The organism is Nesterenkonia xinjiangensis (assembly GCF_013410745.1).
GTDB lineage: Bacteria > Actinomycetota > Actinomycetes > Actinomycetales > Micrococcaceae > Nesterenkonia > Nesterenkonia xinjiangensis.
The window spans coordinates 1,947,472-2,004,746 of sequence record NZ_JACCFY010000001.1; the positions used below are offsets into that span (position 1 = coordinate 1,947,472).

Genomic DNA, 57,275 nt, shown 5'->3' on the forward strand with positions numbered 1-57,275 from the left:
GGCAGAGGAGCCGGTCGCCATGGAGCGCAGCTCCGGAGTGCCCAACGGCGCCTGGTACACGGCAGGGCTGTTCCTGCTCGGTGCCTTGGGGTGGATCCTCTACTTCTTCGGGTGGCGTCCAGGCCGCAATAGCTGACGGGCGTTCCAGCGGATCTTCCTGTTCCGGGAGCGGGGGTCCAAGCTGGTGTGGTGATCGGCGCTGGAGGTGTGATCGCCTCCGCGTTGACCGGCCCGGCCGATGTGGCCGTCGCCCTGCTGGTGCCTCAATGCCGTGTCCGGCGTGTGTCAGATAGGGCGCGCATACGTGTCAGTGCGAGGGCAGCGCCTCAGGGTTCCGTGATCTGCTGTCTTCAGCAGATCGTTCACAAGCCATTCATGGCGACCGAGAACTCACCTACCCAGGCGATCCCAGCACAGCAGAACCTGTGGACGTGGCGGAGACTATCGTCCAGGATCAGCGGAAGATCCTGCCCGATGGGCCGCGGGTTCGGAGGCTCGGTCGGCTCAGCTGATCCGAGTGGCCCGCACGATCACGTCATGCAGCAGCAGCGTGCTCTCGCCCCGGGGAACCTCGCGGCTGGACTCCACAGCCGTCTCCACGCGCCAGCTGCCCTCGTCCAGCAGGGCGACGACGTCGGCGGCACGGACTTCGGCCTCTTCGGGCAGATGATGCGGGCCCGAGTGGTCAGGATGTCCCGACGCAGGGAGGTCTCCGGGATGTGATGCATGGTGGTGGCCGGCATCCTCATCCCGGTGCAGATGGCCGATGATGAGCAGAGTCCCTCCGACGGCCACCCAGCCCGCCACCCGGCGGTAGAACTCCAGCTGCGGGATGGTCGGATGGGCATAGTGGGTGGTCACCAGGTCGTACCGCTCCTCCGGTGCCCAGGCGGTGAGGTCAGCGGCGATCAGCTCCACCCGGGGGCCCACTCCGCGGGCCTGCAGGATCCGTGCGGCCCGGGCCAGGGCGGTGCGGGAGATGTCGACTCCGGTGACCTGCCACCCCTGCTGAGCCAGCCATGCCGTCTCGATTCCCTGTCCGCAGCCGGCGTCCAGGGCCCGCCCGGGAGTCAGCCCGGACACCTCACGGGCCAGGTGCGGGTTCGGCCCGCCGTCTCCGCTGGGGGCGGCGACCTCCGGGGCAGGGGACTCCTGGTAGAGCTTCTCCCAATACTCGGCGTCGAACTGTCGTGTCATGGTGTCTCCGACCTCTCCAGCCTGGACCCGTCCGCCTGACGAGGCCGCGGCAGCGACTCTACCGCCGGACCGCCAGGCACGTCGCGGTCCTGTGGCTCCCAGGCCCGCCGTAGGGCAGGGGCGAGCTTCGGGCGGGCACCCACGACAGTCTAATTGAGAATGTTTATCATAAGGCCATGACTGACGTTGAGCGGTTCACCCGCGCCTTCTCCACCGCCACCAGTGACTTTGACCGGCTGGGCGAGCATCTGTGGCGACCCATCGGCGACGCCACGGTGACGCGTTCCGCTCCACGTCCCGGTGAGAAGGTTCTGGATCTCTGCTGCGGCAACGGTGCCTCGGCCATCCCCGCGGCCCGGCTCGTCGCCCCGGACGGTCGCGTCGACGCCGTCGACCTCTCCCAGGCGCTGCTCGATGAGCTCGAGAAGCACGCCCACGGGCTGCAGAACGTCACCGCGGTGCAGGCCGATGCCACATCCTGGGAGCAGCAGGGCTATGACCTGGTGCAGTGCGTCCTCGGCATCTTCTTCTTTCCAGACATGACCTCCGGCACGGAGCACGTCATCAGCCGTGCCCGCCCGGGTGGCCGCGTCGCCCTCACCATCTGGCGCCGGGGTGCCGTCGAGACCGCCGGCCGGCACCTGCAGCAGTCGATCGCCGCGGTGACCGGCGTGGCCGCCGAGCCTCGCCCGCCGCACCTGATCGATGACATCAACACCCCCGAGGCGTATCAGGAGTGGCTCCTCGCCCGCGGACTGATGGAGCCGGAGGTCACCGTGGAGGAGCGGAGCATCCCCATGACTTCGGAGATCGCGTGGCTGGTCATCACCGGGTCAGGGTTCGCCGGCATGCTCGCCGGGCTCGATGCCGCCGACGTCGATCGCGTCCGAGAGGCCTACCTGACCTCCCTGCAGACCGAGGGGGTCGAGAGGCTCGACGTCAGCACCCTGATCGGCACCGGCACCGTGGGCTGAGCGGCAGGAGGCAGCGGCAGGAGGCAGCGCGCAGGAGGCGGATCTGAAGGGTCAGTCAGCAGTGACCATCAGCGCCGTATCAGCCGCTCCGCTGATGCGCTCCAGAGGGAGACCGGAGAGCGAGTCCCTGTCGACCTCGACGGCCGTCAGCTCGACCTCCTCGCCGACCTCCAGCGTCCCCAGGTCCGGAGTGGTCACGGAGGGGCGGTCCCCGCGCAGGGTGAAGTCGGCGCCGTCCTCGAAGACCAGCAGCTGCGGCTGACCCTGCTGGGTCAGTGCCAGGTAGCCGCCCGGGCCCACGATCAGCGTGCCGGATGCCTCGGTGGGGTCACCTTCCGGCAACGCGTCCGTCACCAGACCGTAAGGGCTCTCGCCGACCGTCTCCACCGCCAGGCTCGAACCGGCCTCAGCGTCATCCCCGGCGTCGGCCACTGAGCCGTCTGCGGCGTCGCCGTCGTCCTGGGCCTCGCCGCCGTCCGGCTCGGTCTGGGTGGTCTCGTCCGCTGCGTCGGTCTCGGGCGCGTCGGTGTCCTCGGCGGCGCACCCTGTGGCGACCAACGCCAGGAGAGCGGCCCCGAGGGGCAGGGCACGGCGGGCAGTGGTGGGGTGGGGTGCGGACTGCGGGTTCATCATAGGTTCCTTCCTGCGGGCGTGAAGTCGGTCAGCGGCTCACAGTGCCGACGTGGCACGATGTGCCACCTTGGCAAACATGTGCACAAGCGCAGTTGTTCCCGTATCCTGCCGGAGTGAGCAGCTCCACATCTCTGACCCGACGACGCTGGGAGGCCACCCGGCTGGACATCGCACGCACCGCCGCTCGGCTCTTCGCGGAGCAGGGGACGAGTGCGGTCACGGTGGAGCGCATCGCTGGCGAGGCCGGAGTCTCCCTGCGCACGTTCTATCGGTATTTCCGCTCCAAGGAGGAGGCCGTCGCGCCGCTGCTGGGCGTGGGCGCGGGGCTGTGGCAGGAGGCGCTGGCGGGTTCCGGGGCGAGTGATCCTCGGGAGGTCATCCCGGACCTCATCGAACAGGTGCTGGGCCGTGGAGGCTCCGGAGGCGGTGCGATCGCCCGGATGCGCGGGCTGCTCCAGGCCGCCGCCGAGGATCCGGCGTTGGAGGCGGTGTGGCAGCGGGTCAACCATGACTCCGAGCGGCAGCTCCGCCTGATCATCGGCTCCCTGGTCGAGGACGCCGATCCGCTGTCCGTGCGCCTGCTCGCCGCGGCGGCGACACACTCGATCCGGATCGGCCTGGAGCACTGGGCGAGGAGCGACGACGGCGCGGAGAGCCCGGCCGCGCTGGCCAGCCGAGCCTTCGTCCAGCTGTCCCAGGGGATCGAGCTGCGCGGCTGACCAGCGGCAGACCCGCCGGGTCACGTCCTGAGAAGCTCGATCACGGCACGGGCAGGGTCGAGTCCGTAGCTGAGCAGCGAGTCAGCCGACCAGTACGCCACATGCGGGGTGCGGATCACTGCCGGGTGATGCCGCAGCGGAGCGGCCGGGGCGGGCGGCTCTCCATGGAGTACGTCGAGTCCGGCGCCGCGGAGGCGGCCGGAGTCGAGGGCCTCCAACAGTGCGGCCTCGTCCACCAGCTCCCCGCGTGAGCAGTTGATCAGAACCGCGCCCGTCGGCAGGCTCGCCAGGGCATCCGCGCCGATGATCCCCCGGGTGCCGTCCGTCAGCGGCACGTGCAGAGAGAGGATGTCACTGCGCCGCAGCAGCTCCTCCAGGGACACCGCCGTCGCACCCTCTCCCACGTTCCTCGGGTCGTGGGCGATGACCTCGCGGACCAGGGGAGCTGCCATCGTGGTCAGGCGGCGTGCGATCCGGCCATGCCCCAGCAGCCCCAGGGTCAGCCCGCTGAGGCGCCGAGGCGAGGTGGGCGCCCCCACGGTGAGCGCCTCGGTCCACAACCCTCGCCCGACGATGTCGGTGGCGCGCGGCAGCTGGCGCTCCACTGCCAGCATCAACGCCAGACTGTGGGTGGCGACCTCCTCGGTGGCGGCGTCCCGCAGCGGGATGACCGGGATTCCTCGAGCCTGCGTGGCGACGACGTCGACCATCTCTGTACCGGCGCTGGTCGTGGCGATCACCCGCAGCTCCGGCAGCGCTTCGAGGATCCGGCTGCTGATGCGGGCGTAGCCGACCACCAGGCCCACGGCGCCGCGGGCGCGGGCCGACAGTAGCCGGGCCGGATCCTCGGCGTCATGGGAGACCGGAAGCTCCGCCACCAGTGAGTCGAATCCGTGCGCGGCGAGCAGCCGCTGCGCCGGCTCCAGGTCGACGTCGGTGCGGTCGCTGAACAGGACCACCGGTCGGGTGTCTCGGCGGGCGGGTTCGGGGCTCATGGCTCCAGCCGATGCAGGTGGGTCGGTGCGAACAGGCCCAGCCGTGCCGGCAGTACGACCACGCGCGGCCCCGTCTCGGAGAGCGCGCGTCGCACCGCCTCTCCAACGTCATCCAGTCCCACGGTCTCTGCAGGGATGCCGAATGATGCGGCGAGGGCGGCATAGTCCGGCCGGTTCAGCTCCGTGGCGGTCGCCTCGCCGAATTCCCCCTCCATGTAGCTGCGCAGGATCCCGTAGCCGCCGTCGTCGATGATCAGCCAGGTGACGTCGAGCTGATGCTGAGCGATCGCGGCCAGCTCGGCGATCCCGTAGAGCGCGCCGCCATCGCCGGACACCGCCAGCACCTGGGTCGGCTGACCAAGGACCCTGCGCCCGAAGGACGCGCCTGCGGCTGCCGGCAGGGCATGGCCCAGGCCGCCGGCGCCCTGGGCGGAGACGCACCGTCCGTCCTGCGGATCCCAGGCGGACCAGGCCCAATACCCAGCGATGGTCATGTCCCAGAACGTGTCGGTCCCCGACGGGACCGCCTCCCGCAGGTCTGCGAGGAGCTGCTGTTCGGCAGCCAGATCCTGCGAGGAGAGCCGCTCGCCGACCCTGGACAGCAGGGCCGAGATGTCCTCCTCGGCCCGGTGAGCCCGTGCGCGGAGCAGGTCGGCATGGTCTTCCCCTGCTGTTCCGGCGCCGCGGAGCTGCTCTACGTGGTCCGCCAGACTGCTCAGGGCCGGCCCGGCGTCGGCGTGGATTCCCAGCCCGTCATGGTTCGAGGTGACCTTGCCCAGCTCCGCCTCGATGTGGATCACCCGTCCGGCAGGGGAGAAGGTGTGGTAGTTGCTGGAGAGCTCCCCGACACCGCTTCCGACGATCAGCAGGACATCGGCCTCCTCCAGGAACTCCGTGGTGGCGATGTCCTCGATCCAGCTCTGGGCGGAGAGCCGGTGGTCACGAGGAAAGGACTCCTTGCCGCTGAAGGTGGTGACCACCGGAGACTCCAGCGCCTCCGCCAGTCGCCTCAGCGGTTCACCGGCACCCGCGCGGACCACACCCCCGCCGGCGAGGATCCTGGGCCGCTGCGCGTTGAGGAGCATCTGTGCCGCCGTCTCCATCAGCTCAGCGCGCGGCGGCAGGGCAGAGGGGCGGGCAGAGAGGTCCTTGATCTGCGGAACCCAGGGCTCTGCCGGTTCGAGCAGCACATCTTGAGGGATCTCCACCAGCACCGGGCCCATCGGTGGGCTCGAGGCTGCACTCCAGGCCTCGGCGAGAGCAGAGGGGATCTGCGAGATCCTGCGCACGGTGAACACGCTCTTCACCACCCCGCGGAAGGAGGCGGACTGGTCCGGCAGCTCATGCAGGTAGCCATGACGCCCGCCCCCCAGTCCTGCCACGGGAACCTGGGCGCTGATCGCGATCACGGGCACCGAGGAGGCCGCCGCCTCCTGCAGTGCGGCCAGCGAGGTCAGCGCCCCGGGTCCGGTGGAGAGCAGCAAGGGGGCCGGGGCTCCCAGGGCGCGGGCCAGGCCGTCGGCCATGAACCCGGCGTTGTTCTCGACCCGGGCGCTCAGGTAGGGCAGGGGAGATCGACGCAGGGCGTCGAAGAGTCCCAGCGCGTGCTGCCCGGGCAGGCCGACGACGGCCCGTGCGCCCAGAGCGGTCAGTGACTCCAGGGCGACGTCGCCGCCGATGCGGTCGGGGGTCGGGGTTGCGGAGCCGAGGGCCGGTCGGGTGGGGTCGGCGGTGGAGCCGGTGGTGCCGGCGTCGGTGGGGTCGCTCGGGTGGGGGATCACAGGTCGGAACCGTCCTTCGAAACAGAGTGCTGGCGGGGTGGCAGGGGCGTGTCGGAGACCGATGCGGTGCTGCTACGCCGCAGGCGCCGGTCCCATTCGGCCAGGACGTCCTCCGGAGTGGGCGGGGTCAGCAGGCTGACCACCACGTAGACCACCAGGCTGGACCCCAGTCCCACGTAGATCGGGGCGGTGGCGAGGATGTCGGTGGCGATCATCGTGCCGATCACCGCGACCGTCCCCACCGCCATGGACCACAGCGCCCCGTGACGGGTGCCGCGGCGCCAGACGAGTCCTCCCAGGATCGCCACGAAGAGCCCGCCGACCAGGATGTTGTAGGCGATCACCAGTGCGCCGATGACGGTGGTCACCAGGCTCGCCACGATCACCACTGCGGCGCCCAGCACCAACGTGGCCAGGCGGTACCCCCTCACGGACTCCTCCTCGGGATGCCCAGCGGCGGCCGGCGGCGTCTTCCCCGAGCCCTGTCCGACCATCCGGCGGAGCGGGGGAATCAGGTCGGTGGTCAGTACCGTGGAGCAGGCGATGAGCGCTCCCGAGGCCGTGGACATCAGGGCCGCCAACGCCGCGGCCAGCACGAATCCGCGCACGCCGGTGGGCAGAGCCTCCTGGACGATGGTGGCGAACGCTTCGTCCGGGTTGGCCAGATCCGGCCAGACGGCGCGGGCGGCCATGCCGATGATCGCCCCCGCCACCGCGTAGATGATGCAGTAGACGCCCGTGATGGTTCCACCGATCACGCTGATCCTCGGTGTCCTCGCGGTGAAGACGCGCTGCCAGATGTCCTGGCCGATGAGCAGGCCCAGCGTGTAGGTCAGCACGTAGGTCACGATGGTCGCTCCGCCGATGGACACCGGGGAGAAGAACGAGTCGCCCAGACGCTCATGGATCTGCGCGAAGCCTCCCGCGTGGAGGACGGCCACCGGGGCGAGGAGGAACAGGATGCCTAGGGTCTTGATCACGAACTGGATCACGTCGGTCATCGTGATCGACCACATGCCGCCCATGGTCGAGTAGGTGACGACGACGGTCCCGCCGATCAGCACGCCGGCCCAGTTGGGCACCCCCAGCAGCACATGGAAGATCGTCGCGTACGCGAGCGTGGACGTCACGGTGAGCATGAAGGTGTAGAGGAACATCACCATGCCGGGGATCAGTCCGGAGACGCCGCCGTAGCGCAGATCCAGCATCTCGATGACGGTGTAGACCTTCAGCTTCACGATGTGCCGGGTGAAGAACACTGAGAGCACCAGGATCCCCAGGCCGATGGCGGTCACCAGCCATGCGCCCGAGAGGCCGAAGCTGTATCCCAGTCCGATGCCGCCCACCGTCGAGGCGCCGCCCAGAACGATCGCCGAGAGGGCGCTGGAGTACATGAAGGTGCCCAGCCGGCGTCCGGCGACGAGGTAGTCGCTCTTGGACTTCGAGCGGCGCAGCCCCCAGTACCCCACTCCGAGAATCGTTGCCGTGTAGACGGCGATGACCACCAGGTCCAGAACCATGTCTCCTCCATCTGCAGCCCGGACGGTCCGCGTCGACGCGGGATATCGGGGGCCGATGTCGGAATGCTAGTGGCGCAGCACACACGTCAGCCAGGTGCAGAACATCCTGGATCGCCCCGATTCGGGATAGTTTGTCCCCATGGATGAGGTGCCGGCACGGGAGGACCTGGAGTTCATCCGCACTCTGCGCTCCGAGGAGCATCGCAGGAGCCGCGTGGCAGTCGCCCTGGGGCAGCTCCTCGACGACGAGTCGCTCGGCATCCAGGTGCTGAGCCCGGGGGAGCGGGAAGCGATCCGGGACGTCCGGGTGGCGTCCACGCCCGTGATCGAGCTGCGCGATCCGCGGCGATACCTGGTCGGTGACGAGCTCCTGCTGATCACCGGCCTGGGACTGCCGGCACAAAGGGCTGAGATCACGTCCTACGTGGCCAGGCTGCTCGACGTGGGTGTGGCCGCCCTGGGCTTCGGGCTGCTGCCTGTCCACGCAGAGGTGCCCGGGGGCCTGGTTGAGGAGTGCCGCGCCCAGGGTCTTCCGCTGATCGCCTTCCCGGATGAGACCCCGTTCATCCGCGTGACGATGGCCTTCGCCGCGCTGCTCGAGAGTGAGAGGGTCTCGCGCCAGGCCGCGACCATCCAGGCCGTGGTGGGTATGACGCGGACTGTGCTGGGCGGCGCGCCGGTGCGCGACGTCCTGGAACGGTTGGCCCAGGGCGCCCGAGGCGGGGCCCAGCGGCGTCGTGGGCGTGAGGTGATCAGTGCCGGCACGATGCCCACCTGGGTGGAGGAGCGGGACCTCCGGGCCGTCGTCGACCGTGGCCCTTCCCGGCAGCGGCTGGCGTTCTCCACAGTAGAGGCGACGGCTCCGGACGGACGCCGGGCGGAGATCGCCCGCCTCAGGCTCCGCGGGAGTGGCCGGCCCGTCGCCATCGCGGACCACCTTCTCCTGGCCCGCGAGGGCCGTCTCGGTCGAGATGACCTGACGCTGCTCATGGTGGCGGGAGACCTGCTGGATCTGGGGGCCGCCACCCCGACCCAGCGGAGCTCTGCCCTGGACCGCCTGACCATGACGCTGCTGGCAGATGCCGACCTGCGCCCCCAGGACGTCTCGGCCGGGCCGGAGGCGCACAGCAGGAAGATTCCTCAGCTGCTGCACGAGGCGCTCGGGCTGACCTCCGGCGATGGTCTCCGGGCAGTTCTCGCCCAACGCCTGGAGCAGCAAACTCCACCCGGGGCGGAGGGTGGCCAGCTGGGCGATCACCGGCGGTGGCGGCAGCTCCTCGCCACCCCGTTGGTGGACGGCGAGGGAGCTTCGATCCGCGCGCTGGTGTCCGAGCCACCCTCCGTCGAGCTCCTGGACGTGTGCGCGCAAGAGGGGTGGGTCCTCGGGGTGAGCACACCCCGGCCGCCCAGCGAGGTGGCCTCCGCGCTGGAGGATGCCGGGAGGATGCTGGGCCTCGCGAGGCAGCGGGGGAGGTCAATGCTCGCTGAGGAGCTCGACGGCCGGCGTCCCGGCGTCAGCACCTGGGAAGGTGTGGTGCCGGCCGAGGCGCGCGCCGCATTCTCCACCCGGTTGCTGGCTCCGCTGGAGGCGCTGGGCCCCGAGCGGAGTGCCGAATGCCGGCGGACGCTGCGGTGCTGGCTGGCCCATCATGGCGGCTGGGACGCGACGGCCCGGGAGCTGCGGGTGCACAGGAACTCGGTCCGCCGGGTGATCGCCACCGCCGGCAGAGCGCTCGAGCTGGATCTCGACGATGCCGGCGTGCGGGTCGATCTCCTCCTGGCCCTGGACTGGGCGAGGGTTGCACACGGCGCGTGAAGCGCACGGGCATGCCGGCCCTCGCCCGTCCGGGCGGCTCCCGGGGTGCTCGGCTCAGCGGGCCACGTGGAAGCGGGTGTTCTCGTGGGAGGGCCGCTCGATCTCATCCAGGAAGGCCCGGGCGTAGTCAGCCCCGCTGATCTCGGAGACCCCCTGCTCATCGCTGAGCAGGACGTCACCGGAGGTCCGGTACGCACCGGTGGAGGCGATGCTCAGGGGAGCGCCGAACATGGCCGCCGGGGAGAGATAGAACCAGCGAGCCCCGGAGGTGTCCTGCTGCATGGTCTCCAGCACGGACGCGTGGACGGTGGCCTCCGTGCGGTACTCCGGCGGGAAATCCGGGGTGTCCAGCAGTCGGGGGCCGTCGGGGGAGACGCGAAGGCTCGCGGCACCGCCGACGACGCCGACACGGGCATCGTGGGCCGCGGCGGCGCGCATGACCTGGGGCACGACATCCACCAGCGGAGGATCGCCGGCGCCCGGGATGGCCACCACGAGGATGTCGTGCGTGGAGGCCACGCGGTCCAGCAGCGTGTCGTCCTGGAGCGACCCCACGGCGTGGTCGGCCAGGCCTTGGGCGGGGTGGCGCGAAACAGTGGTGACATGGTGGCCCCGGAGGCGGGCCTCTGCGGCGATGTGCGATCCGGCGTGGCCGGTTCCTCCGAAGACGGCGATGCGTGCCATGGTGCTCCTGACGATGTAGGGAAATGACTCTGGTGAATCTACTCCTGGACGCCGCAATGGTCCCGGTCAGATTCGGCCATATCATGGTGAATATGAGACACCAGGACATCGAGGACGTCGCCTATCGCCCACCGGAGGGCCAGGAGGGCGAGGTGGAGGTCTACACGGTGCCGGATCTGCTTCGCCGGGCCGCCCCGGGGCTGTTCCTCCGGCCCCAGCGGATGGGCTTCCACCAGCTGCTGATCGTCGAGCAGGGGTCCACCCTGCACACGGTGGACTTCACCGCCCACCGGCTGGGCGCCGGTTCCGTGCTGTGGATCCGTCCGGGACAGGTCCAGCAGTGGAGCGATCCCACACAGATCGAGGGGACGGTGCTGATCTTCCCGGCCGGGCTGCTCGACCCCGCCACCGACGCGCTCACGTCCGCGGACTCCCCCGAGGGCCCTCACCACTGGGCGTCCGAGGACGTGGATCCCGCCCGTCTGGTGGACCTGAGGACCACGATCAGCCGCCTCGCCGCGGACCCAACGATGCCGCCCGTCGTGCGACGGACCGCGATGCGTCACGCGCTCTCGATCCTGCTGCTCCATCTGGTGTCCTGGCATCGTGCCCATCAGGACGCCGCCGAGGTTCCGGAGGCGTTCCGCGACTTCCGCGCCTTGGTGGAGCGGCGCTTCGCCGCCTGGCACGACGTCGCCCAGTACGCCCGTGCGCTGGGATGGTCACCGCGCACCATCGCCCGCGCCACACGGCAAGCTCGCGGCACCACCCCCAAGCAGATCATCGATGGACGTCTCCTGCTGGAGGCGAGACGGCTCCTCGTGCAGACGGATCACCCGGTGCACCGGATCGGCACCCAGCTGGGCTTCGAGGACCCGAGCAACTTCACCGCATGGTTCCGTCGGCGGGACGGACGCGCCCCTAGCGAGTTCCGCGCCTCCGGAGCCGTCCGCGGGACTCAGCCGGCGAGGTAGGCCCCGGGTCCGAACGTGCGGCCCCAGGCGACGACGCCGGCCATTAGCGCCAGACCTCCGGCCAGGAAGCCGAGAGCCAGGAAGCCGAGAGCCAGGAAGCCGAGAGCCAGGAATCCGGTCACGAGCCGCAGTACGATCTCCCTGGGAGACTCCTTTCGTCGCCGCCGCCCGGGGTGGCGGCATTCACTGAGGAGGACGAGACGGCGTCGTCGTCTGTGACAGCGAGCTCGACGATGTCGAGAATCCGGCTGCGGCTCCGACCCATGGGTGAGAGCGACCAGAGAGGCCGCCGATCCAGGAGAGGAAAGATGATGGCCAAGTATCTGCTGCTGAAGCACTACCGCGGCGCACCGACGCCGCCCAACGACGTCCCGATGGAACGCTGGACGCCTGAGGAGGTCACAGCGCACGTCCAGTACATGGAGGACTTCGCCGCCCGTCTCCGGGAGACCGGAGAGTACGTCGACAGCCAGGCTCTGTCCCCCGAGGGCATGTTCGTCCGCTATGACGGCCCCGGCCGCCCCCCGGTGACCGACGGGCCCTTCCTGGAGACCAAGGACCTCATCGCCGGGTGGATGGTGATCGACGTCGAGAGCCACCAGCGCGCTCTCGAGCTGGCCGGTGAGCTCTCGGCCGCGCCCGGGGCCGGCGGAGATCCCATCCATGAATGGCTGGAGGTGCGGCCCTTCTACGGGGTCTCACCTGACGCCACGGAGTGACTCCCGGTGGACGAGGACCAGCTGCGGCGCCTGATCCCTCAGGTCATCGGTGTCCTCGTCCGCCGTGGGGCGGACTTCGCGGCGGCCGAGGACGCCGTGCAGGACGCCCTGGTGGAGGCCCTCCGGGTGTGGGCCCAGGACCCGCCCCGGGACCCGGCCGGGTGGCTCATCACGGCGGCATGGCGTCGCTTCGTGGACGCCGTCCGGTCCGAGGAGGCGCGACGTCGCCGGGAAGGGCGTGCCGGCGAGGAGCAGGCCGTGGACGGCGCGGGCGCCGGTGACGACACCCTCCAGCTGTACTTCCTGTGCGCGCACCCCGCCTTGTCCCCAGCCTCGGCGGTGGCCCTGACGCTGCGTGCCGTCGGCGGACTCACCACCCGGCAGATCGCCGCGGCCTACCTGGTGCCGGAGGCGACGATGGCCCAGCGCATCAGCCGCGCCAAGCGCACCCTCGCCGGTGTCCGATTCGACCAGCCCGGAGACGTCACCCACGTGCTGCGGGTGCTGTACTTGGTCTTCAACGAGGGGTACTCCGGCGACGTCGACCTCGCGGCCGAGGCCATCCGGCTGGCCCGGCAGCTCGCCGCCGTCGTCGAGTCGGAGGAGGCCGACGGGCTGCTGGCCCTGATGCTGCTCCACCACGCCCGACGCCCGGCGCGCACCACCGCCGACGGCGCTCTGGTGCCGCTGCGCGACCAGGACCGGTCCCTGTGGGACACCGAGATGATCGCCCATGGGGTGGCGATCCTGCAGGCGGCGCTCGCAGCGGACCGGCTCGGCGAGTTCCAGGCGCAGGCCGCGATCGCGGCGCTCCACGCCGACGCGCAGAGTGTGGAGGAGACGGACTGGGTCCAGATTGTCGAGTGGTACGACGAACTGGTCCGGCTGACGGACAGCCCGATCGCCCGGCTCAATCGGGCGGTCGCCCTGGGGGAGGCCGCCGATCCTTGGGCCGGGCTGGAGGCGCTCGGGGAGCTGGACGCCGCCCTTCCCCGCCATGCCGCCGCCGCTGCCCACCTGCATGAGCGTGCCGGGGATCGGGTGAGTGCCGCCCGGCTGTACGCCGAGGCCGCGGAGAGGGCGGCGAGCCTGCCGGAGCGGAACCACCTGATGCGGCAGGCCGCCCGGCTCAACACTGCGCTGGGGCGGGCCCCCGGATCTGGCGGAGACGTCACCGGCCCGCACTAGACTCCATGGCACCTGCCTCGCGGGCGCTGTGAGGCGACTCCGCCTCGCTCGCTCGTGCCCCACTGCCCAGGAGACCCCATGACGACGTCGACCTCCACCGATCAGCCCTCCCGCGCCGGCGATGCCGCCCGCCCAGCCGGCATCGACGACGACGTCGGCCTCCCGCCCGCCGACGCCCATGACCTCATCCGCGTCACCGGCGCCCGGGAGAACAACCTGCGGGACATCAGCGTGGAGATCCCCAAACGACGGCTGACCGTCTTCACCGGGGTCTCCGGCTCCGGGAAGAGTTCGCTGGTCTTCGGCACGATCGCCGCCGAGTCCCGCAGGATGATCAACGAGACCTACAGTGCGTTCCTGCAGGGCTTCATGCCCAGCCAGGGGCGCCCGGACGTCGACCACCTCGCCGGGCTGACCACGGCGATCATCGTGGACCAGGAGCGCATGGGGGCGAATCCGCGGTCCACCGTCGGCACCGCCACCGACGCGAACACGATGCTGCGGATCCTGTTCAGCCGACTCGGGGAGCCGCACATCGGCTCGCCACAGGCCTTCTCCTTCAACGTGGCCTCGATCAGCGGCGCCGGGGCGGTGACTTTCGAGAAGGACGGCAAGAAGGTCAAGGAGCGCCGGGACTTCACCATCACCGGCGGGATGTGTCCGACGTGCGAGGGGAGGGGCACGGTCAGCGACTTCGACCTCACCGCTCTCTATGACGACACGAAGTCACTCTCCGAGGGTGCGCTCACGGTCCCGGGGTTCAGCATGGACGGCTGGCAGGGACGGCTCTTCCGCGGCAGCGGGCTCGATCTCGACAAGCCGATCCGTGAATACACTGCGGAGGAGCAGGAGATCCTGCTCCACCAGGAGCCGATCAAGATCAAGGTCGAGGGGATCAACCTCACCTATGAGGGGCTGATCCCCAAGATCCGGAAGTCGATGCTGTCCAAGGACCGTGAGGCGATGCAGCCCCACATCCGCCGCTTCGTGGACCGGGTGGTCACCTTCACCCCCTGCCCCGAGTGCGAGGGCACCCGGCTCACTGCTGCGGCCCGCTCCTCGAAGATCGCCGGGATCAGCATCGCCGAGGCCTGCGCCATGCAGATCTCCGACCTCGCCGCCTGGGTCCGCGGGCTCGAGGAGCCCTCCGTCGGTCCGCTGCTGACCACCCTGGGGGAGACCCTGGACTCCTTCGTGGAGATCGGGCTGGGCTATCTGAGCCTGGATCGGCCCGCCGGCACGCTCTCCGGGGGTGAGGCCCAACGCACCAAGATGATCCGACACTTGGGATCGGCGCTGACCGATGTCACCTACGTCTTCGACGAGCCCACCATCGGGCTGCACCCGCACGACATCGCTCGAATGAACGACCTGCTGCTGCGCCTGCGGGACAAGGGAAACACGGTCCTGGTGGTGGAGCACAAGCCCGAGACGATCGCGGTGGCGGACCACATCATCGACCTCGGCCCGCTGGCCGGTTCCGGGGGCGGGGAGGTGGTCTACGCCGGCGATCTCGCCGGGCTGCGCACCGCCGGGACCCTGACCGGGAACCACTTCGACGACCGCGCCCGCCTCAAGGAGGCCGGGCGGACGCGTGACGGCGTCATCGAGGTCCGCGGGGCGACGCAGAACAACCTCACCGGGGTCGATGTCGACATCCCCACCGGCGTGCTCACCGTGGTCACCGGGGTGGCCGGGTCGGGGAAGACCTCGCTGATCCACGGCAACGTCGCCGGGCTGGACGGCGTCGTGGTGGTGGACCAGGCCGGGATCAAGGGGTCGCGACGCTCCAACCCGGCCACCTACACAGGGCTGCTGGACCCCATCCGGAAGGCCTTCGCGAAGGCCAACGGGGTCAAGCCCGCGCTGTTCAGCGCGAACTCCGAGGGTGCCTGCCCCACCTGCAAGGGTGCCGGGGTGGTCTTCACTGAGCTGGGCGTGATGGAGACGGTGGAGACGCCCTGCGAGGAGTGCGAGGGCCGCCGGTTCCAGGCCGCGGTGCTGGACTTCACTCTGGGCGGGAAGAACATCAGCGAAGTGCTGCACCTCTCCGTGGACGAGGCCCTGGAGTTCTTCTCTGCGGGAGAGTCCCGGATCCCCGCGGCGGGGAAGATCCTGCAGCGACTCTCCGACGTCGGGCTGGGGTACCTGACCGTGGGGCAGCCGCTGAACTCACTCTCCGGAGGAGAGCGGCAGCGACTCAAGCTCGCGGTCCACATTGGCGACGACGGCGGCACCTTCATCCTGGACGAGCCCACCACCGGCCTGCACCTGGCCGACGTGGAGCAGCTGCTGCGGCTGCTGGACCGGCTGGTGGACGCCGGCCGCACGGTGATCGTGATCGAGCATCATCAGGCGGTGATGGCCCACGCGGACTGGATCATCGATCTGGGCCCCGGGGCCGGTCACGACGGCGGCCGGGTGGTCTTCGAGGGGACGCCCGCGGAGCTGGTGGAGTCGGCTCGCGGGGCCGGGGCCACGCTGACCGGGCAGCACCTGGCCGCCTACGTGGGGACCTGACGACTTCCGCCGCCCGCCGCCAGGTGCCCCAGCCCGTCCACTTCATCGATTGGGCGATTTGCACGCTTCTGAGGCCCGAATCGGCGTCCAAAAGCGATCACATCGCCCAATCGATGCATCGGAAGCCGCGGCCGATGACGCCCTGTGACATCACCGTTGCACCGGGGCGCGGCGGCAGAGATGCTCGAGAAGGAATCACGAGCACCCGCCATCACGGACCTGGCCGGCGGGGCGGCAACCCTCACTCTGCACCGGGGTGCCCCCAGGGGACGATTCGACGCCGCCGGGTCCCCGGCCGGCGTCAGGAGAGCGCCGCGGCGGATGCGGCGCGAGGCAGATCGAGAGGCCAGCGCATGACTCAGTACGCCAGCATCGACACCGACACGCAGCAGGAGGCCCAGGATCGCGCCCAGCGCCTGGAGAAGGCCGGACGCGACTGGAGCAGCCGCATCGACCAGGACCCGGCACACGCGGGGCTGGTGTTCCGCGCCCGTGGGGAGGGCATCGGATCGGTCGCCACCCGGATCACCTCCGGGCGGCATGAGTTCGTCCTCGACGAGCCGGCCGCGCTCGCCGGCGACGATGCCGGCACCAGCCCGGTGGAGGCCGCCCTGGCCGGGCTCATCTCCTGCCAGGTCGTGATCTACCGGCTCTACGCCCAGCAGTTGGGGATCGAGCTGGAGGACATCAGCATCGAGGCCGAGGGTGACCTCGACGTCCGAGGTCTCCTCGGAGGAGCCGACGAGGTCCGGCCTGGGTTCTCCGAGGTCCGGCTGAAGGTCTCGCTCACCGGCCCGGAGAGCTCAGAACGCTATGTGGAGCTGCAGCGGACTGTGGACGAGCACTGCCCGGTGATGGACATCTTCCGCAACCCGGTGCCGGTCCAGGTGCAGGTCTCCTCCTCCGCCTCCTGAGCAACACATCCCTGCGGACCAGGGACAGTAGAGTCGGCAAAGAGCCCGCGTCACTCCACCCGTGGGGCTGCCCTGTGAACGCCGGACCGGAAGAAGCACATGGACCTCACATCCACTCGTAAGCACCTGAAGTCTCTGGGCATCGCCCACGGTCTGACCAATGCACTCATCGCCCAGGAGGCTCTCGCCCGGGACATTGAGATCGCGCCGGATGAGAAGAGCAGACTGACCATGCGGTGGAAGGGCCGGCGCATCTGGTTCGACGCCGCCCGGTCCAACATCAACAACTCGCTGGCCCGCCGCTGCACGTTGCACAAGGACGTCGCGAGCCGTCTGCTCCGCACCTACGATGTCCCGGCGCCGCACAACGCCGTGTTCTCAGCCAGGGATGTTGAGCTGGCCTGGCAATGGGCCGAGCCCCGCCTGCCGGTGGTCATCAAGCCCAGCGACGGAGGCGAAGGCGAGCAGGTCCACCTGGACCTTCGTGACCGCGCCGCCTTCCGCGAGGCGTTCAGCGCCGTCGGCGCAGCTGCGGAGGGCGTACTGGTGGAGGAGTTCGTGCCCGGCGTGGAGCACCGTGTGCTCCTGGTGCATGGCAAGGTGGTGGCCGCCACGCGACGCATCCCGGCTCATGTCGACGGTGACGGGGAACACACGGTGGCCGACCTCGTGGCGCACAAGAACATCGCCCGTGCGGTGTTGGAGAACCCGGTGCATTGGGACGTTCCGCTGGATGACATCAGCCGGTCGGTGATGGCTGAGCAGGGGTTCACGGAGAGCATGGTCCCTGCGGAGGGCCAGCGAGTCTGGATCCGCCGCAACTCGAACATCCACAGTGGGGGTGACGCCATGGACGCCACTGATGACCTGACTGCAGAGGAGGTCGACATGGCGGAGAAGGTCGTGCGGGCGATCCCGGGCCTCCGACTGGTGGGGCTCGACATGCTGCTGCCCCGCGACGGCGAAGGGGACGCCCCTCGCGTGCTTGAGGTCAACTCCAGTCCGATGCTCTCCGGCCACCATTTTCCCTGGATCGGGAAGCCACGCGACGCCGCGGGCGCGCTTCTCTCGGGCATGTACCCCGACTCTCCGGCCCGCCGTCGTACCGTGTAGACTGTCCTGCTGGCCTGGACGGCCTCACACCGTCCGGTCCGGCAATTTCCGTCAAGTTGTGTATCTACCTGGTGGCGCTCGTCGAGCAGCGCGCCAAGGCGGCACTGCATCAGTGAGTGCGCTGCAGGAGGTGCGTGATGATGACAACTCTCGAATCCGACCGCCAGGACGGGCCCCGCCCAGGGCTCCACGATGACGGCCCCAGCCTGTTCCGTGCGGCCGGCCCGTCGTACTTCCCCGTGGCGCTCATCGCGCGCTTCCCCTACGCGATGATCGTCGTCGGGGTGCTGACACTGGTGGTCTCCGCCCGTGGCTCGCTGGGGCTGGGCGGGCTGACCTCCGCCATGGTGGGGCTGGGTGCGGTGCTGTGCGCCCCGCTCGTCGGCGCTGCCGCGGACCGGTGGGGGCAGCGGGTCGTGATCCTCTGCGCCGGGCTGGCCAGCACGGTCACGCTGCTGGTGATGGCCTGGGTCGCCTATTCCCCGCTGCCGGACTATGCCGTGCTGATCTCCGCGCTGCTCATCGGCGCGACCACCCCGCAGATCCCGCCGATGTCTCGTACCAGACTGGTCGGGATCATTCTGCGGCGACTTCCGATCGCCCGGCAGAACCGGACCCTGAGCCGCACCATGGCCTATGAGTCGGCGGCGGACGAGGTGACCTTCGTCTTCGGTCCGATGATCGTGGGCATCCTCGCCGCGATGATCAACCCCGCCGCTCCTGTGGTGGGAGCGGCGCTGCTGACTCTGGTCTTCGTGACCTCCTTCGCCCTGCATCGCAGCGTGCAGGCGGTGCGTCCGGTCCAGGGCGAGCGCGCGCTCGCCGCCCCGGTGCGTGACCTGTTCCGCGGCTCGCTGCTGACCGTGCTCGTCGGGGCGCTGGGCATCGGACTGTTCTTCGGTGCGGTGCTGACCTCGTTGACCTCCTTCATGTCCGACGCCGGCCAGGGCGAGAGCGCCGGACTGGTCTACGGGGTCATGGGCATCGGTTCGGCCGCGTTCGCGCTGGGGTCGGGGCTCTTCCCGGAGCGGTTCTCGCTGCGGGCGCGCTGGCTGGTCTTCGCCGGGCTGATGCTGGCCGGCACCCTCATGCTGCCCTTCGTCACCGGTCTCGGCGGCATGCTCGCGGTGCTGGGGCTGATCGGCATCGGCCTGGGCCCCACTCTGGTGACGGTGTTCAGCCTGGTCTCGGCGCGCAGCCCCCGCGGACGAGCCGCCACGGCGATGACCGTGGCGACCACCGGCATCGTGGTCGGTCAGTCGGCGTCCTCGGCGCTGGTCGGTCAGGTCGGCGAGCACCTGGGAACCGGGGTCGCGCTCGTGGCGCCGATGCTCGCAGCCGCGGTGGTGCTGGGGGCAGGGACGGTCAACTGGCGGATGGCCGCCTCCGAGACCATCACCCGCTGAGACTCTCACGCGCCGAGACCATCACCCGCTGCTCAGGCCGGGGCCGGGGTCAGCCTCCGGTGCGCAGGGATTTCAGGATCTTCATCGGGAAGCGGGAGTTGACGTTCGCGATGCCGGGGATAGCCATGACCTTCTCGGTGAGGAAGCGCTCGTACGCCTCGAGCCCCTCCACGGCGATGCGCACGTGGTAGTCCGGTGATCCGAAGAGCCTGTGCAGCTCCAGGACCTCGTCGAAGGACTCCATGGTCTCCTCGAACTCGAGCACCACGGGCCGCCGGAAGCCCTCGAGGTCCACATCCAGCAGCACCTCGAAGTTCCGGCCGACGGCGGCGGGGTTGATCTCGGCCCGGTAGCCGAGGATGACGCCGTCGTGCTCCAGCCGCTGTACCCGTCGCAGGCAGGGCCCCGGGGTGAGGCCGATCTTCTCGGCGAGCTCGACGTTCGAGATCCTCCCGTTGTCCTCGAGCTCTGCGATGATTGCGTGGTCCAGAGAGTCCATACCTCAAGTGTTGCACGTCGGAGGGGTCAACCTGGCGTATTCGCCACCATATTCTGGGGCATTCCTGAAATCATCGGGGCATGGAGAATCAACAGTGCTCGAGCCTGCGCCAGGCTCACTCGAATGCACGACGCCGGGAGGTCGCCCAGGGCTTGCGCGCCTCGCTCGCCGCCGGGTTGGGTCTCTTCCCCATCGGGGTGGCCCTGGGCATGCTCGTGGTCCAGTCCGGGCTGCCCTGGTGGGTGGCGCCGCTGCTCTCCGCGGTGGTCTTCACCGGGTCCCTGGAGCTGCTGCTGGTCGGGATGATCGCCTCGGTGACCCCGCTGGCCACCATCGCGCTGACCACTCTGCTCGTGAACTTCCGCCACGCCTTCTATGCGGTGAGCTTCCCGCTGCGGGCCGTGCGTTCGCCGCTGGGGAAGGCCTACTCCATGCATGCCCTGGTCGACGAGGCCTATGCGGTCACGGCCTCGGACCCGGGGCGCTGGTCAGGGCGAAGCCTCCTGGCCCTGCAGATCGCTGTCCACTCCTACTGGATCGGGGGTGGGCTGGCCGGCGTCGCCGTGGCCCAGCTCATGCCGCATCCGGTCCAGGGGCTGGAGTTCGCACTCTGCGCCCTGTTCATCACGCTGACGCTGGACAGCTGCCGCACGCGGGGTGACGTCCCCTCGCTGCTGCTGGGTGGGCTGAGCTTCACCGGGGCCCTGGTCCTGGTTCCGGAGCATGGCCTGCTGCTGGGGATGGTCGGTCTCCTCGGCGGGCTGGTGGTGCGTCACCTGGTGAGACGGAGTCTCGGCCGCGGCTCCGCCGCCCGGGCATCTCGTGAGAGGGAGGCCCTCCATGCCTGAGGTCGGCTACATCCTCATGGCCGTGGGGGTGGTCTTTGCGGTCACCTTCACGCTGCGCGCTCTGCCCTTCGCTCTGCTGGCCCCGCTGCGTGAGTCGGTGTTCCTGCGGTCCCTGGGGTGGTGGATGCCCGCCGGGGTGATGGTGATCCTCGCCGGAGTGACGCTGCAGAAGTCAGCGGGGGAGTCGTGGGAGCACCTGCCGCATGCGCTGGTGGCCGGGGCGGTCACCGTGGGAGTGCATCTGGGGTGCGGGCGGAACACGCTGGTGAGCGTCGGTGCGGGCACGGCGACCTTCGTCGGGCTGGTCGCCACGTTCTGACCGGCGGGTCAGAGCTCTCCGGCTCAGGGTGCCCGGTGTCAGCCGGCGGGCTGGGCCCGGCCGGCGTGGGGCCCCTCTGGAGTGCCTTCGCCGGTGCGGATGATGTCCAGGAGGTCGGCCAGGAGTCGGGAGAAGCGTGTCGCTGCGGCGCTGCGGGCCTCCTCGGCCGCGGCCCGGCTCTCGGCGGCGTCCATGGCGTCCAGGTGGTGGACGACGTCGTCCAGCGCCTCCGCCCAGGTGGGCAGCAGCGGTTCCACCGGATACTGCCGGAACATGCTCAGGGTGCGTCGCAGCGTGGGGATGGCAATCCTGATCAGTTCGGTGTGGCCTGTGGCGCGGATCAGCGTGGTGGCGAACGCGCGGTAGGCGGGTTCAGCCGCGTCACGCGTGACCGAGCGGCAGGCCCGGGCCATATGGCGTGCCGCCGCGGAGACCTCGCTGACCGGGGACTGCTCGGGCGAGCTCAGGGGAAGTCGTTCCAGGGCCCCGAGCAGGAGCAAACCCAGGAGGTCGCTGAGCTCTTCGGCCTGCCGCTGGGTCAGCACGGCCACGCGGCGACGCTTGTTGGGCAGCGCCTCGATGAGACCTTCGGCCATCAACGTGGCCACCGATTCGCGCACCGGTGTGATGCTCACACCCAGCCGTGCGGCCAGCTCGGCGTCGCGCATCGGCGTCCCCGGTGGGAGTTCGCCGGAGAGGATCTCCTGGCGCAGACGCTGGGCCACAGCCTCTCCCCTGGTCATCGGCGCGGTGAATTCCACGGCGGATGAATCGTGTCCCGGAGAGTGGTGTGTCATGGATCTCACTCTATCCAGTCCGCCTCTGCGGGCGCCGAGAGAAGGTCTCATGGAGTCACTCTCCTGGCAGCGGGCACAGGGGTTTCCGGTGCGGGTAAAGCGATAAACCGAGAGGAACAGGGGTGACCGCCGCCTCGTCGGGGCCCGACGCGCGGCTAGGATGGACCGCGAGACCTCTCCCGACACCCGACTCGAAGGAGTTCGCCTGTGGCCATCGCAACCCCGGACAAGTACAACGAGATGATCGACGCCGCCAAGGCTGGCGGCTACGCGTTCCCCGCGGTCAACGTGACCAGCTCGCAGACCCTGAACGCGGCGATCCGCGGCTTCGCCGAGGCGGAGTCCGACGGCATCATCCAGGTCTCCACCGGTGGTGCCGCCTACTGGTCTGGCGCCAGCATCAAGGACATGGTCGCCGGTTCGCTGGGCTTCGCGGCCTTCGCGAAGCAGGTGGCGAAGAACTACGGGGTGAACATCGCCCTGCACACCGACCACTGCCCCAAGGACAAGCTGGACGGCTTCGTCCTGCCGCTGCTGGAGGCCTCCGAGGCTGAGGTGAAGGCCGGGCGCGACCCGATCTTCAACTCCCACATGTGGGACGGCTCCGCGGAGACCTTGGAGGAGAACCTGCGCATCGCCGCTGAGCTCCTGCCCCGCTCCGCCGCTGCCAAGCAGATCCTCGAGGTCGAGATCGGCGCCGTCGGCGGCGAGGAGGACGGTGTGGAGAACGAGATCAACGAGAAGCTCTACTCCACCATCGAGGACGCCACCGCCACGGTCGAGGCCCTGGGCCTGGGCGAGAAGGGCCGCTACATCACGGCGCTGACCTTCGGAAACGTGCACGGGGTCTACAAGCCCGGCAACGTGAAGCTGCGCCCGGAGATCCTGAAGGACATCCAGGAGCAGACCTCGAAGAAGTACGGCAAGGAGAACCCGTTCGATCTGGTCTTCCACGGCGGCTCCGGCTCCACCGAGCAGGAGATCTCCGACGCCGTCTCCTACGGCGTGATCAAGATGAACATCGACACGGACACCCAGTACGCCTTCACCCGTCCGGTGGCCGGTCACATGCTCTCCAACTACGACGGCGTCCTGAAGGTCGACGGCGAGGTCGGGAACAAGAAGACCTATGACCCGCGCGTCTGGGGCGCCAAGGCCGAGGAGTCCATGGCCGCCCGCATCGTGGAGGCCTCCCAGCGCCTCGGCTCGGCCGGCCGGACCATCTCCTGATCCGCTGAGCGTCCCCGGACCTTCCGGGTCTGCATGAAGGCCCGTCACTCGGAGAGTGGCGGGCCTTCGCGCGTGCCGAGGGTCTGACGCCGGCGGTGCCGGGCGGCTCAGATCCGGCGGCGCAGGGCGGCGATGAGTTCGTCCAGGCGTGCGGTGCCGGTCCAACTCTCCGGGTGGACGGCGGTGATCTCGCGCGGGGCCAGGTGCGGGAGCTCGACGACGTCGATCCGGTCGGCATAGCCGGCCGCCCCAGGGGTGCGCAGCGCGAGGCGAGGGATGAGTGCCACGCCGAGCCCGTGGGCGACGAGCGCCTGGATGGCCTGGGGATCGTCGGTGACGTGACGGATGCGCGGAGTGAAGCCGGCCTCGCTGCAGACCTGCGTCAGGTGTTGGGTGCATCGCTGGCAGCCGGCCACCCACGGCAGGTCGGCGGCGTCGGCGAGTTCGAGGATGTCGTGGTCCAGCCCCCAGCGGCGAGGGAGGATGAGCCGGTGTCGGTCCCTTCCGAGGGTGACCGCGCGATGCCCGGAGGGGATCGGTTCGCCGTTCTCGTGGCGGAAGATCAGGGCGACGTCGACCCGGCCCCGGCGCAGCAGGTCCAGGGCCTCGGGAGGCTCATGTTCGAGGACCTCGAAGCCGCCTCCGCCGCTGGAGGCGAGCTGCTCCAGCGACTGGGCCAGCGCTCCGCCGACCAGGGAGGGGAAGGCCGCGATGCGCAGGGTCTGGTCCGTGGTGCTCGCCGCCGAGCGCAGGTCCTCCAGCGCGGCGCGGGCCTGGGTGCGGATGGCCTCGGCGCGGCCGAGCATGATGCGCCCAGCTGGGGTGGGGACCACGCCGCGGGTGGTGCGGGTGAGCAGCCGGGTGCCGAGCGAGCGTTCCAGGGCGGAGAGCTGCTGGGAGACCGCGGGCTGTGACCAGCCGAGCTCGTGGGCTGCGGCGCTGAGGCTTCCGGCGGCCACGGCACGTTCGAAGAGCAGGAGCTTGCGGAGATCCAGCTTCTCCTCCTCACCCCGGCGGGGCGGGTCGAGGGCGAGCAGGCCGTCGTCGTCCGCGTTCCGGGGAGGATTCACCTCTGCAGCATCCATAAGCACAGATTATGACAGGGGGCATCGAAGCTGGGTCTACCGGTCGCAGATCATAGATTCCATGATGGTCCGGGAGGGGCAAAGGGCGAACCTGCGGTCGCAGGGTCCGCAGCGCAGACTCCGACGTATCTCATCCCCAGAGAGGACACACATCATGCACAGGATCGGGCTGCTCGGCGGGATGAGCTGGCACTCCACCGAGCAGTACTACCGCCGGATCAACACCGCCGTCGCGCACGCGAAGGGCGGGCACTCCAGCGCCCCGCTGCTCATCGACTCGGCGGACTTCGCCGAGATCCGCGCCTTCCAGATCGCAGAGGACTGGCCTGCCGCCGGGGAGGCGCTCGCGGACTCCGCCCGACGTCTGGTGGCCGGCGGCGCCGAGGCCCTCGCCATCGCCACGAACCTGATGCACAAGGTCGCCCCCGCGGTGGAGGCCGCCGTGGAGGTCCCGCTGCTGCACATCGGCGACGCGATCGCCGACCAGGCTCACCGGCAGGGCGCCACCACTCTAGGGGTCCTCGGCACCGCACCCACCATGCTCGACACCTTCTATCGGGCCCGGCTCGAGGCGCACGGCATCGACGTCCTCGTCCCGGACCCCGACACCTGCGCCCTCCTGCACCGTCGCATCTTCTCCGAACTCACCCTGGGCACCTTCACCGACTCCACTCGGGTGGAGTTCGCCGCCGCCATGGGTGACCTTCGTGAGCGCGGCGCCGACGCCGTCGTCCTGGGCTGCACCGAGATCGGGATCCTCGTCCCGCCGGCCTCGGCCCCGGTCCCCGCGCTGGACTCGGTGGATGCCCACGTCGCGGCGCTCACCCGCTTCTGCCTGCACAGCGACCTTCCTCTCGGCCCCGGTCCGCTCTCGGGCACGGCGTCCGGCGTGCCCGCATCCGCCGCGGGCTAGGCTGGAGCGCGTGACGACCCCCGGTTCCGCGCCCCGCACCCGACTGCTGCTCCTCGACTTCGACGGCACCGTCTGCCTCGGCGATGATCCGGTGCTGGCCTATGCCGCCCGGGTGGACGCCATACTCACCGAGCGTGGTCAGCAGCCACTGATCCGCGACGCCGTCGCCCGCGCCTTCGCCGCGGACGACCTGCTCGTCGAGGAGATCGCCTACGACGAGTACGGTGTCCCGCTCGGCGTGGAGCAGGAGCCCGGCCACCGGCTCGCCGCCGACGGGACGGCGCACAGCGCTCACCCCGTCTCCTGGCCCGTGCAGGACGGCTACCAGCTGGTCCAGCTGCTCGCCCGGCAGGCGGGGCTCAGTGACGTCGAGGCGGGGCAGGCGTTCCTCGGTGGGCGCGAGGACCTCCTCGCCCGTGGGCTGGAGTCCACCGATGTCCATGCTCCGGACGGACTCGCCGAGCTCCTGGAGCAGGTGCGCCGCACCGCCCTCGTCGTGCTGGTGACCAATTCTCCGGCCGGAGCCTTCGCCCCCTGGCTCCGAGCACTGGGCCTCACTGAGGCCTTCGATGCGGTGATCAACGACGCCCGTAAGCCCTTCGGTATGCCCGAGGCGCTGCGTCTCGCCTGCGCGGTGGAGAGTCCTGAGAGGCCGATCGCTGCTGACCAGGTGCTCTCGGTGGGGGACATCTGGCGCAACGACCTCGCCCCGGTGGCCGCCCTCGGCGGCACCACCCTGCTGCTGGACCGGTTCGCCACCGGTCTCGGAGAGCCGGATCACCGAGCCCGGCGCGTCGCCGATGCCGTGGACATCATCGGCAGCTGGGCGGGCCAGGAGAGTCAGCTCCACGGTGGTGTGCCCGGCTGACCTGCAGGAATACCTACCCGCTGGTCACGAGACGCCCATCACCCTCTTGTCGTGACCGGCTTCACAGCAGGCCGCGCGGTGTGTGAACACCGTGTGACGGCTGGCCAAACCGCATTGTTCTGGCTTGTGAGGCCCATCTGGGCGCTCTAGAGTGAGGTCAGGTTCGCGCCCCGCACCATGGTCGCGCCCCGCTCGGATGAGGGCCGCATCAGGATTTCATCCAGCGAGGTCGAGCGCAGGCACGGGGTGAAGGGCCTGTCGGAATCAGCACCGGGGGATGAGTTTCTTGTGCCGGATCCGGCATTTCACCTGCATCGTGATCGAAGAGGAAAACCACTCATGCGCATGAAGACCACATCCACTTTCGCGCTGGGCGGCGTGCTCACGCTCGTCCTGGCCGGCTGTGTCGCCGACTCCGATGACGACGGCGACGCCGGCGAGGCCGGTGGGGACTCCGAGGAAGCCCTCGTCCTCGGTCTCGTGCCCTCCCAGGACATGGACCAGCTCGTCGAGGATGCCGACGCACTGGCCGAGCAGCTCAGCGAGGAGCTGGACCGCGAGGTCGAGCCCTACATCACCGACAACTACGCCGGGCTGGTCACGGCCATGCAGACCGAGCAGGCAGACATCGGGATGTTCGGCCCCATCGCCCTGGTCCAGGCCATCGATCAGGCCGATGCCGAAGCCGTGCTGCAGGCGGTGCGCTATGGCTCCGACACCTACGTCACCCAGTGGTTCACCAACGACCCGGACACCTACTGCCTCGACGAGCCGGTCATGGCCGAGACGGGTCAGGGCTACGAGATGCTGTTCTGCAACGGCACCGATACTGCCTCATCGGGCCCCGTCGGCGAAGAGGCCCTCGAGCTGATCGAAGAGGGCGAGACCATCTCCTTCGTGGATGAAGGATCCGCCTCCGGCTACTACTACCCGGCCACCCAGCTTGAGGTCCTCAACGGCTTCGACCCGTTCAGCGACATCGACGCGCAGTTCGCCGGCGGCCACCCGAACTCCGTGCTCAACGTCTACAACGGTGAGATCAGCGTGGGCGTCAGCTTCGACGACGCCCGCGAGTCCGTCGTCGAGGAGCAGGAGGACGTCGGAGACGAAGTGGTGGTCTTCGCCTGGAGCGAGGACATCCCCAATGACGGGATCGCGCTGGCCGCGCACCTCAGCGACGAGGAGAAGCAGGCGATCACCGACGGGTTCCTGGCGCTGACCGAGTCGGAGGAGGGTCAGGAGGTCCTCTTCGACGTCTATGAGATTGACGACCTCGTGGAGGCCAACGTCGATGCCCTCGACGCCGCCCGTGAGGTGGCCGCCAACTTCGGCGACGACGAGTAAGCCCATCCGACTCCTCCGTCCGGACATCCCATGATCAGATTCGAGAACGTCGACGTCGTCTATCCCGGCGGCTTCCAAGGGCTGAAGAACGTGAGCCTCGCGGTGGAGAAGGGAGAGTTCGTCGTCATCGTCGGACTCTCCGGTGCTGGCAAGTCCACCCTCATCCGCACCATCAACGGCCTGGTGCCCTACACCTCGGGCACCCTCACCGTGGGAGGCGACGTCGTCGACGCCGGCTCCCGGCGCGGGCTGCGGCGGCTGCGTTCCCGGGTGGGCATGATCTTCCAGTCCTTCAACCTCGTCACGCGCATCTCCGTGCTCTCCAATGTGCTGGTCGGACGGTCCTCGCAGACCTCCTCCTGGCGATCTCTGCTGGGCTGGTACAAACCGCAGGACAAGGAGATCGCCTTCCGGTCCCTGGAGCGGGTGGGCATCGTGGAGAAGGCCTACGTCCGGGCCTCGACGCTCTCGGGCGGACAGCAGCAGCGGGTGGCCATCGCTCGGGTGCTCGCCCAGGACCCCGAGGTGATCCTCGCTGACGAGCCGGTGGCCTCCCTGGACCCGCCCACCGCGCACAAGGTGCTGCAGGATCTGCGCCGGATCAACCGGGAGCTGGGCATCACCACGATCGTGAACCTGCACCATCTGGACATGGCCCGGCGCTATGCGGATCGGGTGATCGGCATGCGCGGCGGGGAGGTCGTCTTCGACGGCCCGGTGGAGGAGGCCACCGACGTCGCCATCGAGGCGGTGTACCAGCGCTCGCTCACCGCCGAGGACGTCGTCGTGGACGGTTCCCCGGTGGAGAGTGCAGGCCGTTGAGCACCGTCACCGCCCCTTCCGCATCCCCGGGGCAGCCGAGTGCCGGTTCTGGCATCGGGCGGCCAGAGAAGCCGCGCCCTGGAGCTGCAGGCTACCTGGGGCTCGTCGCCGTCGCCGTGCTGCTGGTGCTGTTCTTCGGCTGGACCTCGACCTCCACCCTGATGCTCGACCTCGGCTTCACCCGGCTGCCGCTGTACCCCGGCATCGGCGCGCTGGTGCTGGTGGGCGTGCTGGCCCTCGGCTGGCGCACGGGTGCCGGGGAACTTCCGATGCTGGGGGCGCTGGCCGTCATCGGCGTCACCTGGTGGGGCGGCTCCGGCATCGGCTTCACCTTGACCCCGCTGTGGGAGGACCTGCGCCGTGCCGAGCCGGTGCTGCAAGGCTTCATGAGCCCCAACTGGGGGTTCATCTGGCGAGTCTCCGACGCCTGGCTGGTCACCCTCGCGATGGCGGTGGTGGCCACCACCGTGGGCTGCTGCATCGGCCTGTTCCTGGCGATGATGGCCTCGCCGGTCTCGAGTCCCAACCGAGGCGTCTCGCAGTTCGTGAAGGCGCTGAACTCGGTGATCCGATCCATCCCGGACATCGGCTACGGTCTGCTGTTCGTGGCGCTGCTCGGCGGCACCGCCGGGGGAGCGGGACCGATGGCCGGAGTGATGGCGCTGGTGATGTTCAACATCGGCATCATCGCGAAGCTGACCGGTGAGACCATCGACGCCGTGGACCGTGGCCCGCTCGAGGCAGCCGACGCGTCGGGAGCGAACCTCCTGCAGCGTGACCGGATCGCCGTGGTCCCGCAGATCCTGCCCGGCTATCTGTCCTACAGCCTCTATGTCTTCGAGCTGAACATCCGCGCCTCGGTGGTGCTGGGAATCGTCGGCGCCGGAGGCATCGGCTCCACGATCAGCGTGCAGCTCTCCCGGTTCGCCTACGAGAACATCTCCGCGATCATGATCGCCCTGGTGGTCGTCGTGCTGGCCGTGGACTACCTCTCGCTGACCATCCGCCGGAGGCTGACATGACAGAACCCATCGAACCCGGCGGGCAGTCGCGGCCAGTCGGCGGGCCGAAGGCTGGATCTGCCCCGCGCCACACCCCGGACCGCCTGGATCGCCGCCCGGTGAAGCCCTCCAAGCTGGGCTGGAACCTGGGGCTGCTGGCCTTCGGGATCCTCGTGATCGCCGCGGTCTCCGCCACCGGGGCGAACTTCTCCCGATTGGCCGAGTTCCCGGCGAACTTCATGACCTACTCCTCCCTGATGGTGCAGGGCGTGTTCCAACCGCTCACCCCGGAGGTGCAGGCAGCATGGGGCACCGCCTTCTCGGACATGCTGGAGTCGGTGCAGATCGCCTGGATCGGCACCGTGGTGGGTGCGCTGTTCTCCCTGCCCATGGGTTTCCTGGCCGCACGGAACATGACCCCGCTGCCCATCTATGTGGTGGTCCGTTTCATCCTCTCGGTGATCCGCGCGGTGCCGGAGATCGTCTTCGCGATCGCGGTGATGCTGCCGATCTTCGGGCTGGGCCCGCTGGCGGGAGCTCTGGCGCTGGGAGTGAGCTCGATCGGGACGCTGTCCAAGCTCATCTCCGAGGCGATCGAGGGCGTGGATCCGGGCCCGCTGGAGTCCGCCCGGGCCTCGGGCGCCTCGAAGCTGCAGATGATCCGCTGGGCGGTGCTGCCGCAGGTGATGCCGGAGGTGATAGCCATCTGGCTGTACCGCTTCGAGGTCAACATCCGGGCCTCGGCCATCCTCGGGGTGCTGGGAGCAGGGGGCATCGGCTCGCTGCTGTCGGCGCTCTTCAACGTCCGTGCCTGGGACCGCATCGGGATCACCCTGGTGGTGATCATCGTGGTGACGATCATCATCGATCAGATCTCCGCCTGGATCCGGCATCGGGTCATCCACGGGGCGCCGAAGAAACAGTCCCGGGCGTCCGCGACACCGGTGACGCCGCGGTCCTCGGCTCCCGCGTAGGATGGCGGCCATGAGCATCGTCGGACACAACCTGATGGAGCCGGAGCCCACGCTGCTGCCGGCTGAGCCCGAGGTCACCGAGTCCCTGGCGGACGGCAGCGAGCCGGTGGATCTGGCCGCCCAGCACCCGACGTCGTCGCTGGTGTGGGCGCTGCTGGCCGAGGACGCGCTGTCCCAGGGGTACACCGTGGAGGGGTACGCCTACGCCCGGGTGGGGTACCACCGGGGGCTGGATGCGCTGCGCGGCTCCGGCTGGCGCGGAGCCGGGCCGGTGCCGTGGTCCCATGAGCCCAACCGCGGGTTCCTCCGGGCACTCGCCGCGCTGGGCCAGGCCGCGGCCGCCATCGGGGAGACCGAGGAGGTCCACCGGATCTCGACGTTCCTGAACGACTGCGACCCCACTGCGCGGGAGCAGATCGCCGCCTTGCAGAGCTGAGGCGCCGGACGCGAAAGGGAGGGTGGGCTTCGTGCTCACCCTCCCCTTTTTCGCCGAGTGGGGGATTCGCTGACACCTATCCCGCGAATTCTTGCTGTAAGTGGTGGTGAATCCCCCACTCGACGAGGTGGGGCAGGTCTCCGGAGAGCGCAGGGGTCTTCCCAGCGCACCCTCCTCCCATTAGGGTGTGACTCGGATCACTCGTTACTCGCAAGTCACACCCGTGAGTAACCAGTGGATCGCCCCAGATCACCCACTGACGGAGAGGCCCGATGACGCAGCCCGAGACGCCCCGCAGCCCCCACCACCACCTCAGCGACAGCCGCAGCCCGGCCCCCGTGGAACCGCTGGCCTCAGGGTTCCCGAGGCGTCGGCGTGAGAGGCGCTCTCGCCGTCTGGTCCTGGGAGCAGGTGCCGCCGTCTCCGCGGCGGCACTGGTGCTCTCGACCGTGCCCGCCGCCTCGGCCGCCCCGGAGGAATCCCAGGAGCCTGCGGTCGAGGAGGAGCTGGGAGGGCTGGAGCAGCTCCTGCGGGAGCGCGAGTCCGACGCGGCCGCCCCGGAGGACCTTCACGCGGAGGAGGTCCCGGATGACGTCTCCGTGGAGGAGGCGGAGCAGGCCTTGGAGGCCTCCGACGAGCTCACCACCGAGGATCTGCGCTATGCAGCGGCGGCCGAGGATCTGGCCGACTCCACGGATTCGGACTTCTACACCACTCCGGCCACTCTTCCCGCCGAGGACGGCGCCCTGATCCGTCAGGAGGAGAGCACCTTCTACCTGGACCCGGTCGGACTGATCGAGCACGACGCGGAGGTCACCCGAATCATGTACCGCACCACCGATTCCAACGGGGCAGCCCGGGCCGCCGTCGCCACAGTGCTGGAGCCTGCCCGCAGCGGTCAGGACACGCAGCGGCCGCTGGTGATCCATGCGCCTGGCACCCAAGGTCTGGGGGATCAGTGTGCGCCGAGCCGGCAGCTGGCCGCCGGCACCGAATATGAGGGAGTGGGCATCGCTGCGGCGTTGGAGGCGGGCTACGCCGTCGTTGTGCCGGACTACATCGGCCTGGGCACCGAAGGGGCCCATACCTATATGAACCGGGTGGACCAGGCCCACGCAGTGCTCGACGCCGCCCGGGCGGCCCAGCAGGCCGAGGGGGTGGATCTGGGCGAGGAGAATCCGGTCCACATCCGGGGCTACTCGCAGGGCGGGGGCGCCTCCGCCGCAGCGCTGGAGATCGCCCATGAGCACGCTCCGGAGCTGAACCTGATCTCGGGTGCGGCCGGGGCTGTCCCCGCCGACCTGTTCGAAGTGGCGGACATGATCGACAGCAGCCTGTACAACGCCTTCCTGCTCTTCGCGCTGGGCGGGCTGGTGGAGTCTGAGGGTCTGGACCCGGCGGAGTTCCTCAACGAGGAGGGGCTGGCTCGCCTGGAGCAGGCCTCAGGTCAGTGCACGGTCTCTGCGCTGATCAGCCACCTGTTCGTGGACACCTCCACACTGACGGTGGACGGGCGGGGCTTCACCGAGCTGATCCAGGATGAGCCGTTCTTCTCCGCCCTCGTGGAGCAGCGCATCGGTGAGGGCCGCGCCCCGCAGGTGCCGGTGCAGGTCAACCACAGCCTGCTCGATGACGTGATCCCCTACCGCACTGGCCGCAGTCTGGCCCAGCGGTGGTGCGGCGAGGGTGCTCGGGTGGCCTTCGAGTCGAACGTCGCCCCGACCCATGTGGGTGGCTTCGTGGCCGGGATGCCGGGGGTGGCGCTGTTCACCACGCTGAGCCTGAACGGGTGGAACACCGCCAACAGCTGCTGGCGCCTCTGAGGGGAGTCCTCCGGCTGTGCGGGCCCCGCCCTCTACAATGAGCGGGGCCCGCACGCGCGTGGAGAGAGGACCAGGGTGGCCAAGCTCTATTTCCGTTACGGAGCGATGAACTCCGGCAAGTCCACCGGTCTGCTCCAGGCGGCGTACAACTATGAGGAGCGCGGTCAGCGTGTGCTGCTGGCCAAACCGAAGCTGGACACCAAGGGTGCGGATGAGATCGTCTCCCGGCTCGGGGTGACCCGTGAGGTGGACTTCCTCGTCCCCGCTGAAGCGAACCTGCGCCAGCTGTTCGGCCAGCATGCCGAAGGCGGCGTCCCGGGCACCCTGCTGGACGGCGTCGACGCCGCTGACACCCGTGCTCTGCGCCATGGGGTGAAGCCGGTGGCCTGCCTTCTGGTGGACGAGGCGCAGTTCTTCACCGAGGAGCAGATCGATGACCTGCTGCGCATCGCCGTGCTGGACGGCGTCCCGGTGCTCGCCTATGGGATCCGCACCGATTTCCGCACCCGGTCCTTCCCCGGCTCAGCCCGACTGATGGACATCGCCCACTCGCTGGAGGAGCTGAAGACCATCTGCCGCTGCGGCGCCAAAGCGGTGTTCAACACCCGTCGCTCCGGGGACCGGGTCATCTTCGACGGCGACCAGGTCGCCATCGATGGGACGGACGTCTGGTACGAGTCGCTGTGTGCAGCCTGCTACCTGGAGGCTTCCGGCGGTCGGCTCGGCTGAGTGCCCGACGACGGCCGTCCAGCGAAGCGCCGCACCCTGCCCCCTGTGTAGTCTCAGGATCCGACGGCGGCCCGTATCGGGCGCCCGGTGCCTGAGGAGTCTCCATGGACGAGAAGCTCGAGCTGTGCCGACAGATCGATGCCCCTGGGGGTGAGGTCTGGAGTGTCCTCACCGATCTCGACGGTGCTGCCCAGGTGCTCAGCGGTGTGACGCGGATCGAGCGTCTGGCGGGCACGGGAGCCGAGGTCGGCGCCCGCTGGCGGGAGACACGCCGGATGATGGGCACCCAGGCCAGTGAGGAGATGGAGATCGTCGCCAGTGAGCCTGAGCGCCGTCTTCAGGTCGCCGCGGCCAGCCACGGCATGAGCTACGAGACTGCGTTCATCCTGGCGCCCCGTGGCCGCGGGACCCTGCTGTGCATGTCCTTCCACGGGGCCTCCGTGGGCTCGGGGCGAATGCAGCGGGCGGCGGCTGCGCTCACCGCGCCGCTGGGGCGCCTGGTGACGCGGTCCGCGATGCGCCGTGATCTCCGGGACATCGCCACGGCGGCAGAGGCCCATGCCGCAGCCTGAGTGCGGACCGCGCATCGTGGGAGGGGCTGCGCCGCTCCTCTGAGGACAGACCCTGTGACGAACTGGTCCTGCTATGGACCGATCGCGCGGGCCCTGCCAGGCTGGCCCCATGGACATCTCACAGTACTGGGACGGCTGGGAGCCGATCATCCACACCCTGGTGACCGTCGTGGCCGGCTACGTGGCGCTGCTGGTGATGCTGCGCATCTCAGGGCCGCGCACGATGGCATCGATGACGCCGCTGGACTTCATCGTGGCGGTGACCATCGGCTCCGCCTTCGGGCGCACGCTGACCGCGGTGGAGGTGCCGCTGGCTCAGACCGTGCTGACCTTGGCTCTGCTGATCCTGCTGCAGTGGGTGCTGGCCTGGTTGCGCGGTCGCTCGCCGAGGTTCCGTGGGCTGCTGGATGCGCCGCCGGTGCTCGTCTACTACCAAGGTTCCTTCCAGCGTCGGACGATGCGCCGTCATCAGCTGGTGGAGGAGGACGTCCATACCGCGGTGCGCAAGTCCGGCGGCGGGTCCCTGGAGGGGGTGTCCGCGGTGGTCCTTCAGCAGGATGGCGACCTCGGGGTGATCGCTGAGGGGCAGATGGGGGATGGGTCGAGTCTGCTGCCCTTCGCCCAGGGCGACGACGGCGAGGGTCCAACCGAGGACCGCCGCTGACCTCACATCGGGGAAAGGTCTGTCAGACCAGCGTTGGTAGACTTGCCGTCGGTGTCGTCGGCCCAAGGAGACGGCATTGACGTCGAGACGTCCCGCGCGGAACAGCGGGACCCCTGAAGGAGCGACATGCCAGCCATTGTGATCGTCGGTGCCCAGTGGGGGGACGAGGGGAAGGGCAAGGCCACTGACCTGCTCGGCTCGCGAGTCGACTATGTGGTCAAGCCCAACGGCGGCAACAACGCGGGTCATACCGTGGTCGTCAGTGGGGAGAAGTTCGAGCTGAAGCTGCTGCCGGCGGGGATCCTCTCCCCGAATGCCGTGCCGGTGATCGGCAACGGCGTGGTGGTGAACCTGGAAGCGCTGTTCGAGGAGATCGACGGCCTCGAGGCGCGCGGCGCGGACACCTCACGGCTGCGCATCTCCGCCAACGCCCACCTGGTGGCCCCTTATCACCAGACCATGGACAAGGTCACTGAACGGTTCCTGGGGAAGCGGGCGATCGGCACCACGGGTCGCGGCATCGGCCCGACGTACATGGACAAGGTGGGTCGGCTGGGCATCCGAGTCCAGGACATCTTCGACGAGTCGATCCTGCGGCAGAAGATCGATGGGGCGCTGCGGCAGAAGAACGAGCTGCTGATCAAGCTCTACAATCGGCGGTCCATCACGGTTGATGAGATCGCCGAGTACTTCCTCTCCTTCGCGGACCGGCTGCGTCCGATGGTCGTGGACACCACGATCCTGCTCAACGACGCTCTCGATGAGGGCGACGTGGTGCTGATGGAGGGCGGCCAGGCCACCTATCTCGACGTCGACCACGGCACCTACCCGTTCGTGACGTCGTCGAACCCCACTGCGGGTGGGGCCTCGGTGGGTTCGGGCATCGGACCCACGCGCATCAACCGGTCCATCGGAGTGGTCAAGGCTTACACCACCCGTGTGGGTGCCGGGCCCTTCCCGACGGAGCTCTTCGACGAGTGGGGCGAGTTCCTGCAGAAGACCGGCGGGGAGTTCGGGGTGAACACCGGCCGTCCGCGCCGCTGCGGCTGGTATGACGCGGTGATGGCCCGGCATGCATCCCGCATCAACGGATTCACCGATTACTTCCTCACCAAGCTGGACGTGCTGACCGGCATCGAGCGGATCCCGGTCTGCGTGGCCTATGACGTCGACGGTGTCAGGCATGACCAGATGCCGATGACCCAGACTGATTTCCACCACGCCAAGCCGATCTTCGAACACTTCGACGGCTGGACCGAGGACATCTCCGGAGCGCGCACCCTGGAGGACCTGCCCACCAACGCCCGGGACTATGTGCTCGCCCTGGAGAAGATGAGCGGCACCCGGATCTCCGGGGTGGGAGTGGGCCCGGGTCGCGATGAGGTCATCGCGGTGCGGGATCTGATCGACTGACCGCTCTGCACCGGCCCGGTATCGGGCCGGAGCTCACAGTGACATCACGACGACGGCGGCTCCAGTGGGCCGCCGTCGTCGTCTGTGTGACCCTCCCGTGACAGATTCGGCGCATCGATGCTCGCCGAGGTGACCTCAGCGTGATTACTGCCGAGTAGCAGTTTCGATTTCTTGGGCCCGTTTCCGTGAATTCTTCGCGTCGCTGCGAGGGGCTTCTGCTCGGAGTCGCTAAAACGCGAAATCCCGGCGCCTGGACGGCGCTCTCGAGTCGTACGCCAGTGACGTGCAGTTTCATCGGCGCAGGTGAGTGGGCTCCGCCGGATGCTCGGGCGTGGGGCGGGTGTCAGCGGGTTTCGCCAGATGTACAGAGGCTGGGAAATGTCTGGCTCCAAGCTGGGGACTGTGCTAGGTTCGCTGATGGTTGCGTGACTCTCGTCATGCCCATCAAAAGTTGAAATAACTGCGCGGTCACGAACATCTCAATTCGATGTAGCGGCTGTCCTCATGGAGGGCGAGCGCGGATCAGCACAAGGCACAACAGGGGGACTTCCATGGGGAAGCCATTAGTTGCACCAGAAGAAAGACAAGGTCCACTACAACGGGGCTTGCTGAAGCGCTGTGCTTCGGCGGTCACTGCGACCCTCGTGGCCGCAGGCTTGGCCCTGTCCGGCGCAGCGCCGGCCAACGCTGCACCCACCGATGTCTCCGAGGCGCTGGGCAAGTTCCTCGGTGGCCAGGCGGCGGGCATCACCCTCGATGACATCGCTGAGATCAACGGCGCATTCGCCGAGAACCCGAGCGGTGAGCACCCGATCGTCACGAACCCGCTGGGCGCTGAGGTGCTCAACGCCATCGGGGTAGACCTGGGCGACTCGCTCCAGCTCTTCGGCCCGAACGGCGTGATCCAGGTCGGTGCCGTCAACCAGTACGCCGAGGCTCAGGACAATGGAGACGCACGCGCGGCCTCCGGTGCCGTGAGCGACCAGGGCGCCATCTCCGTCGGCGGCTCTGACGAGTTCCCGGCTGACGCCTTCATCGACCTGAGTGAGCTCCTCACCCAGGCGAGCGGCGGTGCTTCTGAGGGTCTGATCTCCGATCTGAGCCTTTCGGTCGGCGCACTGTCCTCCAGCATTGAGCAGCTCGACGGCGGCGAGCCCACCACCGATTACCAGATCGCTGGCGCGACGCTGAACCTCGAGAGCCCCGCCATCGGCGAGATCTACGAGAACCTGCTGGGCACCGTGGACGGCCTGCAGGGCGGTCTTGACGGACTCTCCGGCTCGATCTCCAGCCTGCTGGACTCGCAGCTGAACCTCGGCATCCTGGACCTGAGCACGTCGGTGGACTTCACTCCGCCGGACCTGTCGCTCCTGCTGCCGGATGACGTCGTCGGCGAGAGCAGCGGTGTGACCGTTGACCTCACCAACGGCGCGGTGACGGTGGATCTGGAGACGCTGCTCGCGGCGAACCCGGAGCTGCCGAACCTCAACGACATGCCCCCGAACTCCGAGCTGCTCAGCGGCCCGGTCTTGGCGGCAATCGCTGACGGCATCACCCAGGCTGTGACCGACATCGTGACGGAGATCGTCACCAACATCGAGGACACCATCCGGGCGACCTCGCTCACGGTGACTGTGGGCCTCAACATCATTCTCGCTGGCAGCGCTACCGTGACGCTGGACACCACGCTGGGTGAGCTGCTGGACGGTGAGGCTGAGGACAGCGTGACCGTTGAGTCCACCGGAATCATTGGTGCTCTGCTGGGCGCGCTCGGCCTCGACAGCGTCGGCGAGCTCGGCGACCTGGTGCTGAACCTGGTCGGCGGCCTTGTGGGCGACGCCTTCGGCGAGCTTGCTGACCTGGAGACGCTGATCGACAGCATCACCGGACCGCTGGCGACTGAGGTCGTCGGCCCGCTGCTGGAGATCGTCACCCAGGTGGCCTCCTTCACCGTGAACGCTCAGCCTGAGGTCGGCGACCTCGGCGAGGGCTCTTCCACGGTCCGCGCGTTGCAGGTCAGCCTGATTCCTGCGGCCGGTCCGCTGGCCCAGGTGAACCTTGCTTCTTCGACTGTGCGAGGCACTGCTGTTGAAGCCATCGATCCGGCTCTGTCGGTGAACCCGGACACTGTTGCTCCGGGTGAGTCCACGGACATCGAGGGTACGGGTTACACCCCGGACTCCACGGTGACTCTGGAGATCACTGACTCTGAGGGCAACGTCCTCGAGACCATCCCCGGTGTCGAGACCGACGGTGAGGGCAACTTCACCTACGAGTGGACTGTCCCTGAGGGCACCGAGGCTGGCGACCTGACGGTTGTCGGTACCGATGACACCACTGATGAGTCTGCTGAGGCGACTCTGACGGTGACCGATGACGAGGCGGACATCGATCCGGCTCTGTCGGTGAACCCGGACACTGTTGCTCCGGGTGAGTCCACGGACATCGAGGGTACGGGTTACACCCCGGACTCCACGGTGACTCTGGAGATCACTGACTCTGAGGGCAACGTCCTCGAGACCATCCCCGGTGTCGAGACCGACGGTGAGGGCAACTTCACCTACGAGTGGACTGTCCCTGAGGGCACCGAGGCTGGCGACCTGACGGTTGTCGGTACCGATGACACCACTGATGAGTCTGCTGAGGCGACTCTGACGGTGACCGAGGACGACAACGGCACTGAGGTCGACGGCACTGAGGTCGACGGCACTGAGGTCGACGGCACTGAGGTCGACGGCACTGAGGTCGACGGCACTGAGGTCGACGGCACTGAGGTCGACGGCACTGAGGTCGACGGCACTGAGGTCGACGGCACTGAGGTCGACGGCACTGAGGTCGACGGCACTGAGGTCGACGGCACTGAGGTCGACGGCACTGAGGTCGACGGCACTGAGGTCGACGGCACTGAGGTCGACGGCACTGAGGTCGACGGCACTGAGGTCGACGGCACTGAGGTCGACGGCACTGAGGTCGACGGCACTGAGGTCGACGGCACTGAGGTCGACGGCACTGAGGTCGACGGCACTGAGGTCGACGGCACTGAGGTCGACGGCACTGAGGTCGACGGCACTGAGGTCGACGGCACTGAGGTCGACGGCACTGAGGTCGACGGCACTGAGGTCGACGGCACTGAGGTCGACGGCACTGAGGTCGACGGCACTGAGGTCGACGGCACTGAGGTCGACGGCACTGAGGTCGACGGCACTGAGGTCGACGGCACTGAGGTCGACGGCACTGAGGTCGACGGCACTGAGGTCGACGGCACTGAGGTCGACGGCACTGAGGTCGACGGCACTGAGGTCGACGGCACTGAGGTCGACGGCACTGAAGACGGTGTCGAGGACGGCGTTGAAGACGGTGTCGAGGACGGCGTTGAAGACGGTGTCGAGGACGGCGTTGAAGACGGTGTCGAGGACGGCGTTGAAGACGGTGTCGAGGACGGCGTTGAAGACGGTGTCGAGGACGGCGTTGAAGACGGTGTCGAGGACGGCGTTGAAGACGGTGTCGAGGACGGCGTTGAAGACGGTGTCGAGGACGGCGTTGAAGACGGTGTCGAGGACGGCACTGACGACGGCGTTGAGTACGACCCGTCGATCACTGTTCAGCCGGACACCGTGTTGCCTGGTGACGACATCACCGTTGAGGGTGAAGGCTTCGTGCCGGACTCCACGGTCACTGTGGTCATCACCGATGCCGATGGCGACGAGATCGGAACCATCGAAGGTGTCGAGGTCGATGGTGAGGGCAACTTCACCGTGGACTGGACCGTGCCTGAGGGCACCGAGCCTGGTGTGCTGACCGTCACCGCCACGGATGACGAGGACGAGAACATCTCGGCCTCTGACACCGTGACCGTGATCGAGGATGACAACGGCACTGAGGTCGACGGCGTTGAGGACGGTGTCGAGGACGGCGTTGAGGACGGTGTCGAGGACGGCGTTGAAGACGGTGTCGAGGACGGCACTGACGACGGCGTTGAGCAGGACCCGTCGATCACTGTCGAGCCGGACACCGTGTTGCCTGGCGACGACATCACCGTTGAGGGTGAAGGCTTCGTGCCGGACTCCACGGTCACTGTGGTCATCACCGACGCTGACGGCAACGTCATCGGCACCATCGAGGGTGTCGAGGTGGACTCTGACGGGAACTTCTCCGTGGACTGGACCGTGCCTGAGGGCACCCAGCCCGGCGTGCTGACCGTCACTGCCACGGATGACGAGGACGAGAACATCTCGGCCTCCGCCACCGTGACCGTCGCTGAGTCGGCAGCTGCCGGCGAGGACGGCGCTGGAACCACCGATCCGGGCACTGGTAAGCCCGGTGACGACGGCAAGCCCGGCGCTGGCAAGCCTGGCGACGGTCTGGCCTCCACCGGTGTTTCCGGTGCGGTCGGCCTGGCCCTGATGGCCCTGCTGCTGGTCGTTGTCGGTTCCGGTGTGGTCGCCTTCGCCAAGGTTCGCCGCACCAGCTGAGACGCCATGAGCTGAACGGCTGATCAATACGACGCTGGCGGCGTCATCACCCATGGGTGATGACGCCGCCAGCTCGTCTGTTCTCCGAGACCTCTTTCGTGGAGACGAGCACACGCCATGAACACCCCCACGCCCCGCGCACAGGATGACGCCTGCGAAACCGCGCCGGGTGACGTCGCCACCAGCGGCGACGCGACACCACGTCCGCCGAAGATCGCCCGCGTCCTCGTCTGGCCTTTACTGGCGATCGTGCTGGTCCATACGCTGATCATCGGCCTGTGGGTCGCCCCCTCAACAGCCTTCCGCGACGCAGTCGGCACTGACCGCGTCCGCGAATACATCTATCCCTGGTTCGAACAGAACTGGTCCCTCTTCGCCCCCACTCCCCGCCGCGGTGAAGTGATGTTCGAAGTCCGCGCCTCCGTGGTCGATGCCGACACCGGTGAGGAGGAAGAGACGGACTGGGTCATGCTCACGGACATCGAAGATGCCCTCGTGCGTGGGAATCTGACCCCGCCGAGGACCATGAAGCTCACACGGCGCACCGCCGACGATCTGCACACCGCACGCCGAGACATGGACAGCGAGCAGCTGGAACTCCTGGAAGCCAACTTCATCGACACCCCCGTCGAAGAACTGCGAACGATGCTGCTCGAGGCAGATGAAGGAAACGTCGGCGCCGTGGACCGCTATATGCGGGCTGACGCCACGGCCACCTTCATCGCCAATGCCTACGCCCAGATCACCTGGGGCGACCAGGGAGATGTCACGCGGGTCCAGTACCGCACCAGCAGCCGGCGCGTGCCGGACTACGATCCCGACTCTGACCGCACGCTGGCGGACGTGGAGCCCGGCGTCCGAGACTATGGCTGGCGTCCGAGCGTGGACATCGCCGAGGAAGAGCTCGATCTGTTCACCCTCTACGCCGAGACAGAGGTGGACTGACATGAGCCTCCTGACGCGTCACCTCATCGATCCGATCGTCGTGGGGATCCGGGATCTCTACTCCTGGCTGCTCTCCGAGCGCCGTGCGCTGCGAGGACTCGCCGCCACCCGCATTCTTGTGGGCATCGCTGCGGTCGGGATTCTCCTGACGAACTTCACCTCGCGCCATGTGATCTGGGGGCCCGGTTCATCCTGGGCCGAACCGTACCGGGAGAACAGCGAGTTCGGGTCCCTGCTGGACCTCTACGCCGGTGACTCCAGCGCTGTGTTCACGCTGAAGTACCTCCTGCTGCTGACGGTGGCGATCGCCTTCCTCATCGGCTGGCGTGCCCGGCTGATGAACATCCTCCTGGTCATCGGTATGGCCGGGCTGGTGGAGCGAGCTGACATGCTGGGCAATCAGGGTGACAACATCCTGCGCATCGGTCTGACCCTGCTGTTCTTCATGAGCACATCCGAACATTGGTCGCTGGACGCTCGGCGCCGGGCCAGGGCTCGTGCACGTGAGGCTGCCGGTGAGGAGTTCACCGTCGCCCAGCGGGGCTGGTACGGGCTGCCACTGCTGCCCGGGTGGTGGACGGCGCTGATCCACAACGTCGCGCTGATCGCACTCGCATGCCAAGTCTTCATCCTCTACACGGCGTCGGCGCTCTACAAGGTGCAGGGAGAGCTCTGGCAGAACGGCACCGCACTGCACTACCCGCTCAGCCTGGGCGAGTTCGGGGTCTTCCCAGAGATCAACGCGCTGCTCTCGGCCAACCCGATCCTGCTGACGATCATGACGTACTTCTCGGTCTTCGTGCAGCTGTTCTTCGCCGTCGGTCTGCTCCACCCGATCACTCGGCGTCTGTTCCTGCTCGGAGTCATCGGACTGCACGGCGGCATCGCCGTGCTGATGGGGATCCCATGGTTCTCCCTGGCCATGCTCGCCTACGACGCGATCTTCGTCTCCGATCGGACTTATCGCCGAATCGAAGGGCTGGCTGCCAGAGCAGCCGCCGACTTCCGACGTCGTCTCGGCTTCAGCCCTGACTCGGACCCGCCGGAGGACGCCCCCAGACAGGCCGGCCGGTCCGACAAGTCCACCGATGAGCAGCACGCCGGCAAGACGATCGCAGAGCGGCGAGCGGTGACGACGAACCGCTGACATGAGGTGATGCGCCGCCCCGGGTCGCAGACAGTCTGAGACGTCACCGCTTGACAAGCAGAGGCGTCGCCAGCTGATCTGTTTCCGAAACTTCTCCCATCGCACCAGAATGACGAGGCCCCGTGAGCAGACCCGACACCTCAGATCGGAGCGATCCGCAGTTGGAGCGGACTCGCCGTGACCTGAAGAGACTGCCGGAGGGCGCCCGGGCGCTCACCTGGCCCGTGGTGGCCATCGTGCTCATCCACACGCTCATGATCGGGCTGTGGGTGGCCCCCAACAACCCGGCCCGGGACAGTCTGGGCGCGGACCGCGTACGCGAGTACGTGCAGCCCTGGTTCAGCCAGAACTGGTCCATCTTCGCTCCCAACCCGCGCCGGGTCGCGGTGACCTTCGAGGTCCGCGCCACGGTCCGGGACCCCGAGACCGGAGATGAGCAGACTACCGACTGGGTGGATCTCATCGACAACGAGGACGGCATCGTCGCTGGCAACCCGTTCCCCGCCCGCACCGCCAAGATCACCCGCCGTACCACCGACCGCCTGCACAGTGCCATCAGCGGCATGAGCACCGAACAGCGGGAATGGCTCGAGGCTGACTACGTCGAAACCCCTGTGGATCAGCTCAGGGAGCGTCTGACCGAGGCCGACGGCGGCGCCGGAACCGCAGACATCAACCGCTACATGACCGCCGATGCCGCAGCCACGGCCATCGCCACCGGCTTCGCGGAGAACGAATGGGGCGACGAGACGGAGATCCTCTACATCCAATACCGCACCAGCACCCGCCCCGCCCCCTCCTGGGACAGCGACAGCACCATCGACGACACCACCCGCACCGAACGCGACTACGGGTGGCGTTCCGCCGTCGAGCTCACTGACCAGCAGATCGAGCACTTCGGCCCCTACCTCGAGCAGGGAGGCGACTGGCGATGACCATGATCCGCGACCAGCTCCTCCGGCCGATCCAGGAGGGCATCCTCCGAAGCCAGGGTTGGCTCCTGCTGCGCAAGAACGCTCTGTATGGACTCTCCGCCACTCGCATCCTCGTGGGCGTCGCCATGCTGGGAGTGCTGCTGACCAACTTCAGCTCCCGCCACGTGCTGTGGGGCGTCGGATCCTTCTGGGCCGAGCCGTACCGCGAGACCAACGCGTTCGGCGGACTGGTCGACCTCTTCGGCGTCGAATCCCCCGCGCTGTTCACCCTCATGTACCTGGCCCTGATCGGCGTCGCCGTGGCCGTGATCATCGGCTGGCGCACTCGGTTGACGACGCTGCTCCTCGCCCTGGGAATGGCAGCCCTGGTGGAGCGCGCCTCACCGATGGGCGACCAGGGCGACAACATCGCCCGCATCGGCCTGCTGCTCATGGTGCTGATGAGCACCGCAGAGCACTGGTCCCTGGACGCCCGACGACGCCGTCTCGGCGAGCAGCGGGCCGCCCGGGGTGAACTCTCGGTAGGCATGCGGTTCTGGCACTCCATGCCGGTGCTGCCCGCCTGGTGGACGAACCTCCTCCACAACGGCGCGCTCATCGCCCTCGCCTGCCAGATCTTCATCCTCTACACCGCCTCGGCGCTGTACAAGGTCCAGGGCTCCACCTGGCAGGCCGGCACCGCCCTCTACTATCCGCTCAGCCTCCACGAATACGGCGTCTTCCCGTGGCTGAACAGCCTGGTCACCGGCAACCCCGTGCTGCTGACCACGCTGACCTACTTCTCCGTGTACGTGCAGCTGTTCTTCGCCGTCGGGCTCCTGCACCCGGTCACCCGGCGGCTCGCCCTCATCGGAATCGTCCTCCTCCACGGAGGCATCGCCGTCATGATGGGTCTGCCCTGGTTCTCCCTGGCGATGCTCGCCTTCGACGCCATCTTCGTCTCAGACCGCACCTACCGGTTCCTGGAGCGCCTGGCAGCCGCCGCCGGGGCGCCGCTGCGTGCGCGCCTTCCCGGGCCCCTGAGACGGCTCCTCCCGCCGCCCCAGGGGCAGGGCGACCAGACGTCCCCAGGCTCCGAGGCCGCGGCACAGCAGGGAGAGTCGAAGAAGAGGGGGAAGGGCCACGAGCCGAAGGGCCAGGAGCTGAAGGACCGGCAGTCGAAGGATCAGAAATCGACGGGCAAAGCCTCGAAGGACGAGACCGTCGGCGCGGGATCCCGCCGCCGATGAGTGCGGCTCGCCATGGCCCAGACACACCGCTGGCCCGGAACCCCAGGGGGAGCAGGTTCCGGGCCAGCGAGAGTTGTTCAGTCCGGCGGTGACTCAGGGCCCCAGACGGTCACGCAGTCTGAGGATCGTGTCGACCTGCCTGAGAACAAGGTCCAACGAATCCATCCATAGACCACCCCCCTTTCGTCAAAGCCAGGGATTCCCCCTGCTCGATGAGTGATCATGCCCTCGTCTCCTGAGAGCACTGCCATCCTGACAAGTTTTCATTCGCCGAGGCAACAGTTCGCGCTCAGGTTTCTCAAGGAATTTCCCCAGACGTCATCTCGCCCGGCCGGTGCGGCACCTCAGGTGCGAGGCCCGGACTCGGGCGTGCAGTTCAGAGCGGTGGCCAGCTGGACCACGTGCATCGCCCATGGCGCTGAGACCCACTGCCCGGGGCCCATCGTGCGAACCTCCCACCGGGAGTCGCTCAGCAGGGCCAGATTGCTGTTCACGTACTGCGTGGCGTTCGGGCCCACGGTGAACGTATTCGTCGGAGTGGTCGACGACGAGGAGGCGAACCGCTGGATCTGGTAGCCCTGGCGGGGAATTGTGCCTGGGGCGTGGGTCCAGTTGATGGTCAGCCGCCCCAGGAGCAGAGAGCCCGTGCAGCTCAGACTCGCCACCGGCGGGACCGTCGCCGCAGAGAGCGTGGCCGAGCGGGCCGGCTGCTGATGGGTCCAGGAGGCCTCGGTCTGCTCCACCGGGGCTGCCGTCCCGGAGAGTCCCAGAGACAGCAGGCCCAGCACTGCCAGGCCGGCCAGGGTGCGTCTCATGGGCCCACCTCTTGATCCATGCGGAGCTGCCGCCGGCGTTCACTATTCTTCCGAGCGCGCAGCAGCATCCTGCCCAACAGCATAGAGAGCAGCGCCGCCGCCAGCAGCACCAGCACCGAGATTCCCGTGCTGGCCAAGCCTTCATCCTGCTCGACCTCCGGTGCCGCCTCGGGGTCTGATCCTGCGTCAGAGTCGTCTGCAGGCGGCGTGGAGGGGTCAGGGGAGGGGCCGGGGGAGGGATCCGGCCCTGGCGGCGTCGTGGAGAGCTCCTCTCCTTCCGCCTCCGCATGCACCCGCAGGCTCGAGACCAGGCCCTGCATCCCCGGGCCGGCGCCTGGAGGCAGAGAGATGACCAGCCGCAGCCACCGGTCCTGCTCAGAGCTGTGCTCCATCATCCATTCCACGGAGTCATCGCGGCCCACTGCTCCACTGGACCGCAGCACCTGATGCCCGGACTCGCAGTGCGAGGTGTGGGCGTCGTCCGGGGCCTCAAGGCCCTCGGCGTCCTCCCACGGCTGGGCACAGGACTCCACTTGCACGTGCAGCGGGAACTCCCCGGAGCTGCTGATCCCGGTCCGCACCACCCCCGGATCAGGGGCCTCCACGGAGACGCCGACCTCCCACAGCGCTGAGGTGCCCGGCGCCAGATTCAAGGACGACTCCGGCCGGTAGGCCGAGGTCAGTCGCAGATGCTCGCCCTGGACGACTTCCACCACGGGCTGCTCTCGACTCGCCATGCCAGCCTGGGCAGGCGCCCCTGGGGACAGTCCGGCCATCCCGAGCCCCACCGTGGAGACCAGGAGAGCGCTGGCGCCCATGCTGCCTGCGTGCCGGGGTCGATGCGGAGCATCGGGGGGATCGCCGCCGTCGGCGTCATCATCAGGCCCGTTCCGGGAGGAGGCTCCGCCCCGCGGCCAGAACGCCCACCCCACCAGCAGTGCCGCTGCCACGGTGATCGTGCCCATCATCCACGGATCCCCCATCCGGTGGATGGGCTGGGCCAGACCCGGCACCGACCACAGCACCTCGCGGACCTCCGTCACCGTGTAGGGGTGGGGGTCCTCGGAGTCGTTGGCATCGCCCTGCATGGTGATCACACGTTCAGCGTCGGTCTCCCCTGGGATCACCGAGGTCACTCGGTGGGTCACCGGCATCGCCGCGGGCCGGTCCACCGTCACGACGTCGCCCACCGCGATCTCCTCGGCTGGGATCTCCCGCACCACGGCCGCGGAGCCCTGCGGGATCGTGGGGTCCATGGAGCCGGTGCGGAACAGGATCAGCGAGATGCTGAAGAAATGGGCGCAGATGACCAGCACGATCGCCGCCAGCCCCGCCACAGAGACGAGCCACAGCAGAGCCTCCACCAGCACATGACGCACTCTGGACATCGGAATCACTCGCTCGAGCTGGTGCCCACGGCGTGCCACAGCGGCGTGGCCGTGGCGCCCTGGACAGAGTTCGGAGCCTCGGACGACAGGGTCAGCTCCAGGCAGTAATGGACCACCGCACCCTGGTTCCCTGCCACCGACTGGCTCGAACCGGCGTCACCGGTCAGTGACGTGCCGCGCGGGATCACCTGCGAGCCGCCCTCGAAGGTGGACGCGTTGCAGGTGGTGCCGGCCACAGTGCGCACTCCGTAGGTCATCGCAGAGGACAGTGTCCCGGTGTTGCCGTCGTCACCCTGCAGCTGCACGGTGCCGCCGACAGAGCCGGAGGCGGTGCGCACGCTGAACAGGGCATAGGTGCGTGCCCCCGGGGTGAGATTGCTGGTGGTCGAGAAACTCAGCTGGTGGGGGGCTTCAGCGGTCGTGGTCGAGTAGTTCGCGCCGTCGGGGGAGCCCTCCAGCGTGAAGTGACCCGCAGAGACGGTCCCGCCGGCGTATTCGGAGTCGTTCCACGCCGCCAGGGTCACCGAGGCGCCGACGCCGAGGACGAGGCCGCTGGCCAGCAGCGCCCGGACCTGTCTCGACAGACGGCGCCGGCTCCGGCGACGACGGCGCTCCCTGCGAGTGGTGAGCGCCTGGTCTGTCATGGAGTGTCGACAGAGGTCGCGGTGACCTCCCAGATCACCTCGGTGGTGTCAGCCTGGACGAAGTCATCGTCGCTGGCCGAGACTTCGAAGCACAGCAGCACCGGGGTCCCGGCGGCTCCGTCACCGGCGGTGAGGTCGAAGGTGGTGGTGCTGCCGATTCCGGTGCTCAGGTCCGCACCTGAGGCCACCGAGGTGCCGGAGGAGGCGTCGGCGGCATTGCAGTTGTCAGGGTCCGCGTAGACCTCATAGGACATGTGGTCAGCATTCTCACCGGAGGAGGAGACCACGCCGATGCCGTCAGAGGCCTCCACGGTGCCGTTGATCGTGGTGTCTGCGTCCAGCCGCACATAGAACGGGGCGTAGACCGTCTGGCCCGGAGTCATGTTGTCCGCGGCGAAAGTCAGCTGAGCCGCCTCGGCGGCGGTGTCGTGCTCGTCATAGTCGCTGCCGTCGGTGGACCCCTCCAGGTTGAACGAGGCCGAGCCGAACAGCCCTTCGGCGAACTCGGAGTCGTTCCAGGCCGCCAGGGTGACAGCGGCGCCGACGCCGAGGACGAGGCCTCCGGCGAGCACGGCTTGGACCTTGCGGCGGCGGGTGGTCTTCTGCTCGGGCGTGCGGTTCTCGGTCATGGGGTTCCCCTCATCGTGGTGAAGCTCCCCCACATGCGTGCGTATGCGGCCCGGAAGCCCATGGCGCTCCGAGGAGAGTCTCCCTGAATGTAATGCGCGTAACCGAGTCCCGGCAAGGGGTCGTGACCGGTGGCTTAGTCCAGGGCGGGTGCGAGCCGCCGAAGCAGGGGGTTCCGTGCGAGGCCACGTGCCCACGCACTGGAGGGCACGCCCAGGTCACGCAGCAGGTTCAGCACCACCACTGCGGCGGTGATGCCGACCAGTTCCTGCAGCTGGGCCGCTGAGTACCCGGAGGCCTCCCCGGTGTGGGTGAAGGAGTTCCTGACCCGCGCGGCCCGGTCCGCCCACTCTTGTGCCGGCAGGTTGACGGTGATCGTCTCGTCCAAGGAGACCCGCTCCGCCATGGCGGCGAGCTTGATCCGCAGTGTGGCGTCCTTGCGCTGGCGCTTGGAACGGCCGTCAGTGGTGGCGAACAGGGCCTCGGCCGAGGCGACGAGCACCAGGAGGTTCATCTCCGCGAAGCGGTGCGGTGAGCGCAGCGCGCCCATGAAGAGATCCACGGCGACCCGATGCTGGAGCCGGAGGGCATACCACCGGGGCAGCAGGGTCTCGAAGGGGGCGTCAGCAGAGGAGAACACCAGGGTGCCGCCGCCGGCGGGCGGCCCGGCGTGGGCCAGGCCCTGCCGCCAGAACAGCGCGGCGTCAGGGGAATCCTGGTCTGTGCGGAGCTGCGCCCATAGGGGAGCGGGGGGCGCCAGGGTGGCCAAGGTGATCAGGTCCTGCACGGTGTGGAAGTGCTGGCGGACCTCGTCGACGGACAGGCCTGGGCCCTCAGCACTGAGCCGCATCGACAGCGGAGCCGGCCGGTCCTGCGCCTCCGGACCGAGCGGGCCCTGGCCGGGGCTTTCGGCTGCTGAAGGGCCTGCGGCGGCGCGCTCCACGGTGAAGTGCAGGGAGTGGGCATCGCGGGCGTGTGTGGTCAGGCAGGGCACAGCGATCCGCACGGGATCGATCGGCCCTGCGTCGAGGTCGTGCGTCGTCGCCGAGCCGGCGGGAGTCATCCATGAGGCGAGTTCCGGAATCTCGGCGACGGCCTCCTGGAAGCAGTGCTCGTCGGCCGAGTCCACTCGTGCGCCGCGCAGCACCACATCTGCCACCAGATCCTCTGCGGAGGCCTTGTTCTCGGGGTTCTCGGGGTCGGCGAACTCGAGTCCTGTGACGCCCAGCAGCGTGATCGGTTCGCCCGGGATCTGCCCGGCGGATGAGCCCGTCTCCCCGTGGCAGACGGCGTCATCGGCGGTCGGAGCGCCGGAGGCTGCGAGCGCGCGTGTGGAGCTCGCCGACGGTTCCCCCAGTATGAGCCGGCCGCCGGTGGAGATGCTGAAGGTCAGAATGCCGCCGCGACGGTCAGTCGCGGCGGCCGCGGGCCACCAGGTGCCCGAGAGTCGATGGTGCAGGGTCACAGTAGGGATTCCTCAGAGCGGAAGGGTATGTCGCAGTCCCGCAGAGTGAACCTCGCAGGCGGGGTTGCGGGCAGGGTCGGGGGTGTCGCCCCAGCCTTGTCACGACTGCGTGCCAGACTTCAGCTTACGCGCGTAGCCGCACGACGGGGCGACCGTCATAATGCACTCATTGAAGCACCACTCGGCGGCCGGGGTCGAAACTCGTCAGTCACATTCTTCTGACCTGGGGCTCGGCCAAAGCGGGTGGGCACTCTGCCTGCCTGAGCAGATCACTGCGGATGCCGGCTTGCGCCGATGTCCTCCGATCCAGGGGGCGGTCAGAGCGCTTGCACAGAGACAGGGGGAATTCCACAAACATTTTCTATTGGTTTAAATTTTGATGTAGTCTTGGCATAGTTCATGGTAATTCATTTCGTTTCGGGAACCAACTGTTGCGGTTAATCGAGTTGTCCTGCTCCTGACATGGGTGGCCTGTTCTTCGCGTTCCAGGCCGGGGCATCCGAACCAGAGCGGATGTCCTTCCGGCTGCAGCCGTAGCGGGGAACCAGCGATCAAGGACGAATGATGCTCGAGACTCACCCGTTCGGCCTCGAGAGGGCCCCTTGTCTCCCTCGAGGAGCGTCCTTCGCGCTCGCCCGCGCCGCTCTGAGTCGGCACATCGCCGACGCCGTGGCACCCGTGGTCCTGATCTCGGGACCATACGGCTCTGAACGAACTGGACTGATCCCTCACAGCGCGCCCCGGGGATGGGCCGCTGTGGAGCTCGTCCCCTCGCAGGAGATCCAGGGCGCCCCACTGACGCGTCGGCTCGAGGTGCTGGACAATTTCAGCGGACCTGCTCATGAGGCGGCCACGTCGCTGCTGTCGGACCCGGCGGCCGATCCCGACCTCGAGCGCATCTTCGTCTTCGCCCACGCGGACCTGCTCGACGACGAATCGCTGGCCGTCATCGACGAGCTGGTCCGCAGCCAGCGGATCGTCGTCCTGCTGTCCAGCATGGCATCGTCGCACCTCGCCCTGCGGTTCGCCAGGGTGCTGAACAGTCCGCGCGGCCTCCACCTGGAGTTGGCCCCGCTGAGCCTGGAAGAGACTCAAGACCGTCTGGCTCAGCAGCTCGAGGAGCCTCCGACGGCGGCTCTGACCCGGTATCTCCACACATGCTCTGACGGAGCCCCAGAGAGTCTCATGCGCCTGGCCCGCAGAGGACTCGCCGAAGGATGGATCGGCTCGGTGGACGCGCGCAGCGTGGTGCTGGGATCTCCGTCATGGATGGATCACCTGGAGGCTCAGGCCAGCCTCGATCGCCTGCGCACCAGAATCGGGGGTATCGCCCTCGATGCCCTGCGGGCCGTGGCCCTGCGCGGCGAGATGCCACTGGACGAGGCGATGTCGGTGTTCCAGCCGCATCGAACCCTCTTTTCGTTGGAAGAGTCCGGACTGCTCATGATCAGGCCGGAAGGGGTCTCGGTTCGCCGAGAGACTCACCGACAGGCACTCATCATGGCCCGCGAGCCGGTCTCTGACCCACCCTCGACCCCGGAGGGTGTTCTCCATACACGCTCCGTCGGTGCAGAGATCACCAGCGAGGCGGCACGCCGCACCGGCTGGGCGCTGCTCGAACGGGGCCTGCTGGCACAGGCGCGGTTCGTCGCGGAGGCCCTGCCGACCCAGGACGCCTCACGGGGGACCCTCGAGGCCTGCTGTGACCTGGTGGCTGGCGCCCCTCGCCGGGCACTGCGTCAGCTCGTACCGATCGCAGCCGCCGGTGACCTGACCGCTGCCGCACTCATCGCCCTCATCCACGCCACTGTGCTCGAGGACACAAGAGCGGGGGCGCAGAGTCTCTCGAACCTCTCCGCCATGGCCGGCCAGGCGCCGGAGGTCCAGGACCTCATCGAGGCGCTCCGGCAGATCCACCTGTCACTCTGCGAGGACATGGGCAGCGAGGCTCCCGACGAGTCTGACCAGCTGCCTCCCAGCACTGAGGCCACCAGCCCCTGCCGGACACCCGCGACGTCAGCACTCGACCTGGCGGGCATGGGCCGCGTGCTCCTGCAAGTCCTGGAAGCTTTCTCTGAGGCCGCCGGGCAGTCGCCGTCCGCACCTGCGACAGTCGCGAAGATCTCGGAGATCTCCTTCCATGACGTCCCGATCGTCTGTGCCTCCTGGGCGGTCTCCTGTCTGGCAGCTGCCCGACTCCTGACTCTGCCGCAGGAGGACATCATTCCCGAGAGGTGGGTCCGGGGCGAGCCTCCGGGAAGATCGCTCCTGCGGGTCAACGCCACTGAGGCGCTCGAGATGCTGCACGCGATGATGTCCGGGGAGGGCACCGATGATCTGCGGCGCCGTATGGAGGACCTCTGGGCGCAGTACGAGGGTGGACTGCCCCAGGGCTTCCTGCGGCGGCCCTTGCTGGAGGCCCTCGACTTCGCCGTCGAGGGTGGCCGGACGGAGGACCTTCTTGGCCCCACCGAGTACATTCCCCGACGGTCCGGCTCCATCACGGAAGCCTCCTGGGGCCACATGCTCACGGCGGTGGGCCGTGTGCTGGGTCTCGCCGCACGCGGTGACGTGAGCCAGGTCGACGTCGCACGGGAGCTTGCACCCGCATGCCTGGTGATGCGCAGACTGGTGATCCGGTGCGTAGTCCTGCGCGGAATTCACGAGCTTGACGCCCCAACGCTGGCGGTGCTGGAGGCCCAAGCGCGCGCGTTGGACGTGGAGGACGAGATCCTCGACCTGTTGACGGCTCGGCTCACCGGAGACGCTCCGCGCTTCGCCATGGCTGCCGAACTGGTGGAGATCCACTGGCCTCGCAGCGGACTTGGCCGCAGCATCGGGGGGCGTCTCAGTGACCTGCGAAGAGCCGCGGAAGTTACCACGAAGACAGCAGGGCAGCGCGACCTCCTCTCGGCCCGGGAGCAGGAGGTCGCCGATCGTGTCTTTCAGGGCCTCTCGCTCGCCGAGATCGCAGACTCCCTGCGGATCTCCATCCGCACGGTGCAGAGCCACGTCCGCAACACCTATCGCAAGCTGGACATCAGGTCACGTACCGAACTGCGAGCCCGCCTGACCGCCACGTCCCTGGACCGCCCATGACTCAGCTGCCTCTCCACATCAAGCCCACGGGTCTGAGACTCCCTCCCGACATGTCTCGTTGGTTCCTCGAAGACCCCTCGGGAGACTCCTGGATCCTCCACCTTCCTGGCTACTGGGGAGTGGACGGCATGCTCGAGGAGCTCCACCGTGCCGGGCCGGTGGCGGTGATCGACGGCATCGGCGGCACCGTGCCCGCGCCGCCGGAGGTGGGCCCTTCCGGGCTCTCGGGTGAGGCGGCGAACGGCCTTGTCGTCCTGCTCTGGCCCGGGCTCCTCGCCGACGACGTGCTGGACGACGTACTGGCGCTGTTCCTGAAGGGCCGACGCCGCCTGCTGGTCATGGTCCGCTCCTCCCACGACCTCCCGGTGCGACTGGCCGACCTTGAGGCCGCCGGCCGGCTGCGCAGCGTCATCCCGGGCAGCCTCAGCGTCCGCGACCTGGGAGCGCAGGCGCGCCGGAGACTGGGCGGGCCGATGTCCCTGATGGTGCTGCGCCGACTCCAGCGCCTCTCCGCCGGACGCCCGGTGCTGGCCGACAGGCTGCTGGAGCTGGCCCAGGATGTCGGCGTCATCCGGGAGTTCTCCGGGTACTGGGAGTGGGACGGGGACGAGGAGGCGCTGCACGGCGCGCTGGCCGAGGTGGCGGACGGCGTGCTGACGGGACTCGATCAGGAGGAGATGGAGCTCCTCACCCTGGTCGCCGTCACCGGCCGCTTGCCCGAACGCCACGCCGTGACCGCCTCGGGAGACCGGGCGTTCCGGAGCCTCATGGCACAGGGAATCCTGGCTTACGAGGACCAAGCTGCCCGTGGCTTCGCCGACATCAGGATCAGTGCCGAAGCTGTGCGCTCCATGATCGTCACCAGAATGCGGTGGACCGACCACCTGCGCTGGTGGTACGAGCGGGGCCGCCACATCCCGGCGGACTCCGGGGGCATCGCCTCCTGGACTGCACTGACCTGGTGGCGGGTCCGGGCCACAGGCCCGATCGACGACGCCACCGCTGAGAAGCTGGCGCGCCAGAGCCTCGCCGGCTCCTGGTATCGGACGGTGCGAGAGCTCGTGGACCTGACCGAGGTCCCGTCCGCCACCCTGCTCGTACTGGCGGCTCGCGCCGACCACGCCCTCGGGGATGTCGACTCCGCCCTGCGTCGGCTCGCCAGGCTGCCCTCTGCGGCAGATTCCGCAGAGATCCGCCAGGCGATCCTGGTCGCCGAGCGGATCCGGATCTTCCACCCGGAGCGTGCTGGAGCCGTGGCGGCCGAGCTGCGCCGACGTGCCGGCGACGAGTCTCCTACACCGGTCCTGGACAGGATCCGGGCCCTCGCCCACGACGCCGGCGCCACTGACGAGCTTCTCGGGGAGCTTCGCGACCTGCGTGCTGTCGTGAACTGCGAGGAGTCCCTGGTCAGCCTGCTCTGGGCCGGTGTCCTGCTCGGCTTCAGACACCAGCCGGACATCGGCCGGGAGGTCCTCTCCACGCTGATCGACGCCTTGCGTCGCGAAGGAGGGTATCCGGACCTGGAGGAGTGCGCGGTGGCGGTGCTGCTGCTGATCTCCGCCACCTCCGGATGGCGGATCGACATGCTCCGGGTCGAGACGGATGTCTCGAACGAGCGGCGCCTGCGCAGCCCCGGGCTCGCCGGCGTGGCGGACCAGCTGGCCGCCGTCGCGGCTCTGCAAGATGACAGGCTGCACCTGGCGCATCGGCACGCGTCCTCAGCGGCTCGGATCCATGCGCGCGGAGACAGCTTCGGCCAGCACTGGTTCAGCCAGGCCCTGGCCGTGGGCGCGGCCGGGTGCATGCCGGGGCGCTCACCCGCCCGAGAGGAGAGCCCTGTGGGCGCGCTGGGACCCGCTGAGGGCTTCCCCTGGCTCCGGCTGGTCGGCGAAGGGCTGAGGGACCTGGCCGCAGGGCATTCCCCCGAAGAGCTGAGAACCCGTCTGGAAGGCCTCGCCGCAGAGGCCGAGGAGGCGGGGGAGACGGTCCAGGCGCAGGTGCTTCTGCTGCTGGCGCTGCTGCGCGGGTCCCCTGCCGCCGCCCAACGGGTGATGGCGTCCCCGTGGAAGGACGATCCGGGCCGAGCCCGGCTGACCGCCCTGCTCGCCGAGGCCCAGAACACTGACGCTGTGGCACGGACGCTCGACGTCGCCGAACACCTCCTTGTGACACACTCACGACTGTTCGGGCTCTCGGTGCTCGCGCGCCTGTGGGACCGCCGGGCGCAGCTGGAGCGTCCGCTGCGGATCCGGCTGATCAATCTGGTGCTGGACACCCAGCGCCGTGAGGGTGAGGATCCGAGCGTCCTCAGCAGGACCTTCGACCTCGAGCTCGACGCCCGAGAGCGGGCCGTCCTTGAAGGGCTGCGCGCTGGACACCCCATCTCCCGGATCGCCCGCGGGCTCAGCCTGTCGCCGCGCACTGTCGAAGCCGCGATCTCCGCGCTGCTGCACCGCTTCGGCTGCGACAATCGGATGGAGCTTCTCTCCCTCCGCCTCGGAGCCAAGGACTAGCCAGCTCGCTCCTCGGAGCCCCTCTCGGGCCGCCTCTGTGATGCCTCTGACCTTCCGGGGCATTGTGCTGACCTGCCGTGATGCGGAGAGTGCGCAGGGCAGTCTCCGCCCGCATGGTTCTCCTCGGGATCCTCTGCTGACCTGACCCTCGGGCAAGGCGCACACGGCGTCGACGACCCCGCGGGTCAAGACGCAGGGCCCGGCTACAGACCCTGGTGCAAGAGCGGATTCCGCCCTCTCCCGCCCGGCCCTAGGTTGAGAAGTGTCGCTTCGGTCGCCGATCGACGACGACCGAAGGGAAGATGAGATGGGTGGGAATCCCCCTGATCAGGCTCGTTCCGGAGCCTTCACGCAGAGCGCACGTGTTCCGGTGCTGGATGTGAACGTCACTCCGTTGACTCGTGACCAGCTGCTGAGCAGCGTCGCCACGGCGATCGGCGGGGGCCGCCGGCTGACCATTGCAGGTCACAATCTGCATTCCGTCTACCTCACGCGAACCGACGCGCAGTTCCGCCGGTTCTACGAGGATGCCGAACTCAGGCTCATCGACGGCATGCCCCTGCTCTCCGCTCTTGACCTCACCGCCCTGTGCGGCGGGCGCCCCCGGTGGGGTTCGCGGCACCGCCTGGGATCCACCGATTGGATCCCCCAGGTGATGCACCTGCCGAGCGTCCGTCGCATCGTGCTGTTCGGCGCCTCCGAGGCCTCCAACAGACAGGCGGTGCAGACGCTCGGAGAGAGGGCCGAGCAGACCGAGCTGCTCGGCATCCCCGCCGACCCCTGGAATCCTGAGGACCTCGACGCCGTCGCGGCGCAGATCCGGGCATTCGGCCCGCAGCTGCTGCTGATCGGCATGGGCATGCCGCTGCAGGAGCGACTCGCCGCAGCACTGCGTGCCTGCACCAGCGTGGCAGTCATCGCCACAGTGGGCGGGGCGATCGACCAGCTCTCCGGCACACAGTCCCTGGCGCCCCGCTGGATCGGCAGAACCGGTCTGGAGTGGGCCTGGCGGCTGGCCTCCGACCCGCGACGATTCGCCGGTCGCTACCTGGTGGAGCCGTTCCAGCTGGCCAGGCTGATCCTGCGAGGTGCGGCATGAGCGCCCCCAGCAACGGACACCCGCACACCACACCGCAGGTCACCGCCGTGATCCCCACCGTCGGCCGTCCGAGCTTGCGTGCCGCGGTCCGCTCGGCCCTGAACCAGACGATCCCGACCGAGCCGCTGGTCGTCGTCGATGATCCGGATGCGCTCTCCGCTGTCCAGACCCGGCTCCGCGGGCTCGACTATCGACTGGTCTCCACCGCGGGACGTCAAGGAGGCGGCGCCGCCCGCAACCTCGGCGTGCAGTTCGCCGAGACCCCGTGGGTGGCGTTCCTGGATGATGATGACGACTGGGTCGCCGACAAGTCCGAACGTCAGATCGAGCACGCGCTGGGTCGCGCGCCCACGACGGCTCGCAGGTCCGAGAACGGCGCCCCGGGCACCGACTCGGTACCCGCTGACGTGGCCGTCTCCTGCCGGGCGCTCCTGGTGGGAGCCGGCACCCGGGCCGTGCCGGAGCGCCCCTATCGATCCGAGACGGACGAGCTCGGCGGTGTCGCGCCCGGAGTGGGCGCCTATGTGCTTGACCGCTCCACCGTGCGCCTGCGCCGGCACTTCCTGCAGACCTCGACCCTGCTCTGTGCGCGGGAGACCGCGCTGGACGTGCCGTGGCGCGAGGAGCTGACCCGCCACCAGGACTGGGACTGGCTGATCCGGCTCGAGAGCGCCGGAGTCCACATCGACACGGTCCCGGACATCCTGGTGCGTGTCCAGCAGGGCAGCCCGGGTTCCGTCTCGCGCAGTGCGAACTGGTTGGGGAGCCGGGACTGGCTGGAATCCCTGACTCCCGACGACGTTCCACCGGCCGCCCGCGCCGACTTCACCGCCTCCGTGGTGGCCCGCGGAGCGCTCGCCTCCGGCGACGTGAGCCGTGGTCTCGGCGAGCTCTTCAGCGGTCTGCGCGCAGGAGCCCACCCGGCAGCCTTGCTGGTGGGGCTCAGCGGACTGGCTGTCACGAGGCGAGCGCGTCATGGCTGAGCGCAGCTGGGCGAACGCCTTCCTCCGCACCGCCGGGCTGCGCGTCGCCGTGCTGCCGCTCTCGGCCGTGCTGACGCTGACCAGCGCCGGGCTCACCATGCACTTCGCCGGCGCGGCCGCCTTCGGGCTCATCACTTTGGTGGCCCAGCTGCGCATGGCGCTGCCCTTCGCGGACCTGGGGCTCGGCGCCGCCGTCTCCCGGGCAGTGGCCCAGGCCGACTCCTCGGTGGAGGCGGATCGAGCGGTGGCGGAGCTGATCCGCCGCACCAGCCGGCTGCTGGGCATCGTCGGTCTGATCGGGACCTTCGCCGCCGTCCTGGTGGGGTACGCCGGATTCTGGTCCTGGCTCTTCAGCGCCCCGGAGGCGCTGCACGGTCAGCTCGACGTCGCCATGACGATCTCGCTGGTGCTGTTCTTCCTCACC

General features: G+C 68.7%; 50 protein-coding genes, 2 pseudogenes and 1 riboswitch (2 of these 53 only partly in view). Of the genes and pseudogenes, 36 read left to right on the forward strand and 16 right to left on the reverse strand.

What is annotated here, in order from left to right; translation table 11 throughout:
• Positions 1–136 carry the end of a hypothetical protein gene (locus HNR09_RS08890; RefSeq protein WP_179541702.1) on the forward strand. Its footprint begins 233 nt before the window's first position, so 136 of the gene's 369 nt are visible here — the last part of the coding sequence; its start codon lies beyond the left edge, outside the window; the stop codon is at positions 134–136.
• 368 nt (positions 137–504) lie between these two features.
• Here the strand turns inward: HNR09_RS08890 and HNR09_RS08895 are convergent, their stop codons facing one another.
• A complete protein-coding gene (locus HNR09_RS08895) occupies positions 505–1,197 on the reverse strand; it encodes a class I SAM-dependent methyltransferase (protein ID WP_179541703.1) in 693 nt (230 codons plus the stop codon).
• A gap of 176 nt (positions 1,198–1,373) precedes the next feature.
• On the opposite strand from HNR09_RS08895, the gene HNR09_RS08900 reads away from it, so the two are divergent.
• Entirely contained in the window at positions 1,374–2,171 is a 798-nt protein-coding gene (locus HNR09_RS08900; protein ID WP_179541704.1) for a class I SAM-dependent methyltransferase, read from the forward strand.
• A 51-nt stretch (positions 2,172–2,222) separates the two neighbouring features.
• On the opposite strand, the gene HNR09_RS08905 is transcribed toward HNR09_RS08900, so the two are convergent.
• Positions 2,223–2,804 (reverse strand): hypothetical protein, encoded by a 582-nt coding sequence (locus HNR09_RS08905; RefSeq protein WP_179541705.1) that lies wholly within the window; start codon positions 2,802–2,804, stop codon positions 2,223–2,225.
• Positions 2,805–2,917: 113 nt separating this feature from the next.
• On the opposite strand from HNR09_RS08905, the gene HNR09_RS08910 reads away from it, so the two are divergent.
• On the forward strand, positions 2,918–3,523 hold the full coding sequence (locus HNR09_RS08910) for a TetR family transcriptional regulator (protein ID WP_179541706.1): 606 nt from the start codon (positions 2,918–2,920) through the stop codon (positions 3,521–3,523).
• Positions 3,524–3,543: 20 nt separating this feature from the next.
• Here HNR09_RS08910 and HNR09_RS08915 read toward each other — a convergent pair whose 3' ends face one another.
• Genes HNR09_RS08915 through HNR09_RS08925 form a run of 3 tightly spaced genes read right to left on the reverse strand, consistent with a single transcriptional unit; the run spans position 3,544 to position 7,819 of the window.
• Positions 3,544–4,518, reverse strand: a complete 975-nt coding sequence (locus tag HNR09_RS08915) for an NAD(P)-dependent oxidoreductase (protein WP_179541707.1) — start codon at positions 4,516–4,518, stop codon at positions 3,544–3,546.
• A complete protein-coding gene (locus tag HNR09_RS08920; protein WP_343047502.1) occupies positions 4,515–6,299 on the reverse strand; it encodes a thiamine pyrophosphate-binding protein in 1,785 nt (594 codons plus the stop codon). Before HNR09_RS08920 ends, HNR09_RS08915 begins: the two co-directional genes overlap by 4 nt.
• On the reverse strand, positions 6,296–7,819 hold the full coding sequence (locus HNR09_RS08925; RefSeq protein WP_179541708.1) for a sodium:solute symporter family protein: 1,524 nt from the start codon (positions 7,817–7,819) through the stop codon (positions 6,296–6,298). Before HNR09_RS08925 ends, HNR09_RS08920 begins: the two co-directional genes overlap by 4 nt.
• A gap of 139 nt (positions 7,820–7,958) precedes the next feature.
• On the opposite strand from HNR09_RS08925, the gene HNR09_RS08930 reads away from it, so the two are divergent.
• Positions 7,959–9,635, forward strand: a complete 1,677-nt coding sequence (locus HNR09_RS08930; RefSeq protein ID WP_179541709.1) for a PucR family transcriptional regulator — start codon at positions 7,959–7,961, stop codon at positions 9,633–9,635.
• Between the two features lie 54 nt (positions 9,636–9,689).
• Here HNR09_RS08930 and HNR09_RS08935 read toward each other — a convergent pair whose 3' ends face one another.
• Positions 9,690–10,319, reverse strand: a complete 630-nt coding sequence (locus HNR09_RS08935) for an NAD(P)-dependent oxidoreductase (protein WP_179541710.1) — start codon at positions 10,317–10,319, stop codon at positions 9,690–9,692.
• A gap of 92 nt (positions 10,320–10,411) precedes the next feature.
• Between HNR09_RS08935 and HNR09_RS08940 the strand changes: the two genes are divergently transcribed.
• The gene (locus HNR09_RS08940) at positions 10,412–11,293 is read left to right on the forward strand and encodes an AraC family transcriptional regulator (RefSeq protein WP_179541711.1); all 882 of its coding nucleotides are present in this window, start codon (positions 10,412–10,414) and stop codon (positions 11,291–11,293) included.
• Here HNR09_RS08940 and HNR09_RS08945 read toward each other — a convergent pair.
• A complete protein-coding gene (locus HNR09_RS08945; protein ID WP_179541712.1) occupies positions 11,278–11,415 on the reverse strand; it encodes a hypothetical protein in 138 nt (45 codons plus the stop codon). The two genes, HNR09_RS08940 and HNR09_RS08945, sit on opposite strands and share 16 nt — an antisense overlap.
• A gap of 189 nt (positions 11,416–11,604) precedes the next feature.
• On the opposite strand from HNR09_RS08945, the gene HNR09_RS08950 reads away from it, so the two are divergent.
• The 6 genes from HNR09_RS08950 (at position 11,605) to HNR09_RS08975 (ending at position 19,153) form a co-directional block, all read left to right on the forward strand.
• Complete coding sequence (locus tag HNR09_RS08950) at positions 11,605–12,012, forward strand: YciI family protein (protein WP_218882103.1); 408 nt, start codon at positions 11,605–11,607, stop codon at positions 12,010–12,012.
• A 6-nt stretch (positions 12,013–12,018) separates the two neighbouring features.
• The gene (locus tag HNR09_RS08955; RefSeq protein WP_179541714.1) at positions 12,019–13,200 is read left to right on the forward strand and encodes a DUF6596 domain-containing protein; all 1,182 of its coding nucleotides are present in this window, start codon (positions 12,019–12,021) and stop codon (positions 13,198–13,200) included.
• A 78-nt stretch (positions 13,201–13,278) separates the two neighbouring features.
• Positions 13,279–15,720 carry an excinuclease ABC subunit UvrA gene (locus HNR09_RS08960; RefSeq protein ID WP_179541715.1) on the forward strand — a complete coding sequence of 814 codons (2,442 nt, stop codon included), beginning with the start codon at positions 13,279–13,281 and terminating at the stop codon, positions 15,718–15,720.
• 193 nt (positions 15,721–15,913) lie between these two features.
• Positions 15,914–16,033: riboswitch (SAM riboswitch) on the forward strand.
• A gap of 40 nt (positions 16,034–16,073) precedes the next feature.
• The gene (locus HNR09_RS08965) at positions 16,074–16,634 is read left to right on the forward strand and encodes an OsmC family protein (RefSeq protein WP_179541716.1); all 561 of its coding nucleotides are present in this window, start codon (positions 16,074–16,076) and stop codon (positions 16,632–16,634) included.
• Positions 16,635–16,733: 99 nt separating this feature from the next.
• A complete protein-coding gene (locus HNR09_RS08970) occupies positions 16,734–17,747 on the forward strand; it encodes an ATP-grasp domain-containing protein (RefSeq protein WP_179541717.1) in 1,014 nt (337 codons plus the stop codon).
• A gap of 137 nt (positions 17,748–17,884) precedes the next feature.
• Positions 17,885–19,153: an MFS transporter gene (locus HNR09_RS08975; protein WP_343047503.1), complete on the forward strand. Its 1,269-nt coding sequence runs from the start codon at positions 17,885–17,887 to the stop codon at positions 19,151–19,153.
• 49 nt (positions 19,154–19,202) lie between these two features.
• Here HNR09_RS08975 and HNR09_RS08980 read toward each other — a convergent pair whose 3' ends face one another.
• Positions 19,203–19,652, reverse strand: coding sequence for an Lrp/AsnC family transcriptional regulator (locus tag HNR09_RS08980; protein ID WP_179541718.1), 450 nt, complete (start codon positions 19,650–19,652; stop codon positions 19,203–19,205).
• 80 nt (positions 19,653–19,732) lie between these two features.
• Between HNR09_RS08980 and HNR09_RS08985 the strand changes: the two genes are divergently transcribed.
• Both HNR09_RS08985 and HNR09_RS08990 read left to right on the forward strand, forming a co-directional pair.
• A complete protein-coding gene (locus tag HNR09_RS08985) occupies positions 19,733–20,500 on the forward strand; it encodes an AzlC family ABC transporter permease (RefSeq protein WP_179541719.1) in 768 nt (255 codons plus the stop codon).
• The gene (locus tag HNR09_RS08990; protein ID WP_179541720.1) at positions 20,493–20,819 is read left to right on the forward strand and encodes a branched-chain amino acid transporter permease; all 327 of its coding nucleotides are present in this window, start codon (positions 20,493–20,495) and stop codon (positions 20,817–20,819) included. The genes HNR09_RS08985 and HNR09_RS08990 overlap by 8 nt, the downstream gene beginning before the upstream one ends.
• 38 nt (positions 20,820–20,857) lie before the next feature.
• Here HNR09_RS08990 and HNR09_RS08995 read toward each other — a convergent pair whose 3' ends face one another.
• On the reverse strand, positions 20,858–21,616 hold the full coding sequence (locus HNR09_RS08995; protein ID WP_179541721.1) for a GntR family transcriptional regulator: 759 nt from the start codon (positions 21,614–21,616) through the stop codon (positions 20,858–20,860).
• A gap of 207 nt (positions 21,617–21,823) precedes the next feature.
• Here HNR09_RS08995 and fbaA point away from each other — a divergent pair, with 207 nt between their 5' ends.
• Positions 21,824–22,846 carry a class II fructose-bisphosphate aldolase gene (gene fbaA, locus HNR09_RS09000; protein ID WP_179541722.1) on the forward strand — a complete coding sequence of 341 codons (1,023 nt, stop codon included), beginning with the start codon at positions 21,824–21,826 and terminating at the stop codon, positions 22,844–22,846.
• Positions 22,847–22,953: 107 nt separating this feature from the next.
• Here fbaA and HNR09_RS09005 read toward each other — a convergent pair whose 3' ends face one another.
• Positions 22,954–23,931, reverse strand: coding sequence for a LysR family transcriptional regulator (locus HNR09_RS09005; RefSeq protein WP_179541723.1), 978 nt, complete (start codon positions 23,929–23,931; stop codon positions 22,954–22,956).
• A gap of 154 nt (positions 23,932–24,085) precedes the next feature.
• On the opposite strand from HNR09_RS09005, the gene HNR09_RS09010 reads away from it, so the two are divergent.
• The 13 genes and pseudogenes from HNR09_RS09010 to HNR09_RS16585 form a co-directional block, all read left to right on the forward strand.
• Entirely contained in the window at positions 24,086–24,844 is a 759-nt protein-coding gene (locus tag HNR09_RS09010; RefSeq protein ID WP_179541724.1) for an aspartate/glutamate racemase family protein, read from the forward strand.
• 10 nt (positions 24,845–24,854) lie between these two features.
• Positions 24,855–25,712 carry an HAD family hydrolase gene (locus tag HNR09_RS09015; protein WP_179541725.1) on the forward strand — a complete coding sequence of 286 codons (858 nt, stop codon included), beginning with the start codon at positions 24,855–24,857 and terminating at the stop codon, positions 25,710–25,712.
• A gap of 345 nt (positions 25,713–26,057) precedes the next feature.
• Positions 26,058–27,056, forward strand: a complete 999-nt coding sequence (gene phnD, locus HNR09_RS09020) for a phosphate/phosphite/phosphonate ABC transporter substrate-binding protein (protein ID WP_179541726.1) — start codon at positions 26,058–26,060, stop codon at positions 27,054–27,056.
• Between the two features lie 30 nt (positions 27,057–27,086).
• Positions 27,087–27,878 carry a phosphonate ABC transporter ATP-binding protein gene (phnC, locus tag HNR09_RS09025; protein WP_179541727.1) on the forward strand — a complete coding sequence of 264 codons (792 nt, stop codon included), beginning with the start codon at positions 27,087–27,089 and terminating at the stop codon, positions 27,876–27,878.
• On the forward strand, positions 27,875–28,900 hold the full coding sequence (gene phnE / locus HNR09_RS09030; protein WP_179541728.1) for a phosphonate ABC transporter, permease protein PhnE: 1,026 nt from the start codon (positions 27,875–27,877) through the stop codon (positions 28,898–28,900). The genes phnC and phnE (HNR09_RS09030) overlap by 4 nt, the downstream gene beginning before the upstream one ends.
• Positions 28,897–29,853 carry a phosphonate ABC transporter, permease protein PhnE gene (phnE, locus tag HNR09_RS09035; protein ID WP_179541729.1) on the forward strand — a complete coding sequence of 319 codons (957 nt, stop codon included), beginning with the start codon at positions 28,897–28,899 and terminating at the stop codon, positions 29,851–29,853. The genes phnE (HNR09_RS09030) and phnE (HNR09_RS09035) overlap by 4 nt, the downstream gene beginning before the upstream one ends.
• A gap of 10 nt (positions 29,854–29,863) precedes the next feature.
• A complete protein-coding gene (locus HNR09_RS09040) occupies positions 29,864–30,289 on the forward strand; it encodes a DUF3151 domain-containing protein (protein WP_179541730.1) in 426 nt (141 codons plus the stop codon).
• A 272-nt stretch (positions 30,290–30,561) separates the two neighbouring features.
• Entirely contained in the window at positions 30,562–32,112 is a 1,551-nt protein-coding gene (locus HNR09_RS16365; RefSeq protein ID WP_179541731.1) for a lipase family protein, read from the forward strand.
• Between the two features lie 75 nt (positions 32,113–32,187).
• Positions 32,188–32,841: a thymidine kinase gene (locus tag HNR09_RS09050; protein ID WP_179541732.1), complete on the forward strand. Its 654-nt coding sequence runs from the start codon at positions 32,188–32,190 to the stop codon at positions 32,839–32,841.
• Positions 32,842–32,945: 104 nt separating this feature from the next.
• Positions 32,946–33,413: an SRPBCC family protein gene (locus HNR09_RS09055; RefSeq protein ID WP_179541733.1), complete on the forward strand. Its 468-nt coding sequence runs from the start codon at positions 32,946–32,948 to the stop codon at positions 33,411–33,413.
• Positions 33,414–33,522: 109 nt separating this feature from the next.
• A complete protein-coding gene (locus tag HNR09_RS09060) occupies positions 33,523–34,077 on the forward strand; it encodes a DUF421 domain-containing protein (RefSeq protein WP_179541734.1) in 555 nt (184 codons plus the stop codon).
• Between the two features lie 126 nt (positions 34,078–34,203).
• The gene (locus HNR09_RS09065) at positions 34,204–35,490 is read left to right on the forward strand and encodes an adenylosuccinate synthase (protein WP_179541735.1); all 1,287 of its coding nucleotides are present in this window, start codon (positions 34,204–34,206) and stop codon (positions 35,488–35,490) included.
• Between the two features lie 551 nt (positions 35,491–36,041).
• A pseudogene (locus tag HNR09_RS16585) lies at positions 36,042–36,992 on the forward strand (choice-of-anchor G family protein); the annotation flags it as partial.
• Between the two features lie 1,230 nt (positions 36,993–38,222).
• On the opposite strand, the pseudogene HNR09_RS16590 reads toward HNR09_RS16585, so the two are convergent.
• A pseudogene (locus HNR09_RS16590) lies at positions 38,223–40,016 on the reverse strand (pentapeptide repeat-containing protein); the annotation flags it as partial.
• Between the two features lie 63 nt (positions 40,017–40,079).
• Here HNR09_RS16590 and HNR09_RS09080 point away from each other — a divergent pair.
• From HNR09_RS09080 to HNR09_RS09095, 4 genes are all read left to right on the forward strand, one after another.
• Positions 40,080–40,907 (forward strand): DUF5819 family protein, encoded by an 828-nt coding sequence (locus tag HNR09_RS09080; protein WP_179541736.1) that lies wholly within the window; start codon positions 40,080–40,082, stop codon positions 40,905–40,907.
• Position 40,908: 1 nt separating this feature from the next.
• On the forward strand, positions 40,909–42,054 hold the full coding sequence (locus HNR09_RS09085) for an HTTM domain-containing protein (protein ID WP_179541737.1): 1,146 nt from the start codon (positions 40,909–40,911) through the stop codon (positions 42,052–42,054).
• Between the two features lie 122 nt (positions 42,055–42,176).
• Positions 42,177–42,989, forward strand: a complete 813-nt coding sequence (locus HNR09_RS09090; protein WP_179541738.1) for a DUF5819 family protein — start codon at positions 42,177–42,179, stop codon at positions 42,987–42,989.
• Positions 42,986–44,218 (forward strand): HTTM domain-containing protein, encoded by a 1,233-nt coding sequence (locus tag HNR09_RS09095; protein ID WP_179541739.1) that lies wholly within the window; start codon positions 42,986–42,988, stop codon positions 44,216–44,218. The genes HNR09_RS09090 and HNR09_RS09095 overlap by 4 nt, the downstream gene beginning before the upstream one ends.
• Before the next feature lie 344 nt (positions 44,219–44,562).
• Here the strand turns inward: HNR09_RS09095 and HNR09_RS09100 are convergent, their stop codons facing one another.
• The 5 genes from HNR09_RS09100 to HNR09_RS09120 form a co-directional block, all read right to left on the reverse strand.
• Positions 44,563–45,033: a hypothetical protein gene (locus tag HNR09_RS09100; protein WP_179541740.1), complete on the reverse strand. Its 471-nt coding sequence runs from the start codon at positions 45,031–45,033 to the stop codon at positions 44,563–44,565.
• Complete coding sequence (locus tag HNR09_RS09105; RefSeq protein ID WP_179541741.1) at positions 45,030–46,421, reverse strand: S26 family signal peptidase; 1,392 nt, start codon at positions 46,419–46,421, stop codon at positions 45,030–45,032. Before HNR09_RS09105 ends, HNR09_RS09100 begins: the two co-directional genes overlap by 4 nt.
• A gap of 5 nt (positions 46,422–46,426) precedes the next feature.
• Positions 46,427–47,065 (reverse strand): SipW-dependent-type signal peptide-containing protein, encoded by a 639-nt coding sequence (locus tag HNR09_RS09110; RefSeq protein ID WP_179541742.1) that lies wholly within the window; start codon positions 47,063–47,065, stop codon positions 46,427–46,429.
• Positions 47,062–47,694 carry a SipW-dependent-type signal peptide-containing protein gene (locus HNR09_RS09115; RefSeq protein WP_179541743.1) on the reverse strand — a complete coding sequence of 211 codons (633 nt, stop codon included), beginning with the start codon at positions 47,692–47,694 and terminating at the stop codon, positions 47,062–47,064. Before HNR09_RS09115 ends, HNR09_RS09110 begins: the two co-directional genes overlap by 4 nt.
• Before the next feature lie 134 nt (positions 47,695–47,828).
• Positions 47,829–49,157 (reverse strand): HEPN domain-containing protein, encoded by a 1,329-nt coding sequence (locus tag HNR09_RS09120; RefSeq protein ID WP_179541744.1) that lies wholly within the window; start codon positions 49,155–49,157, stop codon positions 47,829–47,831.
• Between the two features lie 756 nt (positions 49,158–49,913).
• On the opposite strand from HNR09_RS09120, the gene HNR09_RS16495 reads away from it, so the two are divergent.
• From HNR09_RS16495 to HNR09_RS09145, 5 genes are all read left to right on the forward strand, one after another.
• A complete protein-coding gene (locus tag HNR09_RS16495; protein ID WP_179541745.1) occupies positions 49,914–52,256 on the forward strand; it encodes a LuxR C-terminal-related transcriptional regulator in 2,343 nt (780 codons plus the stop codon).
• A 50-nt stretch (positions 52,257–52,306) separates the two neighbouring features.
• Positions 52,307–54,769, forward strand: a complete 2,463-nt coding sequence (locus HNR09_RS15955) for a LuxR C-terminal-related transcriptional regulator (RefSeq protein ID WP_218881909.1) — start codon at positions 52,307–52,309, stop codon at positions 54,767–54,769.
• Positions 54,770–55,148: 379 nt separating this feature from the next.
• On the forward strand, positions 55,149–55,868 hold the full coding sequence (locus HNR09_RS09135; RefSeq protein ID WP_179541746.1) for a WecB/TagA/CpsF family glycosyltransferase: 720 nt from the start codon (positions 55,149–55,151) through the stop codon (positions 55,866–55,868).
• Complete coding sequence (locus HNR09_RS09140; protein ID WP_179541747.1) at positions 55,865–56,851, forward strand: glycosyltransferase family 2 protein; 987 nt, start codon at positions 55,865–55,867, stop codon at positions 56,849–56,851. The genes HNR09_RS09135 and HNR09_RS09140 overlap by 4 nt, the downstream gene beginning before the upstream one ends.
• A protein-coding gene (locus HNR09_RS09145; protein WP_179541748.1) for a lipopolysaccharide biosynthesis protein crosses the window boundary here: on the forward strand, positions 56,844–57,275 show its beginning. The gene runs 927 nt beyond the window's last position; only the first 432 of its 1,359 coding nucleotides appear in the window; the start codon lies at positions 56,844–56,846; its stop codon lies off the right edge, out of view. The genes HNR09_RS09140 and HNR09_RS09145 overlap by 8 nt, the downstream gene beginning before the upstream one ends.

Bases quoted from the DNA above. Each gene is read 5' to 3' on its own strand.
- HNR09_RS08895 (WP_179541703.1), bottom strand. From the start codon at position 1,197: ATGACACGACAGTTCGACGCCGAGTATTGGGAGAAGCTCTACCAGGAG.
- HNR09_RS08900 (WP_179541704.1), top strand. From the start codon at position 1,374: ATGACTGACGTTGAGCGGTTCACCCGCGCCTTCTCCACCGCCACCAGT.
- HNR09_RS08905 (WP_179541705.1), bottom strand. From the start codon at position 2,804: ATGATGAACCCGCAGTCCGCACCCCACCCCACCACTGCCCGCCGTGCC.
- HNR09_RS08915 (WP_179541707.1), bottom strand. From the start codon at position 4,518: ATGAGCCCCGAACCCGCCCGCCGAGACACCCGACCGGTGGTCCTGTTC.
- HNR09_RS08925 (WP_179541708.1), bottom strand. From the start codon at position 7,819: ATGGTTCTGGACCTGGTGGTCATCGCCGTCTACACGGCAACGATTCTC.
- HNR09_RS08930 (WP_179541709.1), top strand. From the start codon at position 7,959: ATGGATGAGGTGCCGGCACGGGAGGACCTGGAGTTCATCCGCACTCTG.
- HNR09_RS08935 (WP_179541710.1), bottom strand. From the start codon at position 10,319: ATGGCACGCATCGCCGTCTTCGGAGGAACCGGCCACGCCGGATCGCAC.
- HNR09_RS08940 (WP_179541711.1), top strand. From the start codon at position 10,412: ATGAGACACCAGGACATCGAGGACGTCGCCTATCGCCCACCGGAGGGC.
- HNR09_RS08950 (WP_218882103.1), top strand. From the start codon at position 11,605: ATGGCCAAGTATCTGCTGCTGAAGCACTACCGCGGCGCACCGACGCCG.
- HNR09_RS08960 (WP_179541715.1), top strand. From the start codon at position 13,279: ATGACGACGTCGACCTCCACCGATCAGCCCTCCCGCGCCGGCGATGCC.
- HNR09_RS08965 (WP_179541716.1), top strand. From the start codon at position 16,074: ATGACTCAGTACGCCAGCATCGACACCGACACGCAGCAGGAGGCCCAG.
- HNR09_RS08970 (WP_179541717.1), top strand. From the start codon at position 16,734: ATGGACCTCACATCCACTCGTAAGCACCTGAAGTCTCTGGGCATCGCC.
- HNR09_RS08975 (WP_343047503.1), top strand. From the start codon at position 17,885: ATGATGACAACTCTCGAATCCGACCGCCAGGACGGGCCCCGCCCAGGG.
- HNR09_RS08980 (WP_179541718.1), bottom strand. From the start codon at position 19,652: ATGGACTCTCTGGACCACGCAATCATCGCAGAGCTCGAGGACAACGGG.
- HNR09_RS08985 (WP_179541719.1), top strand. From the start codon at position 19,733: ATGGAGAATCAACAGTGCTCGAGCCTGCGCCAGGCTCACTCGAATGCA.
- HNR09_RS08990 (WP_179541720.1), top strand. From the start codon at position 20,493: ATGCCTGAGGTCGGCTACATCCTCATGGCCGTGGGGGTGGTCTTTGCG.
- HNR09_RS08995 (WP_179541721.1), bottom strand. From the start codon at position 21,616: ATGACACACCACTCTCCGGGACACGATTCATCCGCCGTGGAATTCACC.
- HNR09_RS09005 (WP_179541723.1), bottom strand. From the start codon at position 23,931: ATGGATGCTGCAGAGGTGAATCCTCCCCGGAACGCGGACGACGACGGC.
- HNR09_RS09010 (WP_179541724.1), top strand. From the start codon at position 24,086: ATGCACAGGATCGGGCTGCTCGGCGGGATGAGCTGGCACTCCACCGAG.
- phnD (WP_179541726.1), top strand. From the start codon at position 26,058: ATGAAGACCACATCCACTTTCGCGCTGGGCGGCGTGCTCACGCTCGTC.
- phnC (WP_179541727.1), top strand. From the start codon at position 27,087: ATGATCAGATTCGAGAACGTCGACGTCGTCTATCCCGGCGGCTTCCAA.
- phnE (WP_179541729.1), top strand. From the start codon at position 28,897: ATGACAGAACCCATCGAACCCGGCGGGCAGTCGCGGCCAGTCGGCGGG.
- HNR09_RS09040 (WP_179541730.1), top strand. From the start codon at position 29,864: ATGAGCATCGTCGGACACAACCTGATGGAGCCGGAGCCCACGCTGCTG.
- HNR09_RS16365 (WP_179541731.1), top strand. From the start codon at position 30,562: ATGACGCAGCCCGAGACGCCCCGCAGCCCCCACCACCACCTCAGCGAC.
- HNR09_RS09055 (WP_179541733.1), top strand. From the start codon at position 32,946: ATGGACGAGAAGCTCGAGCTGTGCCGACAGATCGATGCCCCTGGGGGT.
- HNR09_RS09060 (WP_179541734.1), top strand. From the start codon at position 33,523: ATGGACATCTCACAGTACTGGGACGGCTGGGAGCCGATCATCCACACC.
- HNR09_RS09065 (WP_179541735.1), top strand. From the start codon at position 34,204: ATGCCAGCCATTGTGATCGTCGGTGCCCAGTGGGGGGACGAGGGGAAG.
- HNR09_RS09080 (WP_179541736.1), top strand. From the start codon at position 40,080: ATGAACACCCCCACGCCCCGCGCACAGGATGACGCCTGCGAAACCGCG.
- HNR09_RS09085 (WP_179541737.1), top strand. From the start codon at position 40,909: ATGAGCCTCCTGACGCGTCACCTCATCGATCCGATCGTCGTGGGGATC.
- HNR09_RS09095 (WP_179541739.1), top strand. From the start codon at position 42,986: ATGACCATGATCCGCGACCAGCTCCTCCGGCCGATCCAGGAGGGCATC.
- HNR09_RS09100 (WP_179541740.1), bottom strand. From the start codon at position 45,033: ATGAGACGCACCCTGGCCGGCCTGGCAGTGCTGGGCCTGCTGTCTCTG.
- HNR09_RS09105 (WP_179541741.1), bottom strand. From the start codon at position 46,421: ATGTCCAGAGTGCGTCATGTGCTGGTGGAGGCTCTGCTGTGGCTCGTC.
- HNR09_RS09110 (WP_179541742.1), bottom strand. From the start codon at position 47,065: ATGACAGACCAGGCGCTCACCACTCGCAGGGAGCGCCGTCGTCGCCGG.
- HNR09_RS09115 (WP_179541743.1), bottom strand. From the start codon at position 47,694: ATGACCGAGAACCGCACGCCCGAGCAGAAGACCACCCGCCGCCGCAAG.
- HNR09_RS15955 (WP_218881909.1), top strand. From the start codon at position 52,307: ATGTCTCGTTGGTTCCTCGAAGACCCCTCGGGAGACTCCTGGATCCTC.
- HNR09_RS09140 (WP_179541747.1), top strand. From the start codon at position 55,865: ATGAGCGCCCCCAGCAACGGACACCCGCACACCACACCGCAGGTCACC.